The organism is Acidovorax sp. LjRoot129, from assembly GCF_964253765.1.
GTDB lineage: Bacteria > Pseudomonadota > Gammaproteobacteria > Burkholderiales > Burkholderiaceae_C > Acidovorax.
Window position 1 is genome coordinate 4046284 of record NZ_CAXUSE020000001.1, and the last position, 56774, is coordinate 4103057.

General features: G+C 66.3%; 47 protein-coding genes and 1 tRNA gene (2 of these 48 only partly in view). 23 read left to right on the top strand and 25 right to left on the bottom strand.

The annotated features are described in order from the left end of the window. Positions 1-1327 carry the 3' portion of a CHASE2 domain-containing protein gene (locus ACSQ3Q_RS18555; RefSeq protein WP_436135804.1) on the top strand. It extends 980 nt beyond the left edge of the window, so 1327 of the gene's 2307 nt are visible here — the last part of the coding sequence; its start codon lies beyond the left edge, outside the window; the stop codon is at positions 1325-1327. A 198-nt stretch (positions 1328-1525) separates the two neighbouring features. On the opposite strand, the gene ACSQ3Q_RS18560 is transcribed toward ACSQ3Q_RS18555, so the two are convergent. Continuing rightward, positions 1526-3124 (bottom strand): MASE4 domain-containing protein, encoded by a 1599-nt coding sequence (locus ACSQ3Q_RS18560; protein ID WP_436135805.1) that lies wholly within the window; start codon positions 3122-3124, stop codon positions 1526-1528. Between the two features lie 378 nt (positions 3125-3502). Here ACSQ3Q_RS18560 and ACSQ3Q_RS18565 point away from each other — a divergent pair. Continuing rightward, a tRNA-Ser gene (locus ACSQ3Q_RS18565) sits at positions 3503-3592 on the top strand. 231 nt (positions 3593-3823) lie between these two features. After that, positions 3824-3955, top strand: coding sequence for a hypothetical protein (locus tag ACSQ3Q_RS18570; protein ID WP_436135806.1), 132 nt, complete (start codon positions 3824-3826; stop codon positions 3953-3955). Positions 3956-4033: 78 nt separating this feature from the next. On the opposite strand, the gene ACSQ3Q_RS18575 is transcribed toward ACSQ3Q_RS18570, so the two are convergent. Next, positions 4034-4522: a hypothetical protein gene (locus tag ACSQ3Q_RS18575; RefSeq protein ID WP_436135807.1), complete on the bottom strand. Its 489-nt coding sequence runs from the start codon at positions 4520-4522 to the stop codon at positions 4034-4036. A gap of 109 nt (positions 4523-4631) precedes the next feature. On the opposite strand from ACSQ3Q_RS18575, the gene ACSQ3Q_RS18580 reads away from it, so the two are divergent. The 11 genes from ACSQ3Q_RS18580 (at position 4632) to glgA (ending at position 22711) form a co-directional block, all read left to right on the top strand. Further along, on the top strand, positions 4632-5921 hold the full coding sequence (locus ACSQ3Q_RS18580) for an SDR family oxidoreductase (RefSeq protein ID WP_436135808.1): 1290 nt from the start codon (positions 4632-4634) through the stop codon (positions 5919-5921). Further along, positions 5921-6385, top strand: coding sequence for a DUF2269 family protein (locus tag ACSQ3Q_RS18585; protein ID WP_436135809.1), 465 nt, complete (start codon positions 5921-5923; stop codon positions 6383-6385). Before ACSQ3Q_RS18580 ends, ACSQ3Q_RS18585 begins: the two co-directional genes overlap by 1 nt. Before the next feature lie 143 nt (positions 6386-6528). Further along, positions 6529-7017 carry a hemerythrin domain-containing protein gene (locus ACSQ3Q_RS18590; protein ID WP_436135810.1) on the top strand — a complete coding sequence of 163 codons (489 nt, stop codon included), beginning with the start codon at positions 6529-6531 and terminating at the stop codon, positions 7015-7017. Positions 7018-7050: 33 nt separating this feature from the next. Next, positions 7051-7518 carry a DUF421 domain-containing protein gene (locus ACSQ3Q_RS18595; RefSeq protein ID WP_436135811.1) on the top strand — a complete coding sequence of 156 codons (468 nt, stop codon included), beginning with the start codon at positions 7051-7053 and terminating at the stop codon, positions 7516-7518. A gap of 65 nt (positions 7519-7583) precedes the next feature. Beyond that, positions 7584-9983 (top strand): catalase, encoded by a 2400-nt coding sequence (locus tag ACSQ3Q_RS18600; RefSeq protein ID WP_436135812.1) that lies wholly within the window; start codon positions 7584-7586, stop codon positions 9981-9983. A 69-nt stretch (positions 9984-10052) separates the two neighbouring features. Beyond that, a complete protein-coding gene (locus tag ACSQ3Q_RS18605) occupies positions 10053-10637 on the top strand; it encodes a cysteine hydrolase family protein (protein WP_436135813.1) in 585 nt (194 codons plus the stop codon). A gap of 216 nt (positions 10638-10853) precedes the next feature. Beyond that, positions 10854-12173 (top strand): glucose-1-phosphate adenylyltransferase, encoded by a 1320-nt coding sequence (locus ACSQ3Q_RS18610; protein WP_436135814.1) that lies wholly within the window; start codon positions 10854-10856, stop codon positions 12171-12173. Positions 12174-12178: 5 nt separating this feature from the next. Continuing rightward, positions 12179-14413, top strand: a complete 2235-nt coding sequence (gene glgX / locus ACSQ3Q_RS18615; RefSeq protein WP_436135815.1) for a glycogen debranching protein GlgX — start codon at positions 12179-12181, stop codon at positions 14411-14413. Further along, positions 14410-16254 carry a malto-oligosyltrehalose trehalohydrolase gene (treZ, locus tag ACSQ3Q_RS18620; protein WP_436135816.1) on the top strand — a complete coding sequence of 615 codons (1845 nt, stop codon included), beginning with the start codon at positions 14410-14412 and terminating at the stop codon, positions 16252-16254. Before glgX ends, treZ begins: the two co-directional genes overlap by 4 nt. Then, entirely contained in the window at positions 16251-21257 is a 5007-nt protein-coding gene (gene treY / locus ACSQ3Q_RS18625) for a malto-oligosyltrehalose synthase (protein ID WP_436135817.1), read from the top strand. Before treZ ends, treY begins: the two co-directional genes overlap by 4 nt. Next, complete coding sequence (gene glgA / locus ACSQ3Q_RS18630) at positions 21254-22711, top strand: glycogen synthase GlgA (RefSeq protein ID WP_436135818.1); 1458 nt, start codon at positions 21254-21256, stop codon at positions 22709-22711. The genes treY and glgA overlap by 4 nt, the downstream gene beginning before the upstream one ends. A 162-nt stretch (positions 22712-22873) precedes the next feature. Here glgA and ACSQ3Q_RS18635 read toward each other — a convergent pair whose 3' ends face one another. The 4 genes from ACSQ3Q_RS18635 to ACSQ3Q_RS18650 all read right to left on the bottom strand — a co-directional run bounded on the left by ACSQ3Q_RS18635 (position 22874) and on the right by ACSQ3Q_RS18650 (position 27392). Next, a complete protein-coding gene (locus tag ACSQ3Q_RS18635; protein ID WP_436135819.1) occupies positions 22874-23440 on the bottom strand; it encodes a hypothetical protein in 567 nt (188 codons plus the stop codon). Between the two features lie 109 nt (positions 23441-23549). Next, entirely contained in the window at positions 23550-25010 is a 1461-nt protein-coding gene (locus tag ACSQ3Q_RS18640) for an iron-containing redox enzyme family protein (protein WP_436135820.1), read from the bottom strand. Between the two features lie 91 nt (positions 25011-25101). Then, positions 25102-26433, bottom strand: coding sequence for a phosphoribosylamine--glycine ligase (locus ACSQ3Q_RS18645; RefSeq protein WP_436135821.1), 1332 nt, complete (start codon positions 26431-26433; stop codon positions 25102-25104). Continuing rightward, on the bottom strand, positions 26430-27392 hold the full coding sequence (locus ACSQ3Q_RS18650) for a methyltransferase (RefSeq protein ID WP_436135822.1): 963 nt from the start codon (positions 27390-27392) through the stop codon (positions 26430-26432). Before ACSQ3Q_RS18650 ends, ACSQ3Q_RS18645 begins: the two co-directional genes overlap by 4 nt. Positions 27393-27745: 353 nt before the next feature. Here ACSQ3Q_RS18650 and ACSQ3Q_RS18655 point away from each other — a divergent pair, with 353 nt between their 5' ends. Next, the gene (locus tag ACSQ3Q_RS18655) at positions 27746-28075 is read left to right on the top strand and encodes a KGG domain-containing protein (RefSeq protein ID WP_436135823.1); all 330 of its coding nucleotides are present in this window, start codon (positions 27746-27748) and stop codon (positions 28073-28075) included. Positions 28076-28429: 354 nt separating this feature from the next. Continuing rightward, the gene (locus ACSQ3Q_RS18660; RefSeq protein WP_436135824.1) at positions 28430-28858 is read left to right on the top strand and encodes a hypothetical protein; all 429 of its coding nucleotides are present in this window, start codon (positions 28430-28432) and stop codon (positions 28856-28858) included. A gap of 118 nt (positions 28859-28976) precedes the next feature. Here ACSQ3Q_RS18660 and serS read toward each other — a convergent pair whose 3' ends face one another. Both serS and ACSQ3Q_RS18670 read right to left on the bottom strand, forming a co-directional pair. Continuing rightward, the gene (gene serS, locus ACSQ3Q_RS18665) at positions 28977-30299 is read right to left on the bottom strand and encodes a serine--tRNA ligase (RefSeq protein WP_436135825.1); all 1323 of its coding nucleotides are present in this window, start codon (positions 30297-30299) and stop codon (positions 28977-28979) included. Between the two features lie 155 nt (positions 30300-30454). Further along, complete coding sequence (locus ACSQ3Q_RS18670; protein ID WP_436135826.1) at positions 30455-31399, bottom strand: threonine/serine dehydratase; 945 nt, start codon at positions 31397-31399, stop codon at positions 30455-30457. Between the two features lie 195 nt (positions 31400-31594). Between ACSQ3Q_RS18670 and ACSQ3Q_RS18675 the strand changes: the two genes are divergently transcribed. Continuing rightward, on the top strand, positions 31595-32281 hold the full coding sequence (locus ACSQ3Q_RS18675; RefSeq protein WP_436135827.1) for a CBS domain-containing protein: 687 nt from the start codon (positions 31595-31597) through the stop codon (positions 32279-32281). 129 nt (positions 32282-32410) lie between these two features. On the opposite strand, the gene ispH is transcribed toward ACSQ3Q_RS18675, so the two are convergent. Continuing rightward, entirely contained in the window at positions 32411-33406 is a 996-nt protein-coding gene (gene ispH, locus ACSQ3Q_RS18680) for a 4-hydroxy-3-methylbut-2-enyl diphosphate reductase (protein WP_436135828.1), read from the bottom strand. Beyond that, entirely contained in the window at positions 33406-33870 is a 465-nt protein-coding gene (locus tag ACSQ3Q_RS18685) for an FKBP-type peptidyl-prolyl cis-trans isomerase (RefSeq protein ID WP_436135829.1), read from the bottom strand. The genes ispH and ACSQ3Q_RS18685 overlap by 1 nt, the downstream gene beginning before the upstream one ends. 353 nt (positions 33871-34223) lie before the next feature. Between ACSQ3Q_RS18685 and radC the strand changes: the two genes are divergently transcribed. After that, entirely contained in the window at positions 34224-34937 is a 714-nt protein-coding gene (gene radC / locus ACSQ3Q_RS18690; protein ID WP_436135830.1) for a RadC family protein, read from the top strand. A gap of 338 nt (positions 34938-35275) precedes the next feature. Continuing rightward, a complete protein-coding gene (locus ACSQ3Q_RS18695; protein WP_436137032.1) occupies positions 35276-35917 on the top strand; it encodes a Smr/MutS family protein in 642 nt (213 codons plus the stop codon). A 288-nt stretch (positions 35918-36205) separates the two neighbouring features. Here ACSQ3Q_RS18695 and ACSQ3Q_RS18700 read toward each other — a convergent pair whose 3' ends face one another. The 7 genes from ACSQ3Q_RS18700 to ACSQ3Q_RS18730 all read right to left on the bottom strand — a co-directional run bounded on the left by ACSQ3Q_RS18700 (position 36206) and on the right by ACSQ3Q_RS18730 (position 42534). Then, positions 36206-38269, bottom strand: coding sequence for a bifunctional 2',3'-cyclic-nucleotide 2'-phosphodiesterase/3'-nucleotidase (locus ACSQ3Q_RS18700; protein ID WP_436135831.1), 2064 nt, complete (start codon positions 38267-38269; stop codon positions 36206-36208). A gap of 84 nt (positions 38270-38353) precedes the next feature. After that, complete coding sequence (locus ACSQ3Q_RS18705; protein WP_436135832.1) at positions 38354-38605, bottom strand: DUF7661 family protein; 252 nt, start codon at positions 38603-38605, stop codon at positions 38354-38356. A gap of 13 nt (positions 38606-38618) precedes the next feature. Beyond that, positions 38619-39032, bottom strand: a complete 414-nt coding sequence (locus tag ACSQ3Q_RS18710; protein ID WP_436135833.1) for a GFA family protein — start codon at positions 39030-39032, stop codon at positions 38619-38621. Between the two features lie 113 nt (positions 39033-39145). Then, a complete protein-coding gene (locus tag ACSQ3Q_RS18715) occupies positions 39146-39619 on the bottom strand; it encodes a RidA family protein (protein ID WP_436135834.1) in 474 nt (157 codons plus the stop codon). Positions 39620-39769: 150 nt separating this feature from the next. Continuing rightward, a complete protein-coding gene (locus ACSQ3Q_RS18720) occupies positions 39770-40861 on the bottom strand; it encodes a M48 family metalloprotease (RefSeq protein ID WP_436135835.1) in 1092 nt (363 codons plus the stop codon). 137 nt (positions 40862-40998) lie between these two features. After that, positions 40999-41598, bottom strand: a complete 600-nt coding sequence (locus ACSQ3Q_RS18725; protein WP_436135836.1) for a LemA family protein — start codon at positions 41596-41598, stop codon at positions 40999-41001. Between the two features lie 522 nt (positions 41599-42120). Then, complete coding sequence (locus ACSQ3Q_RS18730; protein WP_436135837.1) at positions 42121-42534, bottom strand: group II truncated hemoglobin; 414 nt, start codon at positions 42532-42534, stop codon at positions 42121-42123. Between the two features lie 179 nt (positions 42535-42713). On the opposite strand from ACSQ3Q_RS18730, the gene ACSQ3Q_RS18735 reads away from it, so the two are divergent. From ACSQ3Q_RS18735 to ACSQ3Q_RS18750, 4 genes are all read left to right on the top strand, one after another. Then, positions 42714-43541: an ABC transporter substrate-binding protein gene (locus ACSQ3Q_RS18735; protein WP_436135838.1), complete on the top strand. Its 828-nt coding sequence runs from the start codon at positions 42714-42716 to the stop codon at positions 43539-43541. Between the two features lie 192 nt (positions 43542-43733). Further along, the gene (locus ACSQ3Q_RS18740; protein WP_436135839.1) at positions 43734-44432 is read left to right on the top strand and encodes an amino acid ABC transporter permease; all 699 of its coding nucleotides are present in this window, start codon (positions 43734-43736) and stop codon (positions 44430-44432) included. After that, complete coding sequence (locus ACSQ3Q_RS18745; protein WP_436135840.1) at positions 44433-45179, top strand: amino acid ABC transporter permease; 747 nt, start codon at positions 44433-44435, stop codon at positions 45177-45179. It abuts the gene before it with no gap. Further along, positions 45176-45919: an amino acid ABC transporter ATP-binding protein gene (locus ACSQ3Q_RS18750; protein ID WP_436135841.1), complete on the top strand. Its 744-nt coding sequence runs from the start codon at positions 45176-45178 to the stop codon at positions 45917-45919. The genes ACSQ3Q_RS18745 and ACSQ3Q_RS18750 overlap by 4 nt, the downstream gene beginning before the upstream one ends. A 107-nt stretch (positions 45920-46026) precedes the next feature. On the opposite strand, the gene ACSQ3Q_RS18755 is transcribed toward ACSQ3Q_RS18750, so the two are convergent. From ACSQ3Q_RS18755 to ACSQ3Q_RS18790, 8 genes are all read right to left on the bottom strand, one after another. Then, positions 46027-48546, bottom strand: a complete 2520-nt coding sequence (locus tag ACSQ3Q_RS18755; RefSeq protein ID WP_436135842.1) for an ABC transporter permease — start codon at positions 48544-48546, stop codon at positions 46027-46029. Between the two features lie 140 nt (positions 48547-48686). Continuing rightward, on the bottom strand, positions 48687-50291 hold the full coding sequence (locus tag ACSQ3Q_RS18760; RefSeq protein ID WP_436135843.1) for a C13 family peptidase: 1605 nt from the start codon (positions 50289-50291) through the stop codon (positions 48687-48689). Positions 50292-50424: 133 nt separating this feature from the next. Continuing rightward, on the bottom strand, positions 50425-51405 hold the full coding sequence (locus ACSQ3Q_RS18765) for a formate dehydrogenase accessory sulfurtransferase FdhD (RefSeq protein ID WP_436135844.1): 981 nt from the start codon (positions 51403-51405) through the stop codon (positions 50425-50427). A 125-nt stretch (positions 51406-51530) separates the two neighbouring features. Next, positions 51531-51941, bottom strand: a complete 411-nt coding sequence (locus ACSQ3Q_RS18770; protein ID WP_436135845.1) for a hypothetical protein — start codon at positions 51939-51941, stop codon at positions 51531-51533. Between the two features lie 11 nt (positions 51942-51952). Then, positions 51953-53176 (bottom strand): formate dehydrogenase subunit gamma, encoded by a 1224-nt coding sequence (locus ACSQ3Q_RS18775; RefSeq protein ID WP_436135846.1) that lies wholly within the window; start codon positions 53174-53176, stop codon positions 51953-51955. Between the two features lie 8 nt (positions 53177-53184). Continuing rightward, complete coding sequence (locus ACSQ3Q_RS18780; protein WP_436135847.1) at positions 53185-53424, bottom strand: hypothetical protein; 240 nt, start codon at positions 53422-53424, stop codon at positions 53185-53187. Then, on the bottom strand, positions 53421-54038 hold the full coding sequence (gene fdh3B / locus ACSQ3Q_RS18785; RefSeq protein WP_436135848.1) for a formate dehydrogenase FDH3 subunit beta: 618 nt from the start codon (positions 54036-54038) through the stop codon (positions 53421-53423). Before fdh3B ends, ACSQ3Q_RS18780 begins: the two co-directional genes overlap by 4 nt. A gap of 23 nt (positions 54039-54061) precedes the next feature. Further along, positions 54062-56774: the 3' portion of a formate dehydrogenase subunit alpha gene (locus ACSQ3Q_RS18790; RefSeq protein ID WP_436135849.1), read on the bottom strand. It continues 254 nt past the right edge of the window; only the last 2713 of its 2967 coding nucleotides appear in the window; the start codon falls outside the window, past its right edge — the gene reads right to left on this strand; the stop codon is at positions 54062-54064.

The following is a 56774-nucleotide window of genomic DNA, read 5'->3' on the forward strand; positions in this document are numbered from 1 at the left end:
TGTGGCGCTGGTCACCAGCGCAGCGCTGGGGGTGCTGACGCTGCTGTTGAGTGTGGCGCTGCCCTGGTGGCTGGGCCTGCAATTTGCGCCGGCGGCGGCGCTGACCGGCCTGGTGCTGGCCTACCCGCTGTGGAGCTGGCGGCGCCTGAGTGCGGCTGCGCACTTCCTGCGGCTGGAAATGGAGCGCCTGCAGCGCGAGGGGCTGTCGCTGCGGCTGCCGGGCGGCTCCAGCGATTCGGGCGACTTTCTGGAAAAGCGCATCAACGCGGTGGAACGCGCGTCACGCCAGCTGCGCGACCTGCACCATTTCGTGAGCGAAAGCCTGCAGCAGTTGCCCTCTCCCACGATCGTCTGCGACACCGGGGGTCGAATTCTGCTCAGCAACATGGCGGCACGCCGGCATGTGGGCGGCGACCCTCTGGCGCCGCTGCAGGGCTTGTCGGTGGTCGAGCTGCTGGCCGACCTGGTGCAGCCCGCCACAGGCCTGCCGCTGATTACCCACGACAAGCTCCACAGCCGGGCCATGCCCGAGCAGAGCGAAGGCCGGGATGCCCAGGGCCGCAGCCTGCTCGTGCAATGCCGGCCCTTTACCGACCTGGCCAAGGCGGGATGGCTGCTGACGCTGGTGGACTTGACGGACATGCGCCGCGCACAGCTGCAACGCGACGAGGCCATGAACTTCATCTCGCACGACATCCGCGCGCCCAACGCCTCCATCCTCACGCTGCTGGAGATGGAGCGCGCCTACCCCGGCCGCCTGCCGGGCGACGAGCTGATGCAGCGCATCGAACGCTATGCGCGCGCATCGCTGGGCATGGCCGAGAACTTCGTGAAGCTGGCCAGCGCCGAAACGCAGGAATACCGCATGGCGCCGCTGGATCTGGTGGCGGCACTGGCAGAAACCGTGGACGACGCCTGGGCCCTGGCGCGCGAAGGCAGCGTGGACGTGGCCATCACCGCCGCGCCGGACACCGCGCCCACCCTGGGCGACCGAGCGCTGCTGTGCCGCGCACTGGCCAACGTGCTCCACAACGCGATCAAGTTCAGCCCGGCCGGTGGCCACGTGCACTGCGCCATTGCAGAGCGGGGCAGCCAGTGGGTCGTGTCGGTGCGCGACCAGGGCCCGGGCATCGCACCGGAGCTGCAGGGGCGGCTGTTCGCGCCCTTCCAGCGGCTGCACGACCGCAGCCACCCCGCCATCGGCGGCGTGGGGTTGGGGCTGGCGCTGGTCCACACGGTGGTGCAGCGCCATGGCGGGACGCTGGAGGTGGACAGTGACGTAGGGCAGGGAGCGGAGTTCAGGCTGGTGCTGCCGCAGCAGTCCTGAGGGGATCGGCCGGGACCGGTATAGGCCTTGGCCTTGCCCTTGGCCCTGGAACCGGTTAGAGGCACCGCGCCGCCACCAACAAGGGCGCATTCGCAGGCCGAGGGCCTCCCACCGCATTTGCTACTATTTTTATAGCTACAAATGCAATATGAATAAGCGCTAGAGCCTATTTTTATTCATTTTCTGCCGCGCAGGCTCCTAGGGGGCTGCGATGGCGTCGGCCGGGGCCGGCAATGAAAAGCTGAACGTCGCCCCGCGGCCTACCTCACCCTGCGCCCATACGCGGCCACCATGGCGCACCACGATGCGCTCGACCAGGGCCAGCCCGACGCCGGAGCCCGGAAGCTCCGCACCGGTGTGCAGCCGCTGAAACAACTCGAACAACCGGTGCGCGTGGGCAGTGTCAAACCCCATGCCATGGTCGACCACCTGATAGACACACTCGCCGCCCTGCAAGCTCCCGGCAATCTGAATGCGGGCAGCGTCTGGGCCGCTGTACTTGACGGCATTGGAGACCAGGTTCACCCACACCTGCCGCAGCAGCGCGCGGTCCCCCCAGGCTCCCGGCAAGGGCGTCACCGAAAACTCGGCGGCCCGCCCTGGCTCCGCTTGCCGCAGGTCTGCAATCACCTGCTCTACCAGGGCATTCATGTTGACCGGGCTCAGGTGCAGCGCCTGCCGCCCCTGGCGCGAAAAAGCAAGCAGGTCGCGGATCAGCTGCCCCATCTGTTGCGCGCTGTCGCCAATCACGGTGAGCATGCGCAGCGTCTCCGTGTCGCTCTGGCTTTCAGGCCTTTCGAGCAGCATGCCGGTGAACCCCTGGATCGCCCGCACTGGCGCCTGCAGATCGTGCGAGATCGAGTACGAGAACGCGTCCAGCTCCCGGTTCTTGTCTGCCAGCTGGGCCGCCTGCGCCTGGATCTGCTGGCGCTTGTCACGCTCCTCCTGGTAGGCCGCGGCAAGCCGCGCGTACAGCATGGTGTTCTCAACCAGCAGCACGGACAACAGCACCGTGGAGGCCATCAAGCCGTAGAGCCGCCCGGCATAAAAGCCCAGGTCGAACCGGCCGGCGTTGAGCACGGCCGACAGCGCGATGTCGAACAGCCATGCGCACATGGTGACCATGAGCAGCAAATCGAGCACCGACGTCGGCCTGCGCCGCAGCAGCAACACCAGCGCCACCACGCTCACGCACCACACGGTAGATACCACCGTCAGCATCGCCGGCGTGTACCGGCTGCCCTGCATGATGGGCGGCAGCAGCGACTGGCCCAGGGTTGCCAGGGCGGTGAGCGCAGCCACCGCCGCCAGCACCGCGGCCACGCTGCCCAGCGTGGAAAGCACAAACCGCCGTGGCGGGGCTGCAGCGCCAGCGGTATCCCCATCGCGCACGGCGGCCGCCGGCTTGAGCAGCGCATAGACGATCACCGCCGCCGGAAACCCCGCGTGCCAGAACATGTACAGCCACGCCGTGCTCTGCGGCCCCGCGCCCAGCCACCCACCTTCGACCACCACCCCCGGAAAGGTAAGCGCGTGCGCAATGGCAGTCATTGCGGTGAACAGATAGCCGCAGGCCAGCACACGCAGTCCAGCGTGCCCCAGGATGCGGAACTGGCCCAACAGCAGCACCGCAGTGACCAGATCGCTCAACGCCAGCGCGGCTTGGTACGCCGGAATGAACGCCGTGATTTTGGGCAGCGGCAGCTTGGCCAACGGGACGGCCAGCGCAAACAGCAGCGCGGACACCAGCACCGCCCCCCACGCCCAGCGGCGATGCTGGGCGGTGGCGGTGGCCATTGCCAGGAAAACAGGTCGCTCTGCAGGGGTCGCTTCAAGGTTCATGGTTTTTGCACGCATGGAACACTGGGAAACCGTGACGTGAATGCCGCGCCCGCCGGCGAGGGCAGTGCGGGCGCCGTCCAGGCAGCTGCACACCATCATGCGCGAGGGCCGGAAAGAGCACAAAGGGAAAATCAACCCGCTGTGTTTTTGACCACGGATCGTGGTTGGCTCAATGGCCGAACTAGGGCACCGTAGCGCCGTCGCGGGCACCCTCAGGCTCGCCGCCCGCCCGTCCACGGCAGCCCGCAGGCGCCGTCTGTGGTGGCTGCACCCCTCAAAGGCCGATGCGAAGCCTCCAAAAAACCTTGCTATACTCGCAGGCTTCGACACACAGGAGAGGTGGCAGAGTGGTCGAATGTACCTGACTCGAAATCAGGCGTAGTGGCAACACTACCGTGGGTTCGAATCCCACCCTCTCCGCCAAACACTAAGCGCCACGGGCCCACAAGCCCCTGGCGCTTTTTTATTGCCTGCAAGCGCAGGGTGGCGGCGACGCCAACTCATCGCCATGCCCGACAGATGCCGGCCTCCCAATGGCTTGGTGTTCTAGGCGACATCCGCCCGTCCACCACGCTCTCCACCTCGTGGCGTTGTCCGACGCGCCCGGCGAACCCGGCCCGGTAAGGTCAAACCATCTCATTCAAGGAGTTTGGTATGGACCGTTTAGACAACACCGATGGGGTTCCGCATTCGTCGGGACGCAACAAATTTGCCACCAAAAGGACGTTGACCCTCACGCTGATCGTGGTCGGCTTCGTGCTCGTGGCGATGATGGTGCCGTGGTAACGGGCGATCAGGCCAGGCGCTCCGATAGGGCCACCACGCTCCAAGCAGTGCGAGTCGGACAGACCGAAGCTACCGCACTCAGCGGCGTTTGTTTGCTGCGCTGCCGTCCACCGCAGCGCAGCCCACGGCCAGCCCCACGGCAAACAGGAAATAAGTCCACGCCAGCGATTTGCGGGACACCCGGTGTTCGTAGCCTGGCGTGAGCCGCTCCGGCGTGAGTTGGAAATCGACAAAACAGGCAATGGCACTGGCCGCCCCGCACGCCGCCGCCAGATGGCGCGGCGTAACGGCACGGGGCCGTGCATGAAGATAGGCCGCGAGCCCCGCCGCCCAGAAGGTAGCGGCCACATGGTGGGTGACGTAGCCGACTGCCGTGTGTTTCAAATCCACCTGCTGCTGGTGGAGCGCCTCGCGGTTCCAATACCAGTGGCTGACTGCATTGATAGGCGCCGCGGCGCTGCCGGCCTCGCGCCGGCCCGCGACGACAAGGGCGGCGGCCGAAAGGACGCTAGCGTAACTGCCCGCCACGACCGCCCTCAGCACGCTGTGTAGGAAATTTCTGCTCATGGCTCACCACTGTGGCGAGCCCACTTCGACCGTCTGTAGGACAGACTCCTGCAAGCAATTGCGCAAAATGTCCGCGGTGTGCCGGACAGGCGGTTCTACGCTGTTCCAGATGAGGATTCTCATCACCGGCACTTCGGGCTTGATTGGCGCTGCTCTGGCTGCTCGGTTGGAATCACGCGGCCACAGTGTGGTGCACGCAAACCGGCGCCCGCCCTTACACAGCGGGGTAAAAGAGGCCGTCACGGTCGATTTTGCGCAGCCGCCCTCCAGCGCATGGTGGGCGCAGCATTTGCAAGGCGTCGATGTCGTGGTGAACGCCGTTGGGATTTTTCAGGAGTCAAAGAACCAGACATTTGCCGCCGTCCACACCCACGCGCCGCTTGCTTTGTTCAGTGCAGCAGTCGACGCGGGGGTGGGGTTGGTCATACAGCTGTCGGCGCTGGGTGCGGACGAAAACGCCACCACGCGTTTTCACATCAGCAAGCGGGCCGCTGACTATGCCCTGCGGCGGCTGCCCGTGACATCCGTCATCGTCCAGCCCTCTCTGGTGTATGAACCGGAGGGTGCAAGCGCCTCACTCTTCAATCGCTTGGCCCTGCTCCCCATGCTCGCCCTTCCCGCTGCGCGGGCACCCGTGCAGCCCGTGCACCTGCAAGACGTCATTGACGCGATGACGCACCTCATCGAACACCCGCCCATCGCCTCGTGCACGGCGCATGCCGTCGGCCCCGAAGCCATGACGCTGAAAAGCTACCTGCTCAGGCTGCGCCAGGCCTTGGGGGTTGCACGCAGGCCGCTCGTGCTGGACATTCCCCTGGCCTGGGCCACGGCGGGCGCCAGGGCCTTGTCTGCAGTCATGCCCAGGCTTGCCCGCTTTGCAAATCCAGACGCCCTGTCCATGCTGGCGCGGGGCAATACCGCCGACCCCTCGGGCTTCGCCCAGCAGCTGGGCAGAACGCCAACGCCCGTAGAGTCTTTCCTGCGCAACGACCAGCGCCGGCCTGTGCGCGAGCACGCCCAGCTCAGCAACCTGCTGGTGGCGATGCGTGCCAGCGTGGCCACGGTGTGGATCGTCACGGGACTGCTCTCTTTAGGGCTCTACCCCGTACAGCAGAGCCTGCAGCTGCTCAGCGAGTTTGGCCTCAACGGCTCCCTGGCTTGGGCTGCGCTGTACCTGGGCGCGGTGCTCGACCTGATTTTCGGCTTTGCTGTGCTGTTTGCGCCGCAGCGCTGGGTGCCCGCCGTGTGCTGGGGGCAAATTCTGCTCATTGCCGCGTACACAGTGCTCATCACTTGGCGCATCCCACACTGGTGGCTGCACCCTTTCGGGCCCATTCTCAAGAATCTTCCCATGCTGGTCGGCATCGCGATGCTTGCTACTTTTGCCCGGAGGCCGTGATGGAATACCTCGTCGTCAAGTGGCTGCACATCCTTTCGTCCACGGTGCTTTTTGGCACCGGAATCGGATCCGCTTTTTACCTGCTCACCGCTGCCTTGGCGCGCAACACGGCAGTGGTCGCGCACGTTTCACGGTGGGTCGTGCGCGCCGATTGGCTTTTCACGGCCACCACCGCCGTGCTGCAGCCATTGACCGGATGGTGGCTGATGCATCTGGCGGGTTTGCCCCACGGCACGTCGTGGATCGCTTGTTCAATCGGCCTCTATGCGGTTGCGATGGCGTGCTGGCTGCCGGTTGTGTGGCTGCAGATCCGGATGCGGGACCTTGCGTTCCAGGCCAGCGAACGCGATGAGTCTTTGCCCCCAGCCTTCTGGCGCTGCTTCGGCTGGTGGGTGGCGCTTGGTGTGCCGGCGCTGGTCGCATTCTTGGCGGTGTTCTGGCTCATGGTGGCCAAGCCAGCGTGACGACCGGACGGCGCGCAGCGACATCAGAGTGGGTATCACATGTCACTGGCCGCGCTTACGAATGGCATTGGCGTCCGCCTACAGGTAGGGGGGTGCGCATTTCAGAAGATGACCTGGCTTATCAATCTTCAGGAGTACCTTCCATGCCTTCCAGCCAACGCCAGAAAGACGTGTGTGACCTGCTTGACGCCGACCACAAGGCCGTCAAGAAGATGTTCAAAGACTTTGAAACCCTCACGGAGTCCAAGGCCCGCAACGCAGCGCAACAGCGCCTGGACCTCGCCCGTGAAATCTGCACCGAACTGACGGCACACGCCCAGGTTGAAGAAGAAATCTTCTACCCAGCCCTGCGCCAAGCCATCAAGGAAACCGACTTGCTGGCCGAAGCCGAAGTCGAGCACCAGACCGCCAAGGACCTGATCGCACAGATCCGCGCCGCGGAAACCGCCGACGAAGAGTTCGACGCACGCGTCAAGGTGCTGAGCGAGTACATCGACCACCACGTCAAGGAAGAGCGCAACGAGATCTTCCCCAAGGCCCGGGCTGCCAAGAAGCTGGATCTGGTTGCCATGCGCGACGAGGTGGAAGCCCGCAAGCAGGAGCTTCTGGACGAGCAACTGGCGGCAGCCTGATCCATTAAACCGCGGGATGCCCGGAGGTGATCGATGTGGGAAATGACACTCCCCTGGTGGGAGTTGATCGTGCGGGCCACAGTGGTGTATGCACTGCTGTTGCTGCTGATCCGTCTGTCAGGCCGGCGCACTGTCGGCCAGTTCACCCCGTTCGATCTTCTGGTGGTGATGCTCCTCAGCGAATCCGTCTCCAACGCGCTGACCGGTGGAGACGATTCGCTGGCCGCCGGCCTTATCAGTGCTGCCACCCTCATCGGCCTGAACACGTCGGTGGCCGTGGTTGCAGCGCGCAACGCGACGGTTCGCACCTTGCTGGAGGGCGAGCCCGTGCTGGTGGGCAAGGACGGGCACATCCTTCACCAAGTGCTCAAGCGGCTGCACATCCCGGAGTCGGACGTGCTGCAGGCATTGCGCGAAGCCGACTGTGAACTCGCGTCCATGCAGTGCGCATTCCTGGAAGCCGATGGCCAGATCAGCATCTTGAAGAAGCCCACCGGCTGAGCAGCGCGAGCGCTGCAAACCCGTTGGAATTTCAACGTCCCAGTTACCCACAGAGCACATCTACCATGCCCAAAGAACGCAAAACCTCCAGTGCAGCCGCGACCGCCGCCGCTGCAAAAAACACAGACAGTGGCCCGTCCACCATGGGACCTGCGACCGACCTGGCGTCTGCCAAGGCTGGCGAGACCAACGACCTGGCTGCAGCCATGCCATTCAATCCCGGCAAGGCGGGTGAGCATGGATTCAAGAACGGCGTCAGCCCGCCTGCAGGTGCCACGGTGGAGCCCGCGTCCCGATTGCCGGGAGCAAGCACTTTGTCCGAAGCCAACAGCAGCGAAAAGACCGGTACCGTAGCCCCGCAAGGCGTCAACGCCACCATCGCGCCGCTGGACCGCGTGCGTGTGGATTCGACCGGACAGGTTCTGACCACCAACCAGGGCGTGGCCATTGCCGACAACCAGAACTCGCTCAAATACGGCGAGCGCGGGCCGGCGCTGCTGGAGGACTTCATCCTCCGCGAGAAGATCACCCACTTCGACCATGAACGCATTCCAGAGCGCATCGTTCATGCGCGTGGCTCGGGCGCCCACGGTTTTTTTGAATGCTACGAGCCGCTGACCGACCTTACCCGTGCGGCGCCTTTCCAGGCGGCCGGCAAGGTGACTCCTGTGTTCGTGCGGTTTTCCACTGTGCAGGGGGAGCGCGGCTCGAAAGACACCGCGCGGGACGTGCGGGGCTTTGCCGTGAAGTTCTATACCGATGAAGGCAACTGGGACCTGGTGGGCAACAACATGCCCGTGTTCTTTATCCAGGACGCGATGAAGTTCCCGGACCTGGTGCACGCCGTCAAGCCAGAGCCCCACCACCAGATGCCGCAAGCCGCGAGCGCGCACGACACCTTCTGGGATTTTGTCTCGCTCATGCCCGAGTCCACCCACATGCTGATGTGGGTGATGTCGGACCGCGCCATCCCGCGCAGCTACGCCACCATGCAGGGTTTTGGGGTCCATACCTTCCGGCTCGTGAATGCCGCGGGCGAGTCGGTGTTTGTCAAGTTCCACTGGAATCCCAAGGCCGGCACACACTCGCTGGTATGGGACGAGGCCGTCAAGATCTCGGGCGCGGACCCCGATTTTCACCGCCGCGATCTGTGGGAGCGCATCGAGGCAGGCGCTTATCCCGAGTACGAGCTGGGGGTGCAGGTGTTCACTGAAGAGCAGGCCGAGAGCTTCAGTTTTGACATTCTGGATGCCACCAAGATCATTCCTGAAGAGCTGGTGCCGGTGCGCCCCGTGGGCCGCATGGTGCTCAACCGCAACCCCGACAACTTTTTTGCAGAAACCGAGCAGGTCGCCTTCTGCGCCGCCCACGTGGTGCCGGGCATCGACTTCTCGAACGACCCGCTCCTGGCCGGACGCATTCACTCGTACGTAGACACGCAGATCTCGCGGCTCGGCGGTCCCAACTTTCACGAGCTGCCGATCAACGCGCCGATTGCGCCCGTGCACAACAACCAGCGCGACGGCATGCACCGGCAGGCCATCCACCGCGGCCGGGTCTCCTACGAGCCCAATTCGTTGGCGGGGGGCTGCCCCTTCCAAGCCGGCGCCGCCCAGGGCTTTGTGTCCGTCCCCGCGCGCATTGACGCCAAGGAAGCCCAGGGCAAGGTCAGGGCCAAGCCCGAAAAGTTTGCCGACCACTACACCCAGGCCCGGCTGTTCTTTGACAGCCAGACTCCCGTCGAGCAGGCCCACATCGCCGCCGCGTTCCGCTTCGAGTTGAGCAAGGTCACGGTGCCGGCCGTGCGCGAGCGCATGGTGTCGTCGCTGCGAAACGTGTCGGACGATTTGGCCACCCAGGTCGCGCAGGGGCTGGGCATGGAGACCCTGCCACCGGCCATGCCGCGTGCGCTGGCCAAGCCGCCCAAGCCTGAAGTCGCCAAGTCACCGACCCTGTCGCTCTTTGCGCGGCCCGGCGATGGCAGCCTGCTGGGCCGCAAGATCGCAATCCTGGTGGCAGACGGCATCACCGGCCAAAGCGCGGTGGACCTGCACGCCGCGCTGGCCGCCCAGGGCGCAGTGCCGCGGTTTGTTGCGCCCCGCATCGGCCCGGTCAAAACCGCGGACCAGGTCGCCATCAATGCCGACGCCTCGCTCGAGAACGAGCCAGGTTTCCTGTTCGATGCCCTGGCGCTCCCCGACGGCGAGGCGGGCGTGCAGACCCTGGCGGCCGACGGCCACACGATGGAGTTCATCAAAGACCAGCACCGGCACTGCAAAACGATTCTCGTGATGCCCGCATCGTCTGCGCTGATGCTGAAGGCCCAGATTCCGTCAGCGCTGGCGTCCGGCGAGCCCGACCCTGGCATCGTTTTTGGAGCCACCCCTGCCGACTTCAAGGCCTTCATCCTCGGTATCGCGCAGCACAAGCATCCGGAACGGGAAACCGATCCGCCGGTCGTCTGACCGCCAGCGCCCGCCACTCCCCGGCGGGCGCGTCGCCGCAGGACGGCACACCTCATCCTTGCGACAGCCATGACGGCAAAAGCCCACGACCTTTTCGACCGTGCACGGTTGGGTCCGCTCAAGGCGAGCCCCACCGTACTGGTGCTGGTGGACTTCATCAATCCGATGCGGTTTCCCGGCGCTGCCAATCTGGCGCGTGGCGCACTGCCCGCAGCGGCCGCTACGGCGCGCCTGAAGAAACGGCTGTCAAAACAAGGCGTTGCCACCATCTATGCCAACGACAACTACGGCATCTGGCACTCGGACTTCAAGGAACTGGTGGCGGCCTGCCAATCGCTGCCCGGGGTGCGCGGTGAGATCGCATCCCTGCTCGCGCCCGACGATGATGACCTGACGGTGCTCAAGCCGCGGCATTCTGCCTTTCACTCCACCCCTTTGGACCACCTTTTGCAACAGCTCAAAGCAAAAGAGCTGGTGCTGGTCGGGCTGTCCACCGACATGTGCGTGCACCTCTCCGCCATGGATGCCTACATGCTCGGATACAAGGTGTGGGTGCCCAGCGACTGCACCGCCGCCGAGAGCGAGGAATCCAAAGCGGCCGCACTGTTGCAAATGTCGCGCGTGCTCAAGTGTTCGACCAAGAAAGCGCACTGAAACAGGGGACGTCGGAGCGGCCATAGAACGGATGCCGCGGTGCGAACGAAAGCCCTTAAACGCGCGGGCCGCACCGGGTAGTCCGATACCTACAAAGCGTCTCTGTAAATTCCTGCAACTGTGTGTTGCACCGCAGCAGAGGATGGAGTTCCGCCGGCTGCCTCGCTGGCTCCTCTACTGCCCTGTCGGGCATGCCCCTTTGTTATGGAGCGACCCATGTCACGCACAAGGAATGTATTGGCCATCGTCATGGCTGGCGGCGAAGGATCGCGCCTTCATCCTCTCACTGCAGAGCGCTGCAAGCCCGCTGTGCCGTTCAACGGCAAGCACCGCATCGTGGACTTTGTCCTGTCGAATCTCGTGAACTCCGAGATCTATTCCGTGTACCTACTCGTCCAGTACAAGTCGCAGTCGCTCATTGAGCACGTCCGGCAGTCCTGGACGATGACCCGGTTCATCCCCCAGCATTTTGTGACCGTGGTGCCGCCCCAGATGCGCAATGGTCCGGAGTGGTTCCAGGGCACAGCGGACTCGGTGTACCAAAACATCCACCTGGTCGAAAGCTTCCAGCCTGACATCGTCGCGGTATTCGGTGCGGACCACATCTACCGCATGGATGTGCGCCAGATGATCGACTTTCATACGGCCACCAACGCCCATGTCAGTGTCGCCACCCTGCCGGTGCCGCTGGCGCAGAGCAACCAGTTCGGCATTGTGGAGATCGATGCGCAGCACCGGATCGCTCAGTTCGTGGAGAAGCCCGCCTCCACCCTCCCTATGCCCGGCAGCACCACCCACGCGCTCGCATCCATGGGCAACTACCTCTTCAACGCCGATGTGCTGCTCGATGCGCTCAAGAAGGCCCACGCCAGTGGCCACAGCGACTTCGGCCGGGACATCCTCCCCACGATGCTCCAGTCGCACCGTCTCATGGCCTACGACTTCAACACCAATGAAATCCCCGGGACAGAAGCCTACGAAGAGCATGCTTACTGGCGGGATGTGGGCACCATCGATGCGTACTACGACGCCCATTTCGACACGCTGGGCGCTACGCCCCGTTTCCGCATGACCAACCGGCAGTGGCCGATTTATGCGAGCCCCGACCAGGCGGAGTCAGCCCAGATTGAAAACGGCGTACTGCACCGCTCTGTCGTGGGCTCCGGCAGCATCGTGGATGGAGCCACGCTCGACCACGCCATGCTGCGCCGCTCGGTGCTGGTGGAGCGTGACGCGCACCTGCAGCATTGCATCGTGATGGAACGCTCGCGCATCGGCACGGGCGCCCACGTGCGCCGCGCCATCATCGACCAGGACAACGACATCCCCGCTGGCGAACGCATTGGCTTCGACCTGGACGTCGACCGCAAGCGTTTTCACGTGACACCCAGCGGCATCGTGGTGGTACCCCGGAACTTCTTCCCGGCGCAAAGCCACGCCACCAGCCCCCACCCCGCCGTCGGGAGGCTGCGCCCCGCGGCCTCTGCCGGTGCCTACACCGCCTTGTTTGACAGCGAGCTGCGAGCCGCTGCATGAAACCCATGACCCCAGATTCTGGCCACAGCGATGGCCCTGTAAAACGCGCTCGTGCCACCCGCCACCGAGTAGAAACTGGCAGCCCCTGGCCGCTGGGCGCCACCGCGGATCGCCACGGCGTGAACTTCGCGGTGTATTCGCGCATTGCCGACCGCGTAGAGGTGTGCCTGTTTGCGCCGGATGGGCGCGAGACCCAGCGCATCGCGCTGCCGGGGCTTACCGACGATGTGTGGCACGGCTTCATCCCCGGCCTGCGTGCGGGACAGCACTATGGGCTGCGGGTTCATGGCCCGTACGACCCGGGCCAGGGGTTGCGCTGCAACCCGGCCTTGCTGCTCATCGATCCCTATGCCCGTGCGCTGGATGGGCCGGTGCGCGGCGCCTCCGACCAGTTCGGCTATGTCCTTGGGCATCCGGACGAAGACCTGATTCCAGCATCGGCCGACAATGGGGCCACGGCACCCAAGGGCGTCGTGGTGCGTTCACGGTTCGACTGGGGCGACGACCGTCCACCCCGTGTGCCGGCGCGCGAGACCGTGTTCTATGAAGTGCATGTGAAGGGCTTCACCCAGTCGCTTGCCGCGGTGCCCGAAGCGCAGCGCGGCACCTATGCCGGCCTGGCCAGCCCGCCCGCCATTGCGCACCTTAAAAGCCTGGGTGTTACGAGTGTGGAGCTTCTCCCGGTGCAGGCGTTCATTGACGACCAGCGCCTGGTGGAGCTGGGGCTTGCCAACTACTGGGGCTACAACACCCTTGCTTTTTTTGCGCCCGAGCCCCGCTACGCCACGCAAGCCGCACAGGTGCACGATGGCGGTGTGGACGAGTTCAAGGCCATGGTCAAGGCGTTGCACGCCGAGGGGCTGGAGGTGATCCTTGACGTGGTCTACAACCACACCGCCGAGGGCAACCACCTGGGTCCCACACTCAGCCTCAAGGGGCTGGACCACGGCGCCTACTACCGCTTGTCGGAAGACGCGCGCTTTTGCGTGGACTTCACCGGCACGGGGAACACCGTGGATACCAGCAGCCCGCCGGCCCTGCGCCTGGTGCTCGACAGCCTGCGCTACTGGGTGCAAGAGATGCACGTGGATGGCTTTCGGTTTGACCTCGCAGCCGCGCTGGGGCGCGATGCCGCCGGCGAATACACCTGGCGTTCACCGTTTTTTGCGGCCATTGCGCAGGACCCGGTGCTGGCGCACGTCAAGCTGATTGCCGAGCCCTGGGATCTGGGACCCAACGGATACCAGCCAGGCGGGTTTCCGACCGGTTGGCTGGAATGGAACGGACGTTACCGCGACGCGGTGCGCGACTACTGGACCAATGCCGACAGCAGCTTGCCCGCCTTTGCGGCCAGCCTGTGCGGCTCGGCCGACATGCTGGAGCCGCGCCGGCGCCGCCCCACCGCCAGCGTGAACCTGGTGACGGTGCACGATGGCTTTACGCTGGCGGATTTGGTGAGCTACAACGAAAAGCACAACGAAGCCAACGGCGAGGACAGCCGCGACGGCGAAAGCCACAACCGCAGCTGGAACTGCGGCGCTGAAGGCGATACGGACGACCCGGAGATTCTGGCGCGGCGCCAGCGCCAGGTGCGCAACTTCCTGGCCACCCTTTTTCTCTCGCATGGCACACCGCTGCTGCTGGGCGGCGACGAGTTGGGGCGCACGCAGCAGGGCAACAACAACGGCTATTGCCAGGACAACGCCCTGTCGTGGTTCGATTGGGAACGTGCGGCACACCACGAAGAACTCCAGTCTTTCACCCGGGACTTGCTGGCCCTGCGCCGGGACCTACCGGTCGTGCGCCTGGCCGACTGGCCCCACCATGCCGCTGGCGCCCCCGCCAGGGTCACCGTGCAGTGGCACAGCGTGTGGGGGCTGGAGATGACTGCAGAGGAGTGGGATGACCCGGCGGTGCGCTGCGTGGCTGCGCTGATGGAAAGCACCCGGGCGGGCGAGGACTCGCTGATGATGATGTTCAACTCCTCCACCGAGGAAACGGTCTTTACGCTGCCCGCCGACGACACCCCGCGCTCCTGGACCCTGCGGCTGGACACCCGCCATGCCCAGGTCGTGGGCGCCGCCACCGACGCCCACACCACACCGCATGAAGCGGTGAACGCGGGGGAGCACTACACACTGCTTCCGCACTCCATGGTTGCGTTCACTGCGCCTTCACGCGCCGCCGACGCTGCGCATGGAACGCCCCCCGGCAAACCATCACCAGCCACCACCGCATGAACGCCAACGAAAACCTCCACGCCCTCGCACACGCCCACACCATGCCTTTTGGTGCACGCTGGCGCGAAGGCGGCGGGGTCGATTTCAGCCTGTGGGCCCCTGCGGCCGAGTCGGTCGCGCTGATGCGCCAGGACGGTAACGGCACTGAACTGCACCCCACCCCTGCACACCCCGCGCAAGGTGGCTGGTGGCACGTGCACGCGGCCGATGCCACGCCCTCCACGCGCTACCAGTGGCAGATCAACGGCGACCTCAAGGTGCCCGACCCCGCAGCGCGCCAGGCACCGGACGGGCCACATGGGCTGTGCGTGGTCACCGATCCAGGCGCCTACGCCTGGCACAAGCCCGGCTGGCGCGGCCGCCCCTGGCACGAGCTGGTGTTCTACGAGCTGCATGTGGGCACCTTCACGGCCGAAGGCACCTACGCAGCGGCAGAGGCAGAACTTCCCCGGCTCGCCGCACTGGGATTTACCGCCATCGAACTCATGCCACTGGCCACCTTTGCAGGCGACTGGGGTTGGGGGTATGACGGTGTGCTGCCGTTTGCACCGCACCCCGCGTACGGGACGCCCGATGAGCTCAAACACCTGGTGGACGCGGCGCATGCGCTGGGCCTGTGCGTGTTTCTCGACGTGGTCTACAACCATTTCGGGCCCGATGGCAACTATCTGCATGCGTACGCGCCTGCGTTTTTCTCACCGGTCAATGAAAGCCCCTGGGGCGCGGCCATCAACTTCGACAACGACGGCAGCGAGATGGTGCGTGCATTCTTCGTGCACAACGCGCTGTATTGGATCGAGGAATTCCACATGGACGGGCTGCGGCTCGACGCCGTGCACGCCATCGTCGACGAGAGCCAGCAGCACATACTTAAGGACCTCAGCACACAGGTCCGGGCCCTGGCGGACGCTACCGGGCGACACGTTCACCTGGTGCTGGAAAACGAAAAGAACCAGCCTCAGTGGCTGACCGCCCCCCAGGGCACGCCGGGCAGCTACGACGCGCAATGGAACGACGACTTCCACCACGCGCTGCATGTGGCGCTGACGCGGGAATCGCAGACCTACTACGCCAAGTTCGCACCCGACCCCATCGCCCTGCTTGCACGGGTCATGACGCAGGGTTTCGCTTTCCCCAACGGCCACCCGGCAACGCCTGCTGATGCGCAGGTTCCCTTGGCCGCCCTCGTCAACTTCCTTGGCAACCACGACCAGGTGGGCAACCGGGCCTTCGGCGAGCGGCTGTCGGCGCTGGTGCCCGAACCCGCAGCCGAGCTGGCCCTGCTCCTGGTGCTGCTGGCGCCCTCGGCGCCCATGGTCTTCATGGGCGACGAGTTTGGCGCAACGACCCCCTTCCTCTACTTCGCCAACTGGGAGGGGGAGTTGCGCGACGCGGTCCGCGCGGGGCGGCAGCGGGAATTCAGCCATGCCACCTCCGACGATCATCCCTTGCCTGACCCCTGCGCCGCAGAGACCCGGTCCGCGAGCCGCCTCGACTGGGTGCAGTGCGAACTCCCGGCCGGCCGCGAACGCAGCGCACTGGTACAGCGCGCCCTTGAAATCCGGCGCCAGTATTTCGAACCCCACGCGCTGCAGCTGCTCGCAGGCGCCCACACAGCCGAACGCATAGGCCAGCGCGGATTGCGCATTGGCTGGCGCTACGGCGGTGGCCGCCAGATATGGCTCGAAACCAACCTCGGCCCCGATACCTTGCAAGGCCCGCCCGCTGCACCAACGGGCAGGGTCATCTTTCAGCACCGCTGGGCGCCAGGGTTGCCTGGCCAGCAGCAAGGCTGGGCGCCCTGGTCGGCCCAATGGACCTTCACGGACGCTCCTGCATGAACGCACCCCACTTCACCACCCTCCCCGCGGGCGGGACGGACGCCGATCTGCTGCGCCAAGCCGAACGCGCGGGCATTGCGACCCAGTACACCGGCTTCTGGGGCGAAACAGTCAACGTGGGCTCCAGCGTGCTTCGGCGCGCGCTGCACGCCATGGGCACCTACGTGGATGCGCGCGCGCACCCTGACGTTGTAGTGGTCCCTCTGGGTGATGCGTGTCCCGTCGCGCTGCCCTCGCCCTCCGACTGGGAACTGCGCGCGCTGGATGCCCCAAAGGCCCCTCCCTGCGCCCAGGGCCACGGCGACGTGGCCGAGTTGCCCGCCACGCTGGCGGCAGGCTACTACGAGCTGCGCGCGGCCGGACAGGTGCGCAGTGTGCTGGTGGCGCCTGCGCAATGCTGGTTGCCCGAAGGTCTGCGCCAGGGCGCGCGCTGGTGGGGCGTCACCACACAGATGTACGCACTGCGTTCCGAGCGCAGCTGGGGCATTGGCGACTTCACCGATTTGGCCCAGTGCGCCGCCCTGTCGGCCGCGCAAGGGGCCGCCTTTGTGGGCGTGAGCCCGCTGCACGCGCTGCGCCCCGGCCAGCCAGAAGCCGCCAGCCCCTACAGCCCCAGCAGCCGCGTGGCGCTGAACGTGCTGCACATCGACGTGACCGCCGTGCCCGAGTACCTGCAGTGCGAGGCGACGCAGGCGCTGCGCGACGACCCCGGGTTTCGTGCCAGGTTGCAGGCTGCGCAGCAAAGCCCCACGGTCGACTATGCAGCGGTAGCAGCGCTGAAGGACGCGGCACTGACCCGCCTTTGGCAGACCTTTCAGCGCACCGCCCGGACGGGCGACGGCGCGCGTGGCGACGCATTCGACCAGTTCCGCAAGGACCATGCCGACACCCTGGGCCCGCACGCCCGCTTCGAGGCGATTCAGTGCACCCTGCAGTTGCAGGATCCCGCCGTGTGGGGCTGGCCCGCATGGCCCGAAGCTCTGCGCGACCCGCAGGGCGCGGCTGTCCAGGCCTTTGTGCGCGAGCATGCCGACGTGGTGGCTTACCGCTTCTGGCTGCAATGGATCGCGCACGAACAACTGGCGCAGGCCAGCGCAACGGCACGCTCGCTCATGCCCATTGGCCTGTACTGCGACCTGGCCGTCGGCGCGTCCGATGGCGGCACCGACACCTGGGCCGACCCATCGTTGTATGCCCGGGGCATGAATGTCGGCGCCCCACCCGACCCGCTCAGCACCCAGGGCCAGGACTGGGGCCTTCCGCCCGTGAACCCGGTGGCGCTGGCGGCAGCGCAGTTCGCCCCGTTCCGCCGCATGCTGTTTGCCGTGATGCAATCGGCTGGTGCGGTGCGCATGGACCACGCGATGGCCCTCATGCGCCTGTTCTGGACCAGCCCGGATGGCGGCACCTATGTCGCCTATCCGCTGCAGGCCATGCTGGCGGTGATCGCCATCGAAAGCCACCGCCACCAGTGCATGGTCATCGGCGAAGACCTGGGCAACGTGGCGCCCGAGATGCGCGAAGCGATGGCAGCGCACGCCATGCTGTCGTACCGGCCGCTCATCTTTGAACGCCTGGACGGTGGCGCTTTCCGCCCGCCGGTCCAGTGGCCTGCGCCTGCGCTCGCCGTGGTCAGCACGCACGACTTGCCGACACTGGCGGGTTTTTGGGCGGCCGACGACGTGGGCGTGCAACAGCGGCTGGGGTGGCTCGACGGTGATGCGCACCTGCGGGCGCTGCTCGCCCGCGCGCAAGACCGCACCCATCTCCTGGCTGCGCTGGATGCCGAGGGCCTGCTGCCCGAAGGCGTCACGCTGGATGCGCAATCCGCCCCCGAAATGAGCCCCGCGCTGGCCGCCGCCGTGCACCGCTTCCTGGCGCGCACGCCCTGCCAGCTGGTGGGCGTGCAGCTCGAAGACCTCATGGGCCAGCGTGAGCAGTCGAACGTGCCGGGTACTACGGACGACGTGCACGCCAACTGGCGCAGGCGCATGGGCGTCACGCTGGAGCAATTGGCCGCCGCGCCATTTTTTGGCGCCATTACCGCCGCAGTGCGCGCCGAGCGCCAATCGCCCCAGATGGCCGCGGGGCCACTGCCCGCATTGCAGACCGCCGACGTGCCGCGGGCCACGTACCGCGTGCAGCTGCACAAGGACTTCAATTTTGAGCAGGCGCGCGCGGCCGTGCCCTACCTGCACGCGCTGGGCATCAGCCACCTCTACACCTCGCCCTATCTCAAGGCTAGTGCCGGCAGCACCCACGGCTATGACATGGTGGACCCCTCGCAGGTCAACCCGGAGATCGGCACGCCCGAGCAACACGAGGCCCTGTGCGCCGCGCTCGACGCCCACGGCATGGGCCACCTGCTCGACACCGTTCCCAACCACATGGGGGTGGACGACGAAGGCAACCGCTGGTGGTACGACGTGCTCGAGCACGGGATGTCGTCGCCCCACGCCGCCACGTTCGATATCGAATGGAACCCCGCCAACCCGCAGACGGGTCAGCGGCTGTTGTTGCCGGTGCTGGGCAACCACTACGGCAAGGTGCTGGAAGACGGCGAACTGCAGGTGCGGTTTGATGCCGCCACCGGCCGGTTCCTGGTGGCGTATTGGGAGCGCGCCTTTCCGCTCGACCCCCAAAGCTACGCTGCGCTGCTGGCCACGGCCCCCTTGCCCGTGGCGGCCGCCGACGGCTCGGGCCTGGACGATCTTTCTGCCGTGCACTCGCTGCTCGACGCGTTGGCCCTGCTGCCGCCCCACACCACACAAGACCCCGCAGCCCAGGCGACCCGGTTGCGCGACGCCGCGCTGCACCAGCAGCGCCTGGCCGAGTTTGCGGGACGTCACGCCTGGGTGCGCGACTGGATCGACGCCAACCTGCGGCACGTGAACGGCACACAGGGTGTGCCCACGAGTTTTGACCTGCTTGACCAGCTGCTGCAGCGCCAGGCCTACCGGCTGGCGGATTGGAGGGTGGCCGGCGACGACATCAACTACCGGCGCTTCTTTGACATCAATGCCCTGGCGGCCGTGCGCATGGAGGACCCCGCTGTGTTCGACGCGGTGCACGCACAGACCTTCCGCTGGCTGGCTGAGGGCAAGGTCACCGGCCTGCGCATCGACCACCCCGACGGCCTCGCCAACCCCGCCCAGTACTTCACGCGGCTGCAGCAGCGCCATCACCAACTGCGCCAGGCGCAGGGGCAGCCACCGCGCTCGCTGTACATCGTGGTCGAAAAGATCATGGCCGAGCACGAGCCGCTGCCGGCCGACTGGCAAGTGCACGGCGGCACGGGCTACCGCTTCGCCACGCTGGCCAACGGCGTTTTTGTGGACGCCGACGCGCAGGAGCGATTTGACGCGGCGTACGTCGGCTTCACCGGGGATACACGACCCTTTGAAGAGGCCGCACGCGAATGCAAGCGCCTCATCATCGAGACCACGCTGTTCAGCGACCTGGCCTGGCTGGTCCACACGCTCAGCCAGATCACGCAGGCGGACCGGCGCGTGTGCGACTTCACGCGCAACCAGCTCAGGGTGGCGCTCACGGAAGTGGCCACGCAGTTCCCCGTGTACCGCACGTATGTGGTGCCTGGGGGCGCGCCGCCGAGCACGCTCGACGTGCAGCACATCGACCGGGCGATCGCGGCGGCGCGGCGGCGGCTGGGCACCTCCGAAGGGGGGCTGCTCGTATTCTTGCGCAGCGTGTTGATGGGCGAAGAAGGCGCGCAGCCCGAGCTGCGCGCGCGCTTCATCCGGCGCTGGCAGCAGTTCACTGCGCCCGTCATGGCCAAGGCGGTGGAAGACACCTTGTTCTACCGCTACGTGCGCCTCGTTTCCCTGAACGATGTGGGCGCCGAGCCGCGCCGGTTCGGCCTGCCGGTGGGCGCGTTCCACCACATCAACCAGCAGCGCTCACGCTACGACCCCCACGGGCTTCTGGCCACGTCAACCCACGACAGCAAGCGCTCGGAGGACGTTCGCTCCCGGCTCAACGTGCTGTCTGAACTGGTGCAAGAGTGGGAGAGCACCGCGCTTGCCATGCAGGCCGCCGGGGAGCCCTACCAGGACGTGGTGGACGAGGCCCCGGCGCCGAGCGCGCACGACCGCTGGGCGCTGTTCCAGGCGCTCGTGGGCATCTGGCCCGCCGAGGGCGCCGACCCCAGCGCCCTGCCCATGCTGCGCGAGCGCATCCAGCGCTACATGGTCAAGGCCATCCGCGAGGCCAAACTGCACAGCAACTGGCTCTTTCCCAACCAGGCCTACGAAGACGCGGTGGCGCGCTACATCGACAAGGCGCTGTCGTCGGGTGATTTCCGCCGGCCGCTGCAGGCCTGGGTGCAGCGCATCGCGCCCTACGGGTTTCGCAACAGCCTGTGCCAGGTGGCCATCAAGCTGCTGGCGCCGGGCGTGCCCGATATCTACCAGGGTTGCGAGGAGTGGAATTTTTCGCTCGTCGATCCGGACAACCGCCGGCCGGTGGATTTTGCTGCGTTGATGTCCACGCTGCAGCCGCTGCAGGCCCTGTACGCCGATGGCGCCCACCCACCTCCCGCGCGCTGGCGTGACCTGCTGGGTGACGGCCAGCCCATGCCTGCCGCCACCAAGCAGCTGGTGACCTGGCGGCTTCTGCAATTGCGCACGCAGTACGCCGCCTTGCTGCGCGATGCCATCTACGTGCCGCTGGCTGTGGAAGGGCCGGCCGCGTCGCATGTGCTGGCGTTTGCGCGCGTCCACGAAGGGCAGGCCATCGTGCTAGTGTGCAGCCGCCTGCTGGCCGTGTGGGCTGCGCAGCACGCGTCCGATTGGTCGACCACTGAGGTGGCCATGGCCAGCGCCCACCCGGCACTCGCCAAGCCCCAGCGCTGGGTCGAGCTGTTTACCGGCATGGCGCTGGACAACGCCCCGGCGTTGCCGCTGGCCGAGGTGCTGGGCGCCGTGGGGCCGGGTGGCGACCGCCTGCCGTTCGCCGTGCTGATCGCGCAAGATATGGCCCCATGAAGATTCTGTTCGTCACGCCCGAGTGCGCCCCCATGGTCAAGACCGGCGGGCTCGGCGATGTCAGCGCCGCCCTGCCGCGCGCCCTGGCGCAGCGCGGCTGCGATGTCGCCATACTGATGCCGGCCTACGGCGAAATGAGGGTTGAAGGCACGCTGGCCGCCACCCTCACGCTGCCCGCCGAAGGCCGCTGGCCGGCAGCGCAGTTGCTCCATGTGGTGCCTGCGGACGGGCCACCGCTGTTTTTGCTGTCGTGCCCGGCGCTTTATGGCAGCGCGGCCACGCCGTACTCCAACCCCGGCGATGCTGACGGCCATCTCCACGGCCACTCCCAGGCCCTGCGCTTTGGGCTGCTTGCCCAGGTGGCGGCGCGCATCGGCTCCCGCGACACCCCCTGCGGATGGCAGGCCGATGTGGTGCACGCCAACGACTGGCCCTGCGGCCTGGCCCCCCTGTACCTGCACCAGCGCCGCGAGGCGGGCGATGCCACTGCGGCCCGCAGCGTGATGACCATCCACAACCTGGCGTTCCAGGGCGTTTTCCCCATGGACGCGGCAGACATGCTGGGCATCCACCCCGTCCATCGGGGCATCGAGGGCGTGGAGTACTGGGGCCAGTTGTCCATGCTCAAGGCCGGCCTGCAGTTTGCTGACGCAATCACCACGGTCAGCCCGACCTACGCGCGCGAGATCCAGGAGCCCGAACTCGGCTTCGGCCTTGATGGCGTGCTGCGCGCCCGCGCGGACCGGCTCCACGGGTTGATCAACGGGATCGACACCGCCGTGTGGAATCCGCGCACCGATCCGTTGATCCACGCCGCCTATGGGCCCGACGATCTCGGCCCGAAGGCGGTGAACCGGGCCGCGCTGCGAAGGCACTGTGGGCTGGCGGACAGCGACGGTCCCCTGTTCGGCTTTGTTGGGCGGCTCACGTCGCAAAAGGGCCTGGACCTGGTGCTGCAGGGCAGCGCGCACCTGCTCTCGCAGGGCGGCCAACTGGTGGTGCTGGGCAAAGGCGACCCGGACCTGGAACAAGCGGTATGGGCCCTGGCCTTGGCACATCCGCGCCAGGTCTACGCGTCTGTGGCGTTCGATGAAACCCTGGCCCATCGCATCGAGGCCGGGGCCGACTGTTTTCTGATGCCCTCGCGCTTTGAACCCTGCGGCCTCAACCAGATGTACAGCCTGGCCTACGGCACACCGCCGCTGGTCACCCCCACAGGGGGCCTTGCGGACACGGTGACGGATGCGGACGCTGCCCGCGCCGAAGGCACCGGATTTGTGATGGATGCTGTGACACAGAGCGCGTACGAAGCTGCGCTCGACCGCGTGTTTTCCGCGTGGGAGGATCGGCCGGGATGGCAGAGGTTGCAACAGCGCGGCATGCTGCGGGACCACGGATGGGAAAGCGCAGCCAGACCCTACGTGTCGCTGTACCAGGCGCTCATCGAGGGGTGATGCCCGCATGCGTGGCGCTGGCACTGCCCGCGCCGGCCCGATAGCGACAAAGCCGCCAAATTCTGAACAAAACAAGGCCCTGGCGCTTGACAGCATTGACTTTATTGCTATCAAATACATAGCATTAACTCGTTATACCGGGCCGCGACGCCTCAATGACTCTCAGGGCTGCGCAGGATCCCCGGGGGGCGCCAGCGCCTCGGTGGCCACACGCAGTTCTGCAGGCGGCATCAGCACCAGGTGGTCATTGGAAATGATCGGCACAAAACCGAGCGGGCCACGCTTCTTGTGGAATGGGGTATCGAACTTCTCGGCGATCGCGGCAGTGGCCTTCTCGAAAAATGCCGTGCGGGCGTTGGCGTTGCCGTAGCTGATCTCTTGCTGGTTCCAGCGCACGCGCCACTGCCCGCGGGCGCGCTGTATGCCCACGCGCACATGCTCGTCCACACACTGGCCTTCGAATTTGAAGAACAGCGTGAGCCCGAAATAGACAAAACCGTCGTCGCCGACCTGCAGGCGGGGCGACAGCGTGGTACCTCCATCGCGCACCCGATCAAGGTGCTCGTCGAGCACATAAAACTCGATGTCGGTGGACTTTGCGCCCAGGTACTCGATCAGCTCGATCCGGAGCTTCTCCGCAAAGACCTTGCAGTCGTCCTTGTGCCGTTCAAAGTCCTGGCACCAGGCCCCGGCTTTCGCCTGCAGTTCTTCAAAACGTGTCGTGGGCATGGTGGGTCCTCCGCAACGAGGGCACGGTGTCAGCGGCCCGGTGCTCCGGCGGCCTTTCGGGCATCCACGCAGCACCGGGCGGCCGTGCCAAAAAGGGAGTCGGCCGCTCTCACACGGGCCGCCCTGCAAAGATGCGCGTGGCTTCCAGCCCCGTGGGCGTCCAGTGCAAGGCAGGCGACATGGCCTGCAGCAGCAGATCGCGCCGTGCAGCCCCGTCGAGCACGGGGTAGCGCTCGCGAAAGATCGACAGATCGGCGTCCAGGGCTTCTGCGCTGGGCGCGGGCTGGGCCCGCTGCGCCATGCGCAGGCGCTCGGCCACCCGAAAGCTGATGGGCCGGGCCCGCGGTGCTTCGTGCGCGGCAGTCGCCTCGAACGAGGCACCGTCGACACTGGCCGAGCCCCGGATCCAGTCGTGGATCACCTGCAACTCATAGGGGGAGAACACGCCGAACATTTCGGCCCGCTCGCCCTGCAGCAGGCGCCAAAAGCGGCTGTTTTCGGCCGGCTGGTTTTTCTGGATCCAGCCGGCGCGCTCCAGCGCATCCAGAAACTCCGGCACGTTTTGCGGGCTCGAGAGCCAGTCGTTCACGCTGCGCCCATTGACCTTGCAGAAGTCCGAATGCGCACCGTTTCCGGCCGGCGACTTGTGCGCAAAGATGCGCACCACTTCGCTGTCGATGTCGAACCCCTGGATCACATCCACCGTGCCCGTCCCCAGGTTGCCCAGCTTGGCCCCGGCGCGCACGCGGCGCCAGTAGTCACCGCCGTCGTCGATGCGCGGCGCGGCATCCAGCGCGGCCTGGCAGGCACGCCGGGCATGGCCGGTGTCGGCGTTGTCCACCGTGACATGCAGGGTGAAGTAATACGGGTCGATCCCCAGTTCATTGAGCTCGTAGGCGGTGATGAGCAGGTGCAGTGGCAACTGCTCATACCCCAGGTTGAAGCCCACGATCTCTGGCAAAAAATCTTGCGCGTTCCAGCCCAGCGCCAGCTGAATCAGCCCCTGCTCATACAGCCCATCGGGCAGGCCATCGACCGGGTCAAGGCCGTAGCGCGACAGCAGGCCGCGGTACAGCGTCACGTGGTTCTTGTCGGCGTCGCCACTGCCCAGCTCTTCGAGGTAGGTCACCACCAGATCCGACAGGCGCGGATTGTCGGCATGCGCACACAGGCCATACAACCAGGATCCGTCCACCAGCTTGGTGGGCGACACCTGGCGCAAAAAATACATCGCGTGGGCGCGGTTGCTGAAGTAGCGGCGCGGTGCGCCCTGCTTGCGCAACTGCAGATAGGCCTGGTACTGCGCGTGCACGCGCTGCATGTTGGTTTCCATCCAGCTCGTGAGGTCGGCAGGGTCCTCCGGCAGGTCGTCCACCAGGGTGGCGGTTTGCGCCACCGCGGCGCGCAGGAAATCCACCGCGGCATCGCGGTCTTCCTGCCCCGGAATCACATCGGCCAAGCGGCGGTACAGGGGCTCAAACCGCGCAGCGGGCTCAAATGCCGGGCGTGAGAAAACCGTGGAGAGTGCCGGGTCGGCGGGCTGGGGGCGTTCCTGCAGGATGGCGGACATGGAGTAGGCAAATTGAGGTAGAGCCTTGAGGATGCGCCGGCCCAGGTGCCCCACCCATCGGGCCACGCCGCCTTACCGCGTGGGGCATCTCCTACGCCGTTTGCGGGCCCGCGGAGCCCAGCCAGCCCAGGCGCTGCAGGCGCGCCCACTCGCCCCCCTCCAGCCGGTCGCCGATGTCCCGCCGGTACCGGAGATTTGGCACCGCCACCGCCTGGGCCACACGCAGGGCCTCGGCATTAGCGCTCGACGGTGTCGGGCCACATCCGGTGGCGACGCCCAGGTACCCGCTCTGGCCGCTGGTGACCAGTTGGCCGCCCTCCAGGGCGACCTCCGCAAAATGAAGCGCACTGGCATCGGCCTGCGACAGCCCGGGCCGCAGGCAGATGGGCAGCCCTTTGGAGAGCGCCTCGTACCCGTACGAATAGGGAAAAGGCGGCACCGTCAACACCACGCCGGCGGCAAATCCGTCGCGGGTGCCAAACGTGAGTTCCTGTTTGCCCAGCAGCGTCCCAAAGATTTCGTCCCACGGCTGCAGGTGCAGGGCCTCGCAGATCGCAAAGCCTGGGTAGCCGAAGCGGCTTGTGAACTCCAGCGGCCACAGGCCGGCTTCGTTGGCGATGAGGTTCACGTTGATGTAGCCGCAGTAGCCGCCGTCGCGCAAGGCAGCGGTCAGGGGGGCGAGCACCGTATCGAAAAGGCGCCGCGAATGTCGGTAGGACACGATGGTGCCCATCTCGCCGGTGAGCTCACCGAGGTCGCCGGGGAAAAAGCGCTTGTGCTCGAAATCAATGCACGCCGGGGCCAAGAACACCTCGCCATTGAAGTACGCCCCCACGCCCACCTCCACGCCTTGCAGATGCTCCATGAGCACGAAGTCCGCGTCCGCAGCGTCGGGCGCTGCGTTTTGCGCGCGCTGGTAGTGCTGCAGCAGCGCGATCACATCCAGGCCGTCGTCCATCGACCCGACAAAGTTGCGGGTGCGCAGGGCGTTGGCACCATTGAGCTTGAGCACGTACCGCGCCGGGTGCTGCCGCACAAAATCCACCGCGGCGGCGTAGTCGCGAAAGACATGGCTTGCAGCGGTGCGCATGCCCGCCGCGCGCAGGGCCGCCTGCCCGAACTCGCGGTCGCCTTCGAGCCGGTCTCCAAAGGCGCTGCCGCCGATCACGTTGAAGCCCTCGCGGCGCAGCGCGTCCTGGGTCTCTCCGTCCGTCGCGCCTTCAAACAGCAGGATGCCGTCCTGGCCCGCTGCGCGCAGCCAGCCCAATTCTTGCTGCCAGTCGTCGGTGGTCGTCAGCATGCCCGCGAACACATCGCGGTAGGCCGGATCACGCACAAACACGCGCACGTCGTGCCCCCGCCGCGCCAGGCCCCAGTACATGGCGGCCAGGTCGTTGGTGTCGCCGACGCCCAGGAATCTCATGGCTTGCGCACGGTCAGTGCCACGGCAGCGATGCGGTCCACATCGGCGTAGGCGCTCTTGTGCAGCTCTTCGCCAAAAACGTCGGGGTCGAGCTCCTCGTAACTCCACACGCAGTCAGAGTCCGAGAGGTGGGTGCGGCACGCGGTCTGCAGCGAATCCACGCCCCCGGCAATGGCTGCGCCGGTGTACAACACCAGCCGCCCCCCAGGCGCGAGCCGCGGCAAGCCTTCCCGCAGGATGCGCAGGGACAGGTCCTCGCCCCAGCGTCCACCACCGTGGCGGTACAGGCGCTGGGCTTCGTCGTTCAGGTACGGCGGGTTGGCAACCACCAGGTCGAAGTCGCCCGTCACGGCGCTGAACAGATCGCCCTGTACGAACCCCACACCCGCCACGCCTGCCAGCGCCGCGCTGGCCCGGGCAAACACCAGGGCCGTGGCGCTGATGTCCGACAGAATGACCCGGGGCTCAAGCCGGCTCTGCGCCGTCGCAGCGACCAGGCCCCCCGCGCCCGAGCCACACCCCACATCCAGGATGCGGGGCCGCGCACCCAGGGGCCGCTTGGCCAGCTCACGCTGGATCAGCGTGGCGAAACGGTAGGTGTCGGGCCCAAGGAACACCGACTCGTTCTGGTCGGTCGGAAACGACGAGTGGGCAAACAGCAGCGTGCCGATGGTGGAATACCGGACTGCCGCCCGAAACAAGCCGTCAGCGGTGGGGCTTGCCAAGGCCGCGTCCTGCAGCCAGCCCATCACCTCGCCGGGCAGCAGGTCTTTGGCAAACGGTACGTTCCACCCGAAGACATCGCGAAGATCCCTTGCAGGGGCGGTGCCACGGCGGCCGAGCACCACTGCATGGGTGGCCGGCGTGACGGTGGTGAATTCGTAGCGCTGCGCTTGCAGCCATTGCCCAACGCGTACCAGCGCGGCCGTTTGAGCATCACCCCCTCTGGTGGAGTCCATGTGCATTCCTTGTGTGCTTGTGGTTGTGCAGGACCTTGTGGCGCAGTGGTGAGCGACCAGACTGCGGAGCGCTCACGTTAAGCAACTCTGCCGCAGCGGCGTGTAAGACAAGGGACAAGCTTGGAGCCTGCACCGCACGCGGCCCTACATAGCGGCCGATAGTGAATCCCCAATTCGCCAATACAACTGCCGCTGAACGCAGCGACGGCACGATGTGAGCTGGTGCCGATGAGTTAAAGAGGTCCTACGCCGGCGTAGTACGAAACCTACTTGGCGCTTCGCAACCCATCTTGAAACTGCAGACACACACGAAGTTGGTCGTGTGTTTTTTCCAACCACTTCAGGAGATAAAGATGGCCAATAGCAAGGACAACCAAAACCAGAACAGCGGCGGGAACAACCAGTCGGGCAAGTCGGAACGCGGCTTCGCATCCATGGACAGCGAACGGCAACGCGAAATTGCCGCAGAGGGCGGTCGTGCGGCCCATGCCTCAGGCAACGCACACGAGTTCAATTCTCAAGAGGCACGGGAAGCGGGCTCCAGAAGCCACAGCGGTGGCAGCAACAGCACGTCCAATTCCGGTTCGAATTCTGCTTCGAACTCTGCCTCAGGCAACACGCGCGGGGGCAGCAGCGAGCAGCATGCCCGCGCCGGCAGCCAAAGCCGCAAAAACGATCGTTGATCTCGTCTGAACGAACGGGAATCGAAGCCCTCTGGGACTTCGATTCCCGTTTTTACGTGTCCAACGCCGAAGTCAGTCGATCCCCCTTCGCGGTACAACGCACCACAAGCTGTTTCGGGCTGTCTCGACTACAAAAGACTCAGATCGATCCTACGCAGCCCCCGACGTTCCCGTCCAACACTTGCTCTTTAGCTTTAACCGGGTCATGGCCAGGGGCGGTTGGAAGAATTCGGCGGATCGCCCCTTGGCAAAGTGCTTGCCAGACCCCTTCTCTGCGTACAGCAAGATAGAAGGGAGAGTCGGCAAGAGTTCATTCAGCAACTTCAAAGCAGCATCCCATCGAGAGGTACGCACGTGACTGCTCTAGAACCCGCATCGCGGGGCATCAATTTATCCAAGCCCCATACATTTCTTCCCGAATGGGAGCACTACGTCGTGAGCAAGGTCAAACATGTGCGCGCTGCCATGTTGTCGGGCCTTGACCCTTTTCAAGACGATTCTTTCGTCGTGCCCTATGCCACCGGCTTCCTGGAGTTGACCGGGATGCGCGCAGGCGCGCACAAGACCCTGCTCAAGATCGGGTTTACCGACTCGCTAGATTTGCCTCCGCCCACATTTCGCTTGTTTGACAACGAAGCGGTGGGCACGCTCATCATGTCGTCGCATTGTTTTGCGCCCGCGCTGCAGTTCGCCAATTCCGCAATGGCGCATTTCCGCATTGGCGGCGATGGGCGCCGCAATGCGCTGGCCACCGACATGGCGTTGCTCAACACGCCGGCCTGAGGGAGCCTCCGCCCGCGGCACAAAAGCGGGCGTTCACTCAGACCTCGGTTTGCCGCGCTGGCGCACTCAACTTGGAGTGCGCGCGCGCGCAGCAACCTCGGCCCACCCGTCCACCCCGTCAGGCAGTTGCTGCCAGAACCTCCGTGCCGCCCATGTAGGGTCGGAGAACGGCTGGAATCTCGACGCTTCCATCCGCGCGCTGGTAGTTCTCCAGCACCGCCACCAGCGTGCGGCCCACGGCCAGGCCCGAGCCGTTCAGGGTATGCACCAGTTCGTTCTTGCCCTGGGCGTTTTTGAAGCGCGCTTGCAGGCGGCGGGCCTGGAAGGCCTCGCAGTTGCTCACCGAGCTGATCTCGCGGTAGGTGTTCTGCGCGGGCAGCCACACTTCCAGGTCATAGGTCTTGGCAGCGCCAAAGCCCATGTCGCCGGTGCACAGGCTCATCACGCGGTACGGCAGGCCCAGCTTTTGCAGCACGGCTTCGGCGTGGCCGGTCATTGCTTCCAGCGCTTCGTAGCTTTTGTCGGGGTGCGCGATCTGCACCATCTCAACCTTGTCGAACTGGTGCTGGCGGATCATGCCGCGCGTGTCGCGGCCGTAGCTGCCGGCTTCGGACCGGAAGCACGGCGTGTGGGCCGTGAGCTTGATGGGCAGCTCCGATTCGGCCACGACCACGTCGCGCACAAAGTTGGTCAGCGGCACCTCGCTGGTGGGGATGAGGTACAGCGCGGCGTTGTCGGGCACTGGCTCGCCGTCCTGGCCACCCTTCTTGGCGGCAAACAAATCGCCTTCAAACTTGGGCAGCTGGCCTGTGCCCTTGAGCGAATCGGCGTTCACGGCGTAGGGCACGTAGCACTCGGTGTAGCCGTGCTCCTGCGTCTGCACATCCAGCATGAACTGCGCAAGCGCGCGGTGCAGGCGGGCAATCGGCCCCTTCATCACGGTAAAGCGCGAACCCGAGAGCTTGACGCCCATGTCGAAATCCAGGCCCAGCGGCGTGCCCACGTCCACGTGGTCCTTCACTTCGAAATCGAAGCTGGCGGGGGTGCCCCAGCGGCGCACTTCGACGTTGCCAGCTTCGTCGCTGCCCACGGGCACGCTTTCGTGCGGCAGGTTGGGCACCGCGACCAGCATGGCCTGCAGTTCGGCCTGAATTTGCTCCAGGCGGGCGGCTGATTGTTCCAGCTCGGCCTTGCCCGCAGCCACCTGGGCCTTGATGGCTTCGGCACCGTCCTTGTCGCCCCGGCTCATGAGCATGCCGACCTGTTTGGACAGCTGGTTGCGCTGGGCCTGCAGCTCTTCGGTGCGGGTCTGCAGCTTCTTGCGCTCGGACTCCAGGCTCTGGAACGCGGAGACGTCCAGGAAAGCCTGGGGCTTTTTGCGGGTTTCCAGCCGCGCGATGGCGGTGTCGAGGTCTTTGCGGAGGAGAAGAATGTCAAGCATCGCTGGATTTTAGACCCCCCCTGAGTCGAGAAATCCTATCCCCCCTGAGTCGCTTCGCGCCTTCCCCCGGAGGGGGACGCACCCGGTGGCCCGGCAAAGCCGGTTCCACGGGTGCACTGGCGCAGCCAGCGCCAGTTGCGTGCGCCAATCTCGGCCTAGCTCAGGCTTGCAGGGTCAAAGTTGGCACCGCAAAGAATGAGGGCCACCGTCTCCTGCGGCTCAGGCCGGTAGACGCCGGTTTGCAACGCCGCCAGGCCCAGCGCGGCCGCGGGTTCCACGGCAAGCTTGAGTTCTTTCCACAGCCACAGTTGGGCCGCGCGGATGGCGTCATCGGGCAGCAGCAGCGCGTCGTGCACATGGCGCTGGCTCACTTCCCAGCCGAGGGCGCCGATGCGCCGGGCGCCCAGCGAATCGGCAGCGATGCCGCCGACCTCCACATCCACCGGCTCGCCCGCCGCGCGCGCGGCGTGCAGGGTGGGGGCGCGTTCGGGCTCCAGGGCCGCCACGTGGGCGCGGCTTTCGACCCACGCGGCCACGCCGCCGATCAGGCCGCCGCCGCCCACGCTGACCAGCACCGTGTCGGGCAGGCGGCCACCCTGCTCTTCCATCTCCAGCGCCAGGGTGCCCGCGCCCGCCACCACTTCGGGCTGGTCGTAGGCGTGGGCCTGCAGCGCGCCGGTGGCCTGCTGCCGGGCCACGCAGGCCTCAAAGGCCTGGGAGTACACGGCGCCCGTGACGACCACCTCGGCGCCGAGGGCCCGCAGGCGTGCGCGCTTGGCTTCGGGCGAGACCTCGGGCACAAACACCTCGCAGCGCACGCCCAGCGCCTGGGCGGCTGCCGCCACGGCGATGCCGGCGTTGCCGCCGGACGCAATGATCACGCCGCTCGCGGGCACCGTGTGGGCCAGCAGGCGGTACAACATGCCGCGCGCCTTGAAACTGCCGCCCACCTGCAGGTGCTCGAGCTTGAGCCAGACCTCCGCACAGTCCACCCCCAACGATGCGCCCGGCAGGCGCAGCAGCGGCGTGGTGCGCAAAAAGCCGGGCTGGCGGGCGTGGATGTGGCGGCGGGCGTCGGCAATGGCGGCGCGATCGATCATGCGGAGACTCCAGGGGGACCAAAAGGCGAGGCAGGCAGTGTAGGCGCTGGAAAGTCCCCGCCATCACCACACCACCGCTGCCAATACCCTTGCCCGCAACACACCGATACACCACCGCCCTGCGCCAGACCACCGAAGCTGCCGATAACATGGAAAGGCCCGCTGCTCGGCGGGCGCGCCAGCAGGAGGCACCTCATGTTCTTTGTGTTCGGCCCATCAGGGCAGATGTACCGGGGCGGGCCGGAGAACCTCTCGCACGTGGCCCCGGTGCGGCGTGTTCAGCGGCCGCAGGCACTGCACACCCGCACGCTCGATGCGCCCGACGAGCCCTTCCTGCCAGTCTCACCCCAGTTCACGCCACCCACCAATCTGCGCCTGCAGGACGCGGTCAGCGCCTATGCCCAGGTCGAACAAGGGCCCCAGCTGGCGCGCCAGCCGCTGACCAAGGTGAGCGATGTGATGACGGCCAATGCCGTGAGCGTGCCGCCGGACGCGCTGGTCAACGACGCCTGGCAGACCCTGGCCGAGCACAAGGTGGCCCAGGCCCCCGTGGTCGACGCGCAGGGCCGCGTGGTCGGCCTGCTGCTGCGGGCCGACATGGCGCCGCTGGACCTGCTGCCCGAGCCCGGCGCGGTGCAGCAGGCGATCGACCTGGCCCGCCGCCCGGTGGCTGAAGTGATGGTGAGCCCCGTGCCCACCGTGGCCGCCGACACCGAGCTGCGCCGCGTGGCGGCTGTGCTGCTGGAAACGGGCCTGCCCGGACTGCCGGTGACGGACGATGCGGGCGCGCTGGCGGGCTTTATCTCGCGCACCGACATCCTGCGCGCCGTGGCGGCCGACCCGCCGCTGGACCTGTGGAGCGGGCAAGCGATGCCGCTATGACGGCTTGGACATCACCGATTTGGCATCAAAATGGCCTCTAGCGCTTGATACATAAGCGCTATAAGCTATTAATTTAGGAGCAAATGCCCCGCAGGCCGCAAGGGACCGCCCTGCATCGCTCCCCGAGCCTCAATGCGCCGCAGGTCCGGTCTCGGGCGTGCGCTCGCGAATCTCCAGCCCCGTCGCCGCGTCAATGCGCAGCCCCTTGGGCAGCGGGAACTTGATGGTCTCCTCGATGCCGTCCATGCTGCGCACCGACACCGCGCCCAGCGCCTTGATGCGGTCGATCACCTCGCGCACCAGGATCTCGGGCGCCGACGCCCCCGCGGTCAGGCCCACACGCTGGGCCCCGTCAAACCACTCGCCGCGCAGCTCGTCCGCACTGTCCACCATATAGGCAGTGGTGCCCAGTTTGGCGGCCAGCTCGCGCAGGCGGTTGCTGTTGGAGCTGGTGGGGCTGCCCACCACGATCACAACATCCACCTGCGGGCTCAGCACCTTGACGGCATCCTGCCGGTTCTGCGTGGCATAGCAAATGTCCTGCTGCTTGGGCTCGCGCACCTGCGGAAAACGCGCACGCACGGCGGCGCTGATCTCGGCCGCATCGTCCACGCTCAGCGTGGTCTGCGTGACGACGGCCAGCTTGGCGGTCTGCATGGGCTGCACGCGCGCTACGTCGGCCACGTCTTCCACCAGGTGGATGCCGTGGTCAAGCTGGCCCATGGTGCCCTCGACCTCGGGGTGGCCCTTGTGGCCGATCATGATGAACTCGTAGCCCTCTTTGGCGAGCTTGGCGACCTCGACGTGCACCTTGGTCACCAGCGGGCAGGTGGCGTCAAAAATGCTGAAGCCGCGCGCCACGGCCTCTTGCTGCACCGCCTTGCTCACGCCGTGGGCGCTGAAGATCAGCGTGGCGCCGGGCGGCACGTCCGACAGCTCTTCGATAAAAATCGCGCCCTTGGCCTTGAGGTCGTTGACCACATAGGTGTTGTGCACGATCTCATGGCGCACGTAGATGGGCGCGCCAAATTTTTGCAGTGCGCGCTCCACGATTTCAATGGCGCGGTCCACGCCGGCACAAAAGCCGCGCGGCTCGGCCAGCAGGATCTCTTGCGGGGCCTGCATCACAGAATCCCGATCAGTTCGACTTCGAACGTCACCGGCTGGCCCGCCAGCGGGTGGTTGAAGTCAAACAGCACCGCGCCGTCTTCGCGCACCTGCTGCACCGCGCCGGCGTAGCTGCCCTGCCCGTCGGGCGTGGGGAACTGCACCACGTCGCCCACGCTGTAGCGCTCGTCGGGGTCGCCCAGCTGGTTCAAGAGCTTCTTGGCCACCCACTGCTGCATGTCGGGGTTGCGCTCGCCAAAGGCCTCGCCCGCGGGCAGATCAAAGGTGGTGCGGGTGCCTTCGACCAGGCCCAGCAGGTGCTGCTCCATCGCAGGCGACAGCTGGCCCCCGCCCAGGGACAGCGTGGCCGGCTTGTCGGCAAAAGTGTTGATCACATCCCCCGCCGGGCCGGCCAGGCGGTAGTGCAGCGTGAGGAAGGAGCCGGGCTGCACAGTGGGAAGGGAAGCGTCGATAGAGGTCATGAAAGTCCAAAGAGCGTGTTTTGCACTTTTACGTGCCCACGAAAGCCGGGAAAAGGCCCGGCCACTAGGCGCAGAACGCGCCACGGTATCCATACCGCAAGCGGTTTGCAACAACGTGGCCGGGCCTTTTCCCGGCTTTCCCAGAGGGTTGAGCCCAAAGGCCAGCACTCGCGGCGTTGCAGCCCTTGCCAAGGCCCCGGCCTTGGCGGCGGTCCGCGCCTTGCGATCACTAACCTTTGGACTCAACGTGGGTACGTAAAAGTGCAAAACACGCTCTAAACTGATCTGTATTGTAGAAAACCGGGCATAGCCCTACGCCGTCGACCCCTGACGGGCGTCAAAGACCCTGCGCCATGCCCCTCAAAGACCTGCCTGCCGACGCCCAACCGCGCGAAAAGCTCCTCGCGCGCGGCCCCGCTGCGTTGGCCGATGCCGAACTGCTGGCCATCCTGCTGCGCACCGGCATCGTGGGCAAGGGCGTGCTGCAGATGGCGCAGGAGCTGCTGGACCCTCCTTCCATCGACACCGCCACCGGCAAGATCACGGGCGGGTTTGGTGGCATTGCCGGCCTGCTGCACACCAGCGCCACGGACCTGGAACGCATCAAGGGCCTCGGCCCCGCCAAACGTGCCGAGCTGGTGGCGGTGTTGGAGCTGGCGCGCCGCGCCCTGGCCCAGCAGCTGCGCGAGCGCGAGGTCTTCGGCTCGGCCGACGCCGTCAAGCACTACCTGCAGCTGCACCTGGCCGCCAAGGGCCACGAAGTGTTTGCGGTGCTGTTCCTCGACGCGCAAAACCGCCTGCTGGCCATGGAGGAGCTGTTTCGCGGCACGCTCACGCAGACCAGCGTGTACCCGCGCGAAGTCGTGCTGCGCGCGCTGCACCACCAGGCCGCTGCCGTGGTGCTGGCCCACAACCACCCAAGCGGCAGCGTCGAGCCCAGCCGCGCCGACGAGGCGCTGACCCAGACGCTGAAAACCACGCTGGCCCTGGTGGACGTGCGCGTGCTCGACCACGTGATCGTCGCGCCCGGGCAGGCGTTGTCGATGGCGGAAAAGGGGTTGGTGTGATGCCAGCGGCACCCCCGCCACCGTCACCTCCGGCGCCCTTCACGGCGCTGCAGGCCGCGCTGGCCCGCGCTACACGCGCCGGGCGCGGCCCTGGCGCAGGTGCCAGCGATGGCCTGGCCAGCACATCCCAACCGGCACCCGATACCACGCCCGTCGCCAGTACCGTGCCCCGCGGGGCACGGCGTGCAGCCGTCACCAGCCAACGGGCCGCGGCCAAGGCGGCCCAGCGCCCGCTGCAGCCACCCCGGCCGCCGGGTTTGGCATCCAGCGCGAACACACCAGCCACACCCGCACCGCGGCGCCGCGCGCCACCGGCCCCACGCAGGGCGGGTGAACGCATCACGCAACTGCAGGACCTGGCCACCGTGTCCCGCCGCCTGCGCGAAGCCCAGGAGCGCGCCGAGGCCGAAGAAAAAGCCCGCCGCGAGGCGGCAGCACGCCAGGAGGCCGAGCGCCACCTGTTCAGCCGCAGCGTGGGCGAGGTCACGCCCCTGCGCAACCTCAATCTGGCGCGCCTGCGCCGCCGCCTGCCGCCGCCCCTGCCGGTGCAGCACTGGCTGGACGAAGAGCGCGTGCTGCTCGAATCCATCAGCGACGACTTTGATGTGAGCACACTGCTCGACACCGACGACCAACTGAGCTTTCGGCGCCCCGGCATTGGGGTGGAGGTGACGCGCCGCCTGCGCTCGGGCCACTGGAGCATTCAGCGCCAGCTGGACCTGCACGGCCTGCGCGTGGACGAGGCGCGCGAGGCGCTGAGCGACTTCATCCGCCACGCCCACAAAACCGGCCTGCGCTGCGTGCGCGTGGTGCACGGCAAGGGCCTGGGCTCGCCGGGCAAAAGCCCCGTGCTCAAAAGCCGCGTGCAGCGCTGGCTGGTGCAAAAGAACGAGGTGCTGGCCTTTGTGCAGGCCCGCCCCATGGACGGCGGTGCGGGCGCGCTGGTGGTGCTGCTGCAGCCCGTGCTGCACCGAAATTGAGGCAAAAAATAGCCTCTAGCGCTTACTCCACAAGCGCTAATAGCTATTAAATAAATAGCAAATCAGTAAGGCTGGTAGCCCGCCTGCAAAGGCCGGCATGGGGAGCGAGGGGGAGTTCCTGCGCACCCGCTGCAGCGCGGGCGACTTGTGGCTCGGGCGGCCGGCTGCTTGGTAACGGCTAGCAATAGCCACGGCCATTGTTTCGCTTGCACCTCGCCTTGCAGCCCGCCCCGACCCGCAGCGCCCGCTGGCAGATCGGTCCGTGCAGAAGCTCCCTCAGCCATTCATCTACTTCGACAGGTCAACCGCGTACTTCGACGTGCCCTTGCCCGAGCCGTCATCGGCCGCCACCAAGGTCACGTTCGACAGGCCCGCCGCCTGCGCCACGCTCAGCCCATTGGCGCCCGAGCTGAACACCACCGGCCCGGCCACCGTGGCCTTGGCAAAGCGCCAGCTCTTGGCCGCGCCGTTGCCCGTGCGGGTCACGGCCGGGTTCTTGCGGACGTACTCGATCACCACGTCGCGGTTGGCGTCGGGCGACGCCCAGATGGTGCCCGAGCCATCCAGTTTGTCGATGAAGCTCTTGCCGCTGGTGGCGCGGTAGTTGTTGGTGGCGATCACAAACTCCTGCGCCACGTCGATGGGCTTGCCCAGGTAGGTGAGGTTCTGGATGCGGCTGCCCACAGGCTTCGTCACGTCGATCTCGTACTGCACATCGGCGGTCGTGAACATGTCGAAGTTGTAGCCCGGGAAGGTGCTGATGAGCTGCTGCTCGCCGGTCTTGGCGGGGTCGATCTGGTTGAAGCGCTTGGCGGCGGCTTCCAGCCAGTTCTTGATGTCGCCGCCGTTGACCTTCACCGCGTACACCGTGTTGGGGTACAGGTACAGGTCGGCCGCGTTGTTGATGGCCAGCGGGCCCACGGCCACGTCGGTGTAGTCGGCGCCGCCCTGGAAACCGCTCTTGAATGGCGCGCTCACGGACAGCACGGGCAGCTGCGCATACTGCGGCAGGCTGGCCTTGAGGTACGCGGCCACATAGGCCTGCTGCGCCTGGTTCACGATCTGGATCGCGCCTGGGTCGCCCACATCGGCAAACAGCGTGCTCATGCGGAAGTCCGTCTGGCCGATGGGCGTCTTCACGTACTGGATGGCCGCCTGGTGCTGGGTCTCGATCAGCGGCGCCACGCTGGCGTCCGCATCCACCGTCACCGTGGTGCCCGCCGCGTTCTTGCTTTGGATGTTGCGCAGCTCGGACTTGCTGGCCGCCTTGTTGACCGTCCACTTGGCGCCATCCCACTGCAGCGCCAGCTGCACCACGCCCAGCGACTTGCCCCAGGAGCTGGCCATCACGGCAGGCACGCCGTTCACGGTGCCGGCCTTGTGGTCCACGCCCGGCAGGTTGAAGCCTGGCGTGGCCGCCGTGTCAGGGAACACGCCGTGCTGGTGCCCCATCACCATCGCGTCGATGCCTGGGACCTTCGACAGGTAAAGCCCAGGGTTCTCCATGGTGGCGGAATACGCCGCACCGTCCATGCCGCCGTGCAGCAGTGCCACCACGATGTCCGCGCCCTTGGCGCGCAGCTCCGGCACGTATTTGGTGGCCGCTTCCACCGCGCCTTCGGTGGTCACCTTGCCTTCCAGATAACGCTTGTCCCAGTTCATGATGCCGGGCGTGGTAAAGCCGATCACGCCGATCTTGATGGGCAGCTTCACTTCCTTGCCGTCAGCGCCCTTAGCCGTCAGCGTGCGCTCCAGCACCGTGTATGGCTGCACCAGCGGCTTCTTCGTCTTGTTGCTGGTCACATTGGCCAGCACCATCGGGAAGCCCGCACCCACGCACTTCTTGCTCGGGTCCACGCCGTCGACATCCAGGCCACCACCCAGCACCTGGTTCAAGAACGGCAGGCCGTAGTTGAACTCGTGGTTGCCCAGCGTGCCGGCATCAAAGCCCAGCGCGCCCATGGCCTTGTACATCGACAGCTGCTGCGTGCAGGCAATGGGGTTGATGGTGGCTTCGTAGTCGGCCAGCGCCGTGCCCTGGATGGTGTCGCCGTTGTCCACCAGCAGCGTGTTGGCAAACTCCTTGCGCGCCGCGCGCACCAGCGTGGCGGTGCGCTCAAAGCCGTAGCTCTTGTCCTCGGCCAGCTTGAAGTAGTCGTAGCTGCGCACGTTGAAGTGCAGGTCGGTGGTCTCCAACACGGCCAGCGTGGCGGTGGCGCCTGCATTGGCATTGTTGTTGTTACCACCGTCGCTGCCGCCACAGGCCGCCAGCGATGCGGCGATGGCCACCACGCCCCAAGTGGCGGTGCGGCGGGAGACGAAAGTCAGCTTGCTTAGATTGCGTCCAGACATGAACAAGGCCCTTGTTGAAACAAGGGACCGAGTGTCTGGTGGGGGTTTGACAACGGTGTGACGCGGGCAAAGCCCTGCCACGCCTCAGGCAATGCGGTGCACGTCGCCGTTGTGGGGGGACGCACTTTCGTGGAACAGGTCTTCGAGGAACTGCGCGAGTTCGTGCTCTTCCACAAAGTCGGGGATCACGAAACCCGACGGAGTCCGTTTGCCGTCGCCGCCCACCCGGTAGGCCTGCCACAGCGCGCCCTCGCGCCGCACTTCGACGATGCGGCCGAAGACGTTGAAACGCGGGTACGCAGGGGTGGGGCTGCTGGGGGTCGTCGGCGTGTTCATGGCTTGGTACTGGCTATTCCTCGGCAAGCTGCGGGTATCCATCGCAAATCTCCACCCACGCGGCCTTGGAGCCTACATAGATGTGCTTTTGCGGCGGCGAGTCGAACGGGGTGTCGAGCGTGCCCAAAGGCACGGCCACAAGATCGGCATAGGCACCCTCGCTGTGCCACAGCAGCGGCGACCCGCAGCCCGAGCAGAACTGCCGCGTGACCTGGGACGAAGAGCGATAGGTGCGCAGCAGTGCCTGGCCCGACACGAAGCGGTGGTGCTCGCGCCGGGCGTTGCCGTAGCTTGCAAATGCCGCGCCGTGGGCCTTGCGGCACATCGAGCAATGGCAATGCGACGACGCCCGCAGCGGCCCGGTGACTTCATAACGCACGCCGCCACACAGGCAGCTGCCGCGGTGTTGCACGACGGGTTCGTCCATGGGGTTCTCCAGTGAATGGGGGGCCGGGATTCAAGCGCGGGGTCTGCCACTTGTGGTGCGCGCCGTGTGGGGCTGCGGTCACCCGGTAGCCGATCAGGCAGTCAACGCAAATTCTACGGAGCCACGGACGCAATCAAATCCACCTCGACCGTCGCATTCTTGGGCAACTGCAGCACGCCCACCGACGTGCGCGTGTGCGCGCCGGCCGTCCCCAGCACGGTGAACAACACCTCCGACGCGCCATCGGCCACCTCGCTTTGCTGCGTGAACGTGGGGGCCGACTGCACATAGACGGTGATGCGCAGAATCGACTGCACGGCATCGAGCGAACCCAGCGACCGCTGCAACAGCGCCAGCGCGCGCATCACGCAGACCTTGGCGGCCTTTTGCGCGTCGACCAGGCTGGTGGCGGCGCCCGCAGCGCCCGTCACCACCACGGTGTCACCCACCCGCGGGATTTGCCCGCTCAGGTAGATGTGGTGGCCGTCGCGCACCAGCGGCACGTAGTTGCCGCCAATCTTGATATCGCCGTCGAAGCTGTAGCCCAGGGCCTGGGCTTGTTCTTGAAAACGGGCGTCACGGGACATGGAAAACCTCGGCCATTAAAAGGCCACCACTATGCCATCCGGTCGCCTGCAACGGCCGCAGCCCCCACCAGCGCACCCGTGGAACTGGCTTCGCCAGGCCACCAGGTGCGTCCCCCTCTGGGGGAGGCGCCGAAGGCGACACAGGGGGAGTCACATATACCGCGCAAAGGGGTCGACCAGCGAAGCCAGCGTCGCACCGGCTGGCTGGCCGGCGCTGTCCGCACGCCAGGCGGGCTCGGGCGCTGCGGCCACGGGCGTGACCTTGATCGGCTGCATGCGGCGGCCATACACGCGCTGCACGCGCTCGTCGAGCGTGGGGTGGGTGTCGAGCCAGCGCTCCATGCGCCCGCCACCGCCCACATCCACCAGCAGCATGTGCTGCACCGACGGATGGCCGAGGCCCGTGTGGCTGTGCTGCTCGTAGCCGCGCGGGGTGTCCCGGCGCTGGGCCATGACTTTGCGCAGCACGCCGCCCAGGCCGTCCTTGCTGCGCGTCCACTGCACGGCGCGCGCATCGGCCAGGTACTCACGCTGGCGCGACACGGCGGCCTTGAGCATGCGGCCCGTGAGCCAGCCCGCAAAACCCGCCAGCATGATGGCCGAGCCGAACCACCATGAAAGACCCCGGCGCTCGCGCAGCGTGTCGCCAAAGTTGTAGACCAGCTCCAGGCCGAACACCATGCCCGCCAGTTGCATCTTCAGGCGCGTGTCGCCCTCGTGCAGGTGCGACAGCTCGTGGGCGACCATGCCCTGCATCTCTTCGCGGTTCAGGTAATCCAGGGCGCCTTGCGTGACGGCGATGACCGCATCGCTCTCGTCCCAGCCGGCGGCAAACGCGTTAATGGCGTCAGTGCGCGGCATCACCATGATCTCCGGGCGCGGCATGTGGGCTGCAATGCACAGCTCATCGACGATGTTGGACAGGCGCTGCTCGGCATGCGAGAGCGAGGGCCGCAGCTCGCGCGCACCCACACGCTTGGCCAGCTTGACGCCGCCGGCGCGCAGGTTGGACGTCTCCACCCACCAGCCGCCCAGCACCAGCATGAGCGACACGCCCACGTTGGCAGCCAGAAAACCCTGGGGGAACGGCAACCGCACGGGCAGCAGCACGGCCATCAGCCACCAGGCCAGCGCCAGCGCGGCGTGCACGGCCACCACCAGCACGGCCACCGACAGGGCAAAACCCAGCAGAAGGCGGCGCGTTTCGCTGCGCGCGTCTGCCTGGTGATCCCAGAACTTCATGCAGCTCCCTCCGTCTTGTTAGAACCCATGCGCAAGCCTCCCGCGGACCTGCCAGCGCACCTGTGCAACCGGCTCTGTTGCCACCGGGGGCGCCCCCTTGGGGAAGGCGCCGCAGGCGACTCAGGGGGCCCAAAAATTCAGGAGGTGAACCGCACCTGGGGCGCAGCGCGCTCTTCTTCGCTGCGCGTGGATTCGAGCATGGGCGCTGGCGCAAAGCCCAGCAGGCGCGCAACAACGAGGTCCGGAAACTGGGTGGCGGCGTCGTTGAACTCGAGCGCCTGGTCGTTGTAGGCCTGTCGCGCAAAGCCCAGGCGGTTTTCGGTGCTGGTGAGTTCTTCGGACAGCGACTGCATGGTGGCGTCGGCCTTGAGCTCGGGGTAGCTCTCGGCCACCACCATCAGGCGGCCGAGGCTGCCGCCCAGCACGCCTTCTGCCGCGGCGAGGGCGCCCATGGCACTGGCGCTACCAGGCTCAGCACGCACGGCGGCGGCGGCGCCCTGCGCCTGGCCCCGCGCCCGGATCACGGCTTCGAGCGTGGCGGCCTCGTGGGCGAGGTAGCCCTTGGCGACTTCCACAAGGTTGGGGATCAGGTCATACCGGCGCTTGAGCTGCACGTCGATTTGCCCAAACGCGTTGGCGATGCGGTTGCGCAATTGCACCAGCCGGTTGTAGACGCTCACGCCCCACACCACCAGCACAGCAATCACGCCCAGAACGATCCAAGCAGTAGCTGACATGTCCCACCTCCGTTGTTGTGAATTAGTGGGCGAATCTTAGTGGGGCGCCCTGGCGCAGAGCCCTATATATTGCAAAAGGTAGGGATTTAGAGCCAAAACAGGCCCCAGCGCTTGTTCTATAAGCACCAACAGCTATCAATAGCGTAGCAATCGGCCGCCACTGGCGCAGCCCAGGCGAGCGCACCCGTGGAACTGGCTCCGCCAGGGCACCGGGTGCGTCCCCCTTCAGGGGGAAGGCGCCGAAGGCGAGTTAGAACCTGTTCAAAATCTTTTCGGGGATCGCGTTGGAGTGCAATCGGTATGAGTGGATGCTTCGGATGTGCCGCATGGGCTCATGCCCATGCAAGCAGCCGGGGCGTCCAATCACCCGATTTCACTTCAACCCTTCGGGCAAGCGCCTTGCCGGGCCGTCTGCGGCGTTGCGGCGCTTGTTGATAGCTGGGCTATCAACTGCGCACCGCGCCTAGCATCCCCCTCCCGGCAAGGTGCTTGCGCGACCCCGAAAAGATCTTGAACAGGTTCTTAGGGGGTGCCCTTGTTCCTCATCCAGTCCGCCGTGCCCATGAAGCTTTCCTTGAGCCGCGCACGCAGCGCCTCGGGCACGCCGGTCTCACCCATGGCCTGGTCCATACACGCCACCCACTGGTCGCGCTCCTTGATGCCGATGGAAAACGGCATGTGCCGCATGCGCAGGCGGGGGTGGCCAAAGCGGCTTTGGTAGTGGTCGGGGCCACCCAGCCAGCCGCAGAGAAACCAGAACAGCTTTTGCCGCGCCTGCGCGAGCTCGCTGCCGTGGGCCGCGCGCAGTTCGGCGTAGCCAGGTTCCAGATCCATGAGGTCGTAGAAGCGCTCGGTGAGGGCGTGCACGCGGTCTTCGCCACCGATCCATTCAAAGGGTGTGGCCGCAGGGGCCGCGGTGTCGGGTGTGTCGTTCATGGGATTGAAGGGCTTGGCGAATGCAAGCGCGTTTAGCGAGTTTGATTATAAAAAAACCGATGTTCAGATCTGGGCGTTGGATCAGTAGCCTTGGGATCTTCAGGGCACGGGGCTCTGTCCTGTCATGTCGGTCATGCGGCATTCCCGGTCCATCCTCATCATTGTCTGGAGAAAATTCGATGCGCATCCGTTTCATTGCCTCCCTGGTCGCCGCGGCCTTCGCCGTGTCGGGGGCCGCCCACGCCGACCAACTGGCCGACATCAAGAAAAAGGGCGAACTGGTCGTGGGCGTGCTGGGCACGGACGAACCCAACAGCTTCATCGACCCCAAGACGCGCGAGTTGATTGGCTACGACGTGGACCTGGGCAAGGCGATTGCCAAGAAGATCGGCGTCAAGCCGGTGTTCAAGCAACTGGCCGTGGCCGCGCGCATCCCCGAGCTGCAGCAGGGCCACGTGGACATCCTGGCCGCATCGCTCACGCACAACAAGGAGCGCGAGGCGCAGATCGACTTCTCGCTCACCACTTTTGTCACCGGCCAGAAGGTGCTGGTGAAGAAGGCCAGCGGCATCAAGGACGTGGCAGACCTGGCCGGCAAGCGCGTGGTCACCGTAAAAGGCGGCACGCAGGAACCCAATGTGCGCAAGGCGGTGCCTACCGTGGACGTGGTGACGTTCGAGACGACCCAGCAGGCCTTTTTGGCGCTGCAGCAGGGCAAGGGCGTGGGCTACGTCAACGATGAGTCCTCGCTGATCGACGACTTCGCCAAGCTGGGCGAGCGCAACAAGGACTACGCCATCTTGCCCACCAACCTGAGCGTGGAGCCGCTGGCCCTGGGCATCAAGAAGGGCGAAACCGCCGTGAAGTCCGTGGTGGACGAGACGCTGCGCGAACTGGAGAAGTCGGGCGAAGCCGAGAAGATCTTCTTCAAGTGGTACGGCCCACAGACCAAGATCAAGTTCACCACCCGCCCCTTCAAGTTCGAGTCGGACAAGATCGACGGTTGATGGTGGGCCGCGATCGCCGCGCCACCACCTCTGCGCCGCTGGTGGGCGGGGTTCGCGAGAAAGCCGGCGCCGTGGTCGCGGGCATTGATGACACGGCTAGCCCCGCCTGCGGCGCAGCACCCTTGCTCCAGCCCTGCAGGCCCTCCCCGCTGCAGCGCGCCGGCCGAGTACCGTCTTCCCCCTTGGGCATGCATGCCACTGTTTGATTTCTCCCTCCTGCTGAGCGGCCAGTACCACCTCATGCTGGTGGGCGGCTTGTGGCTGTCGCTGCAGCTGCTGGCCACATCGCTGGTGCTGGCCCTGCCGATGGCCCTGGTGGTGGCGCTGCTGCGCCTGGCACCGGTGCCGCCGCTGCGCTGGGCTGGCTTTGTGTTTGTAGAGGGCCTGCGCAATGTGCCGCTGCTGGCGCACATGCTGTTCTGGTACTTCGGCGCGCCCGAGCTGCTGCCCGAAGCGTCCAAACAATGGCTTTACGACAGCGGCCATGCCGAGGCGGCCGCCGCCATCGTCGCGCTGTCGCTGTACACCGCGGCATTCATGGCCGAGGACATCCGCAGCGGCATCCGGTCCATCCCCCCCGTGCAGATGGAGGCAGGCCGGGCGCTGGGCTTTGGCTTTTTGGCGACCATGCGCCGCGTGGTGCTGCCGCAGGCGCTGCGCATCACGGTGCCGCCGCTGATCTCGCAGGCCCTGAACCTCTGGAAGAACACCTCGATAGCCACCGTGATCGGCGTGGCCGAGCTGATGTACCAGGCAGCCAAGATGGAAAGCGCCACCTTCCGCAGCGTGGAAGCCTTTGCCTTCGCGAGCATGGCTTACCTCACGGTGTCACTGCTCATCACCGGCTTGGCGAGCTGGTACCACCACCGCTATCCGGTCCGGACGATCTAGATGCTGGAATTGATCAACACCTACTGGCTGTATTTCCTCGTCGGCCAGTATCCCAACGGCGCGCTGGGCGGCCTCGCACTGACGCTGGTGTTGGCGGCTGGGGCCCTGGTGCTGGCGCTGCCGCTGGGCGTGGTGTTGGGCCTGGCGCGCGTGAGCCCGTGGCGCGTGGTGCGCTGGCCGGTCACGGGCCTCGTCTTTGTGGTGCGCGGCACGCCGCTGTTGATGGTGATCTTCTGGGCCTACTTCTTTTTGCCCAGCGTGACGGGCGTGAAGACCGGCCAGTTCACCACCATGCTGCTGGCGCTCGTCATCTTCAACGCGGCCTACCTGGCCGAGATCGTGCGCGCCGGCATCGTCGGGCTGCCGCGCGGGCAGATGGAATGCGCGCGGGCCCTGGGCCTGCCCTACGTGCACGCCATGCGCCTGGTGGTGCTGCCGCAGGCACTGCGCAGCATGCTGCCGTCGCTGGTCAACCAGTTCGTCTCCACCATCAAGGAGACCTCGCTGGGCTACATCATTGGCCTGACCGAGGTCTCGTTCATCGCCACCCAGATCAACACCCAGGTCTTCACCCGGCCGGCCGAGGTGTTCGGCACCCTCGGCCTCACCTACTTCGTGCTGTGTTTCGGCCTCTCGCGCCTGGCCTATGGGCTGGAGCGCCGGCTGGCGCGGCGTGCACCACAAGCTTCTACCGGCAGCACTGCGGCTGCGCCAACCGCAGCAACAAACGCAGCAGCAACAACATGATCGAACTGCACAACGTGAACAAGTGGTACGGCAGCTACCACGCCCTGGTGGACGTGAGCGAAACCATCGAGCAGGGCGAGGTGGTGGTGGTCTGCGGGCCTTCGGGCTCGGGCAAGTCCACGCTGATCCGCACGCTCAATCGGCTCGAACCCATCCAGGGCGGGCGCATCCTGATCGATGGGCACAACATCTACGGGCCTGGGGTGGACGTGAACACGCAGCGCTCGCGCATCGGCTTTGTGTTTCAGCAGTTCAACCTGTTCCCGCACCTGTCGGTGCTGGACAACTGCACCCTCGCGCCCATCCAGCTGCGCGGCCTGTCGCGTGCGCAGGCCGCGCAACGCGCCATGGCGCTGCTCGAGCGCGTCGGGCTGGCGCACAAGGCGAACGCCTGGGCCAATGAGCTGTCAGGCGGGCAGCAGCAGCGCGTGGCGATTGCACGGGCGCTGGCCATGGAGCCGCCGCTGATGCTGTTCGACGAGCCCACGAGTGCGCTCGACCCCGAGATGGTGGGCGAGGTGCTGGTGGTCATGCGCGACCTGGCGCGTGATGGCATGACCATGGTCTGCGTGACTCACGAGATGGGATTTGCCCGCGAGGTGGCCGACCGCGTGCTCTTCATGGACGAAGGCCGCGTGCTCGAACGCGCCATGCCGGCGGACTTTTTCACCCGCCCGCAGCACCCGCGCGCGCAGCAGTTCCTGTCGGACATCCGCACGCCGTTTGCCAAGGCGGCGTGAAGCGGCCGGCGGGCGCGCCCAGCGCATGGTGTGCGGCGCAAATTTGAATCAAATAGGGCCCTAGCGCTTTATATATATGCGCTTATAGCTATCAAATAAGGAGCAAACTACTCCGATGCGCGGCGCAGCGTGTCCACCACCGGGCGCAGCAGCACCTCGCGCAGGCCCCACCAGCCCGCGGCCAGTGCCAGTACCGCCCCGGCCAGGGCGCCTGCCAGCGGCACCCAGGGCGACGCAGTCCAGGCGAAGTCGAACACGAAGCGCGCCAGCGCCCAGCCCACGCCCACCGCCACGCTGCTGGCCAAAAATCCGGCGAGCAGGCCCACGCCCATCAGCTCGGCACGCTGCACCTGCCGCAGCAGGCTGGCGCGGGCGCCCACGGCGCGCATGATCGCGTACTCGCGCGCACGCTCCTCGCGCGTGGCGGTCACTGCGGCAAACAGCACCACCAGCCCCGCGGCCAGCGTGAAGGCAAACAAGAACTCCACCGCACGAATCACCTGGTCAAGCACGCGCTGCACCTGGTTGATGGTGGCAGCCATGTCCACGTTGGTGATGTTGGGGAATTGGCGCACCAACGCGTTGTCGAAGCCGTGGGCCTCGGGCGCGCGGTAGGCGGCCAGGTAGGTGACGGGCACGTCCTTGACGCTGGCCACCGGGTACATCACAAAGAAGTTGGCACGCATCGAGCCCCAATCCACCTTGCGCAGGCTGGTGATGCGCGCCTCGTTCGGCACGCCGCCCATGTCGAACTGCAGGCGGTCGCCCATCTTCAGGCCCAGGGTTTCGGCAATGCCTTCCTCCACGCTGATCGCGCCCTCCTCGCCCGCGGTCCACTGGCCGGCCACGATCTGGTTGTGGGGCGGCGCCTCGGTGGCGTTGGAGAGGTTGAACTCGCGGTCGACCAGGCGCTTGGCGCGGTCGTCGGTGTAGTCGGCCGGGCCCACGGGTTTGCCATTCACGGCCAGCAGGCGGCCGCGGATCATCGGGTACCAGTCGTACTTGGCCACACCGCCGTCCTTGAGCGCCTGCTGAAACGCATCGGCCTGGTCGGGCATCACGTTGATCACGAAGCGGTTGGGCGCATCGGGCGGCGTGGCCTTGCGCCAGCTGTCCACCAGGTCGGTGCGCAGCAGCACCAGCAGCACCAGCGCGAGCAGGCCCACAGCCAGGCTGCTGACCTGCACCACGGCATACGCCGGCCGCGCAGAGATCTGGCGCGTGGCCAGCACCAGCCAGCGCGGCGCGGTGGCTTCGTTCACGCTCCTCCTCAGCAGCTTGACCGCCACCCAGGCCAGGCCCGAAAACAGCAGCACGGCGCCCGCAAAACCGCCCACGGCGATGAGGCCCAGCTTGATGTCGCTGCTCACGGCCAGCAGCAGCGCGGCAAAGCCGGCGATGCCGATACCCAACACGGCCAGCGATGCCGGCTTGAGCCCGCCCACGTCGCGGCGGATGACGCGCAGGGGTGGCACCTGCGCCAGCTGCAGCACCGGCGGCAGGCCAAACGCGAACAGCAGCGTGAGCCCCATGCCCAGGCCAAACGCCACCGGCCACAGGCTCGATGGCGGCAAGGCCGATTCGACCAGGCCCGCCAGCAGCAGCACAAAGGCGTAGTGCACGGCATAGCCAATCACCACGCCGAGCGTGCTGGCAAACAGCCCCACCAGCGCGAACTCGGTGGTGTAGGCGCCGGCAATGGTGCGCTGGCTTTGCCCCAGCACGCGCAGCATGGCGGAGGCATCCAGGTGTTCTGCGGCAAAGCCGCGCGCGGCCAGCGCCACGGCCACGGCCGACAGCAGTGCGGCCAGCAGCGCGACGAGGCTCAGGAATTTTTGTGCGCGGTCCAGCGTCTGGCGCATCTCGGGACGGCCGCTCTCCAGCGACTCCACGCGCACGCCGTGCACGTCAGGCTTCTTGATTTCGGCCGCGGCCCAGGTGTTGAAGGACTTGACGGCCTGCGCAGGGCCGGTGACCGCAAAGCGGTAGGTGAGGCGGCTGGCGGGCTGCACGAGTCCGGTGGCGGCCAGATCGGCTTCGTTGACCATCACGCGCGGTGCGAAGCTCATGAAGCCCGCACCCCGGTCGGGCTCGATGACGATGATGCGCGCGATGCGCAGCTGCGCGTCACCCAGCAACAGAAAGTCGCCCATCGCCAGGTTCAGCGATTCGAGCACCGGCGCATCGACCCAGACCTCGCCCTTGGCCGGAATGTCGCGCGTGGGCTGGTCGAGCGCGCCGGGCGCATCGGCCACCCGCAGGCTGCCGCGCAAGGGGTAGCCAGGTTGCACGCTCTTCAAGGCCACGAGCTTGCTGGCGCCGCCCTGCGCATCGCTGGCGCGGCCCATGGTGGGAAAACCCAGCGTGGTCACAGATTTCAGGCCCAGCGCCTTGGCCTGGTCCACAAAAGCCTGCGGCGTGGGGTTGTCACTGGCCACCACGGCGTCGCCGCCCAGCAGTTGCAGGGCATCGCGCTGCAGGCCGCCTTGAAGGCGGTCAGCAAAAAAGCCCACCGACGTGAGCGCCGCCACCGCCAGGGTGACGGCAACGATCAACAGGCGCAGCTCGCCCGCGCGCAGGTCACGGGCCAGGGTGCGCCAGCCCAGGCGCAGAAAAGACAGGTTCATGGCGTGGGACCTTATCGCAAAGAGAGCGGGCCGTCAGCCCGTGGGGTGTTTGGCCGGGGCGGGCGGCACTGGCGGCGCGCCCTCAACAGACCCAGGCAGCGACGGATCGGCGCCCACCGCTGCCGGCCGATGTGGCTCCGTCAGGGCCGTACCGTGGCGGTGGCTTCAGCCCCTTCGCCGGAGTTAAGCCGCTGCTCCAGCGCCTTGAGCACAGGCTCGATCTCAGCGCCCACACGGATTTGCGGGTTGGAGAAACCGTCGGCCTTGCCGGCCTCGACCTCGCGCTGCTGGATCAGCGGCACGGCCTTGGCAAAGGCGTCGGTGAACGAATGGGTCTGGCGCAGTTGCTCGTTGAACACCGCACGGCCAAAGAACGTGAGCTCGGACCGCGTGCCGCAGCCGTACGAGGTGTGCGTGGCGTCGGCCGCCGTCATGATGAGCGTGCTCTCGGTGGCGAGGGTGTCGACCCAGCCGCCCGAATAACAGGCGGACACGGCGATCACGCGGTGGCGGATGCCGGCTTCGTCGAGCGCGGCGCGCAGCATCTCGGGCGTGACGGGCGGCACTTCGAGCGGCCAATGCGAGGCGGCCAGCGCATGGTCGCGCGCACCGTGCGAGGTCATGTAGACCACGAGCACATCGTTGCCACGGTCCATGCGGGAGGCGAGCGCAGCGATGGCGCGCTGCAGGTTCTGCGGCGTGGCCCACAGGTGGGTGCCGGCAGTTTCTGCATGGTTGAGCAAATGGAGGACCCGGCCCTGCGCGTCAAAACGCTCTTGCAAGAGCGTGCTGACCATGGTGCTTTCGCGGCGGAACACGTTCTCGCCGGCGTAGGGGGCAAACACCAGGCCATAGACGTCGACCACACCTTCGCGCTGTGGGGCCAGGGCTTCCACCTGCTTTTGCCACAGGGCCTGCTGGCCCTCAAAAACCGGCTGGGACAACACGAGGCGCGCTGCCTCAGGGGTTGGCTCCTGGGATGCGGCGACCGCTTCGGTGTCAGGCTCCCACGCCCGGTCGGAAAACTGCCATGTCCCCAAGGCCACAAGGCCTGCCAGTCCTGCAGCAAAGGCTGCGGTGCGCACGCGCGACCGAATGAAGCGGGCACTGACTACCACCATGGCCGCCAGCAGCCATACAAACAACGGGATGTAGAGAGCCCACAGCACCCACACGGCGACCTCCCCGTCCCAGGTCTGAGGCTTTTGCGCAGCCCAGCCCATCAGCCCGTACGAGAGCATTGCGGGAATCATCGGCGCCCAGGTGGACAACACCAACCACGCACCCAGTCCGCCCGTTGGGTTCTGGCTGGGTTGCCCTGGGGCTTCGTTCTGGGCACGCAGCGCCGGTGCCATGGCCCACCATGCCAACCACAGCTGTGCCAGCATGATCCAGTAAGGAATCAGCCAGCCGCGCACACTGAACTGGGCCGGCCCCGCCACCTCCAACCGTCCAGCGGCCACCACCAGCGCGCCACTGGCCAGCACCAGAATCACCAGCTGCCAAGGGGTGGGAGCCGCTGCGCCGGTGCGGGGAGCCAGGAAGAACGCAGCGCGCAAACCTTCGCGCAGCCAGCACCACAGCGAGAGGTGGGCTGGACCTGCGGGCCCCGTAGACAGGCTGCTGGCAAGCGGCGCCGGCTCGGTGGGCCCGCCGCTCAGGGGGACCTCGATTTCTCCGGGCAGGGGGCCCCATTGGCTTGGCAAGGTGTCGCTCCAGGCAACGTGGACTTTCTGGTCTTTCATGCGCGCATCATGCCATCGCGACGTGACGCAGCCCGGGCGCTTTGCCGGATCGATAGGTCGGTCTGGGGGTGCTCTGCGGACCCCAAACCGGGGACATGCCTGGGCAAGCCGCGGCCCAGGATCCAGCCGGACGTCAGCTTGCCGCAGCGAGCCCCGGCAGCGGTGCGATCACCGGAGGCTGCGCCAGACCCGGCTGGAGCACCAACCGATCCGCCCCGGTGTAGCAGACAAACCGGCGGTTGGTGGCCCGCCCGATGGCGCACAAGCCCAGCTGCTGCGCGACCGCATGGCCCATCTGCGTCATGCCGCTGCGCGACACCACGATGGGCACGCCCATCTGCGCCGACTTGATGACCATCTCGCTCGTGAGGCGGCCCGTGGTGTAGAACACCTTGTCTGCGCCGGACATGGGCTGGATCGTGCCCGTTTCTGTTTCAGTTTCCGTTTCTGCCGCCATGGCCAATGGGGAATGCGCCTGTGCAGCCTGCGGAGCTTGCGCGTTCATCCACATCCACCCAGCAATCGTGTCGATGGCGTTGTGGCGCCCGACGTCTTCCACAAAGGTGAGCAGCGCTTCGCCCTGGAACAGCGCGCAGCCGTGCACCGAACCGGCAGATTTGTAGGTGGTCTCCTTGATTCGAATCGCGTTCACGATGCCGTACAGCTGCGCCTGGGTCAGGCGCGCTTCGGGCAGCACGATGCGGTCCACTTCGTCCATCAGGCCACCGAACACGCTGCCCTGCCCGCATCCTGTGGTCACCACCTTGCTCGCGGTGCGCTCCTCAATGCGCTCGATGCCGTGGCGGGTGCGCACTGCCGCGGCATTCACGTCCCAGTCCACGGTGATGGACTCGATGTCAAACACCGACTCCACCAGTCGCTGGTTGCGCAGGTAGCCCAGCACCAGCAACTCCGGCTGGGCGCCCAGGGTCATCAGCGTGACCAGCTCGCGCTTGTCCACATAGACAGTGAGCGGCCGCTCCGCAGGGATCGAAACATGTTCGCGCTCACCCAGTTCGTTGACTACCTCGACGCTGTGGGTGAGTGGGGCCCGGGCCTGCGTGAGGCGAGGCCATGGCGGGGCGGCAGAAGCCGCGGGGGTGGGGGAGGTCATGGGCGGAATATACGCAGGCACCCGCAAAGCGCATCGGCATTGCGGGCCGCGGCGAAGGGCTGGCGACGGCAGCTGACACGGCCGGTGGGCCGCCGTCAGCGGTCAACCGTCAGCCATTGGCTGCCTCAGGACTTGGGCGCTGATGCCGTCGCAGCAGCCGGCGTGACCGTGCTGGGCGGGCTGCTGGCCGTGCCAGGTGGCGAGTGGGCGCCTGACGCCTCCAGAGGTTTCGCTTCTGGCGGTGTATAGGCGAACGGCCCGGGGTCCGCACACGCAGAGGCGCTGACGGCCGTGGTAGCCGTGGTCGGCGTGGCAGGCTTGGCCGCGGACTGGGTCTTGCGGTAGTGGGCTGCGACCTTGTCCTGGGCCAGGCACAGCTTGTAGTTGTCGACCTTGCCGGCCCACGCAGTCTTGGCCGCAGCCTCGGCGGCCTTGGCAGCGGCTTCAGGTGACGGCGCGGGCAGCTTGGCAGACGCCAGCGTACAGACGCCGACCGCGCACACGGCCAGCAGGGACGAACGGAAAAAATGCGTCATGGTGCGATACCTCATACCTGCGCGGGGTGGCCCGCTGTTGGCGTTGCAGCCGCGTCGACCGCTGGCGCATCGGTGCTGCGCTGGCGCGGGATCTTGCCCGCCTGGACGTCGTCGTACCAGAGCTCGTGGTGTTCCTTGGCCCAGGTGTCGTCGACATAGCCGGTCTTCATGGCCTTGTAGGCGCCGTGCATGCCGATGGTGCCCATGTAGATATGGCCCATGAACATCATGATCATCACCACGGTGGCCACGGCATGCACCATGTGCGCAATCTGCATGGTGCCGCGCTCGTAGATGAGCCCGGGAATCAGCTTGTCCAGCACCAGCCCGGAGGCCACAACGATCACGCCCAGGCCTAGCACGCCGGCCCAGAACACGATTTTCTCGCCAGCGTTAAACCGGTGTGATGGCACCTCTTGCTCCGAGAGCATCCCACCGCCCTTGGCGATCCAGGTGACGTCCTCTCTACGCGGAAGGTTGTCCTTGAGGAAGGTGAAAAACACGATGACCAGCGACACCGCAAACAGGGGGCCTGCGAAGTTGTGGATGTTCTTGAGCGCGTAAGCCAGCCAGCCGAACAGCGTACTGCCCAGGATGGGCAGCAGGAAGAATTTGCCAAACGCCATCACGATGCCCGAGACCGCGAGGGCCACGAAGGCGATGGCGTTAGCCCAGTGGGCCGAGCGCTCGAACGGCGTGAAGCGCTCAATCTTGCGGCCGGTCTCTGCACCGTGCAGCCTGATGGCGCCCTTGCGCCAGTAGAACAGCGCAATGGCACCGGCCACGATGAGCACAAGCGAGCCGCCGTACGGGATGATCCAGTCGTTGCGCACCTGCCGCCATGCCTCGCCAGCGTTGGTCACGCGCGAGCCGGGGTACTGCACAAAACGCTGGATCAGGTTCCCAGCCTCCGGAGCCTGGCTCGTGGGCAGGCTGCTGTAGCCCGTCACGCCCTGCCCCACCTGGCGCCACATGGGCGCGTTGTTGCCGGGCTGGACCTTGGCACGCTCGCCGTTGGTCTGCTCCGCGTACTTCGGATCGGCGCTCGCGTCGGGCTTGATCTGAAAGATGTTCTGGCTCTGGATGCCGCCCGGCGCTGGCGCCATTGCCGGTGCCGCAGGTGCGGACACCGCAGCCGGGCTGGCCGGGGCCGCGTCCGCCGCCGGGGCTTGCGCCTGCGCCAGCCCGGAGGCCACGCCGGCGGCCAGCGCCAATGACCACAGGATGTGTTTCATGGCAGGCCTCACTTCGCGGTGGTGCGGGTGTACTCGTTCTGGCCGTACTGCTGGCGCGCCTTGAGCTGCGCTTCCCAACTGGCCTTGTCGCCGGCCTTCCAGCCGGGCTGGGTGAAGTTGCTGCCCGTGCCGGCATAGGACGCCGCATCGCTGCGAATGCCTTCACCGGTCTGCGGCTTCTCGCCGCAGGCCGCCAGCGATGCCAGCGCGAAGGCCACGGCCGCGATCCCCAAGGTGCGTTGCATCATGACTTGCTCCCTGCAGGCTGGCCGCCCTGTTGTGAACCGTAGGCGGTGCCCCAGCCCCAGACCTCGGCACCCTTGCCACGCTGCACCACGCGGTTGCGGAAGATGTCCGCCACCACATCGCCGTCGCCGGCCAGCAGAGCCTTGGTGGAACACATTTCTGCGCAGGCGGGCAGCTTGCCCTCGGCCAGGCGGTTGCGACCGTACTTTTCAAACTCGGCCTGGCTGCCATTGGTTTCGGGGCCGCCAGCACAGAAGGTGCATTTGTCCATCTTGCCGCGCACGCCGAACGTACCTTGCGAGGGAAACTGCGGCGCGCCGAACGGGCAGGCATAGCTGCAGTAGCCGCAGCCGATGCACACGTCTTTGTCGTGCAGCACCACGCCTTCTTCGGTGCGGTAGAAGCAGTTGACGGGGCACACAGCCATGCACGGTGCATCGCTGCAATGCATGCAAGCCACCGAGATCGACTTTTCGCCGGGGACACCATCATTGAGCGTGACCACGCGGCGGCGGTTCACGCCCCACGGCACCTCGTTCTCGTTTTTGCAGGCGGTGACGCAGCCGTTGCATTCGATGCAGCGTTCTGCGTCACAGATGAATTTCATTCGTGCCATGTGTCTCTCCTTGCGCTGCGCGACTACGCGCGCTCCACGTTGCAGATCGTGGTTTTGGTTTCTTGCATCATGGTCACGCTGTCGTAGCCATAGGTGGTGGCGGTGTTCACGGCTTCGCCGCGCACCACGGGTGCCGCGCCCTTGGGGTAATAAGCCAGCATGTCAGCGCCTTGCCAGCGCCCAGAGAAGTGGAAGGGCATCCACACCGTATCGGGCGCCACGCGCTCAGTGACCAGCGCCTGCACATTGAGCCGCGCGCCGGTGGGCGAGCTGAGCCACACGCGCTCGCCGTTGCGGATGCCTCGGTCCGCCGCCGTCTTGGGGTTGATTTCGACAAAGGCCTCCTGCTGCAGCTCAGCCAGCCAGGGGTTCGAGCGGGTTTCTTCGCCGCCGCCTTCGTATTCCACAAGGCGACCCGAGCTCAGGATGAGCGGGAATTTCTCGTGCACCTTGTCGGCAATGTTCTTGTCCTGCACGCTCTTGTACAACGTAGGCAAGCGCCAGAAGGCCTTCTTGTCGTCGTGTGTCGGGTACTTGGCCATCAGGTCGGGCCGGGTGCCGTACAGCGGCTCACGGTGCTGCGGAATCGCGTCGGGGAAGTTCCACACCACGGCGCGGGCCTTGGCATTGCCGAAGGGGTGGCAGCCGTGCTTCATGGCCACGCGGATGATGGCGCCCGTGGGGTCGGTCTTCCAGTTCTTGCCTTCGGCCTTCGCCTTCTCGGCATCGCTGAGATCGTCCCACCAGCCCAGCTTCTTGAGCAGCACGTGATCGAACTCGGGGTAGCCCGTGGTGATCTCGCTGCCCAGCGAGAACGACCCGTCTTCTGCCAGCAGATTGACCCCATCCTTCTCTACGCCGAAATTCGCACGGAAGTTGCCGCCGCCGTCCATGACGTGCCGGGAGGTGTCGTACAGGTTGGCCGAGCCGGGGTGCTTGAGTTCGGGTGTGCCGTAGCAGGGCCAGGGCAGGCCGAAATAATCACCGCCAAAGTCGTAGCCCGTTTCCTTGTCCTTGCCGCCCTTGGATTTGAGCGTCTTGACATCGAACAGGTGCATGTTCCGCATGTGGGCCTTCAGGCGCTCGGGGCTCTGGCCCGTATAGCCAATGGTCCAGACGCTGCGGTTGATTTCGCGCAGGATGTCCTCGGGCACGGGCTCGTCCATGCCCCTGACCTTCTGCATCTTGTAGTTCTTGGACAGCTCGGCCGCAAAGCCCAGCTTCTCGGCGAACTGGTGCATGATCATGTGGTCCGAGCGGCTCTCCCACAGCGGCTCGATCACCTTCTCGCGCCACTGGATCGACCGGTTGGACGCTGTCACGGACCCGCTGGTCTCGAACTGCGTGGCCGCCGGCAGCAGGTACACGGCGCGGTTGGGATTCAGATCTTCGGCCTTGCCCGGCATGGCCGCCATGGCTGCGGTGGCCGACGGGTACGGATCCACCACCACCAGCAGATCGAGCTTGTCCATGGCCCGCTTCATCTCGAGGCCACGCGTTTGCGAGTTGGGCGCATGGCCCCAGAAGAACACGCCGCGCAGGTTGGAATCCTGGTCGATCAGCTCGTTCTTCTCCATCACGCCGTCGATCCAGCGCGACACGGTGATGCCGCTCTTGGTCATCATCGCGGGCGACGCGTACTGTTTCTTGATCCACTCGAAGTCCACGCCCCACACGGCCGCGAAGTGCTTCCAGGAGCCTTCGGCCAAGCCGTAGTAGCCCGGCAGCGAATCGGGGTTGGGGCCCACGTCGGTGGCACCCTGCACGTTGTCGTGGCCGCGGAAGATGTTGGTGCCACCGCCGGACTTGCCCACATTGCCCAGCGCCAATTGCAGGATGCACGAGGCGCGCACCATGGCGTTGCCGATGGTGTGCTGCGTCTGGCCCATGCACCAGACGATGGTGGCCGGCTTGGCCATGGCCATCATCTGCGCGACCTTGAACATCTGGTCCTCTTTAACGCCGCAGGCTTCTTCGACCTTGTCGGGCGCCCATTTGGCCAGCACGTCCTCGCGCACCTTGTCCATGCCATAGACACGGTCGTTGATGTACTGCTTGTCTTCCCAGCCGTTCTTGAAGATGTGATACAGCAGGCCGAAGAGGAAAGGGATGTCCGTGCCCGAACGGATGCGCACGTACTCGTCGGCCTTGGCGGCCGTGCGGGTGAAGCGCGGGTCCACCACGATCATCTTGCAGCCGGTTTCCTTGGCGTGCAGCATGTGCAGCATGCTCACGGGGTGGGCCTCGGCCGCGTTGGAGCCAATGTACAGGGCGACCTTGCTGTTTTGCATGTCGTTGTACGAATTGGTCATCGCACCGTAACCCCAGGTGTTGGCTACGCCAGCCACCGTGGTCGAGTGGCAGATGCGTGCCTGGTGGTCGCAGTTGTTGGTGCCCCAGAAGCTCACGAACTTGCGCATCAAGTAGGCTTGCTCGTTGTTGTGCTTGGACGAGCCGACGAAGTACACGCTGTCCGGGCCGCTGGCCTTGCGCAGCTCCTGCATCTTGGCGGTGATCTCGTTCAGGGCCGTGTCCCAGCTGATGCGCTCGTACTTGCCGTTCACGAGCTTCATGGGATAGCGCAGGCGGTACTCGCCGTGGCCGTGTTCGCGCAGTGCCGCGCCCTTGGCGCAGTGCGCGCCCAGGTTGATCGGCGAGTCGAACACGGGCTCCTGCCGCACCCACACTCCGTTCTCCACCACCGCGTCCACCGCGCAGCCCACCGAGCAATGGGTG

Excerpts from the sequence above, each read along its gene's own strand:
- ACSQ3Q_RS18560 (WP_436135805.1), bottom strand. The coding sequence starts at position 3,124 with ATGGCCACCGCCACCGCCCAGCATCGCCGCTGGGCGTGGGGGGCGGTG.
- ACSQ3Q_RS18570 (WP_436135806.1), top strand. The coding sequence starts at position 3,824 with ATGGACCGTTTAGACAACACCGATGGGGTTCCGCATTCGTCGGGACGC.
- ACSQ3Q_RS18575 (WP_436135807.1), bottom strand. The coding sequence starts at position 4,522 with ATGAGCAGAAATTTCCTACACAGCGTGCTGAGGGCGGTCGTGGCGGGC.
- ACSQ3Q_RS18580 (WP_436135808.1), top strand. The coding sequence starts at position 4,632 with ATGAGGATTCTCATCACCGGCACTTCGGGCTTGATTGGCGCTGCTCTG.
- ACSQ3Q_RS18585 (WP_436135809.1), top strand. The coding sequence starts at position 5,921 with ATGGAATACCTCGTCGTCAAGTGGCTGCACATCCTTTCGTCCACGGTG.
- ACSQ3Q_RS18590 (WP_436135810.1), top strand. The coding sequence starts at position 6,529 with ATGCCTTCCAGCCAACGCCAGAAAGACGTGTGTGACCTGCTTGACGCC.
- ACSQ3Q_RS18595 (WP_436135811.1), top strand. The coding sequence starts at position 7,051 with ATGTGGGAAATGACACTCCCCTGGTGGGAGTTGATCGTGCGGGCCACA.
- ACSQ3Q_RS18600 (WP_436135812.1), top strand. The coding sequence starts at position 7,584 with ATGCCCAAAGAACGCAAAACCTCCAGTGCAGCCGCGACCGCCGCCGCT.
- ACSQ3Q_RS18605 (WP_436135813.1), top strand. The coding sequence starts at position 10,053 with ATGACGGCAAAAGCCCACGACCTTTTCGACCGTGCACGGTTGGGTCCG.
- ACSQ3Q_RS18610 (WP_436135814.1), top strand. The coding sequence starts at position 10,854 with ATGTCACGCACAAGGAATGTATTGGCCATCGTCATGGCTGGCGGCGAA.
- glgX (WP_436135815.1), top strand. The coding sequence starts at position 12,179 with ATGACCCCAGATTCTGGCCACAGCGATGGCCCTGTAAAACGCGCTCGT.
- treZ (WP_436135816.1), top strand. The coding sequence starts at position 14,410 with ATGAACGCCAACGAAAACCTCCACGCCCTCGCACACGCCCACACCATG.
- treY (WP_436135817.1), top strand. The coding sequence starts at position 16,251 with ATGAACGCACCCCACTTCACCACCCTCCCCGCGGGCGGGACGGACGCC.
- glgA (WP_436135818.1), top strand. The coding sequence starts at position 21,254 with ATGAAGATTCTGTTCGTCACGCCCGAGTGCGCCCCCATGGTCAAGACC.
- ACSQ3Q_RS18635 (WP_436135819.1), bottom strand. The coding sequence starts at position 23,440 with ATGCCCACGACACGTTTTGAAGAACTGCAGGCGAAAGCCGGGGCCTGG.
- ACSQ3Q_RS18640 (WP_436135820.1), bottom strand. The coding sequence starts at position 25,010 with ATGTCCGCCATCCTGCAGGAACGCCCCCAGCCCGCCGACCCGGCACTC.
- ACSQ3Q_RS18645 (WP_436135821.1), bottom strand. The coding sequence starts at position 26,433 with ATGAGATTCCTGGGCGTCGGCGACACCAACGACCTGGCCGCCATGTAC.
- ACSQ3Q_RS18650 (WP_436135822.1), bottom strand. The coding sequence starts at position 27,392 with ATGGACTCCACCAGAGGGGGTGATGCTCAAACGGCCGCGCTGGTACGC.
- ACSQ3Q_RS18655 (WP_436135823.1), top strand. The coding sequence starts at position 27,746 with ATGGCCAATAGCAAGGACAACCAAAACCAGAACAGCGGCGGGAACAAC.
- serS (WP_436135825.1), bottom strand. The coding sequence starts at position 30,299 with ATGCTTGACATTCTTCTCCTCCGCAAAGACCTCGACACCGCCATCGCG.
- ACSQ3Q_RS18670 (WP_436135826.1), bottom strand. The coding sequence starts at position 31,399 with ATGATCGATCGCGCCGCCATTGCCGACGCCCGCCGCCACATCCACGCC.
- ACSQ3Q_RS18675 (WP_436135827.1), top strand. The coding sequence starts at position 31,595 with ATGTTCTTTGTGTTCGGCCCATCAGGGCAGATGTACCGGGGCGGGCCG.
- ispH (WP_436135828.1), bottom strand. The coding sequence starts at position 33,406 with ATGCAGGCCCCGCAAGAGATCCTGCTGGCCGAGCCGCGCGGCTTTTGT.
- ACSQ3Q_RS18685 (WP_436135829.1), bottom strand. The coding sequence starts at position 33,870 with ATGACCTCTATCGACGCTTCCCTTCCCACTGTGCAGCCCGGCTCCTTC.
- radC (WP_436135830.1), top strand. The coding sequence starts at position 34,224 with ATGCCCCTCAAAGACCTGCCTGCCGACGCCCAACCGCGCGAAAAGCTC.
- ACSQ3Q_RS18700 (WP_436135831.1), bottom strand. The coding sequence starts at position 38,269 with ATGTCTGGACGCAATCTAAGCAAGCTGACTTTCGTCTCCCGCCGCACC.
- ACSQ3Q_RS18705 (WP_436135832.1), bottom strand. The coding sequence starts at position 38,605 with ATGAACACGCCGACGACCCCCAGCAGCCCCACCCCTGCGTACCCGCGT.
- ACSQ3Q_RS18710 (WP_436135833.1), bottom strand. The coding sequence starts at position 39,032 with ATGGACGAACCCGTCGTGCAACACCGCGGCAGCTGCCTGTGTGGCGGC.
- ACSQ3Q_RS18715 (WP_436135834.1), bottom strand. The coding sequence starts at position 39,619 with ATGTCCCGTGACGCCCGTTTTCAAGAACAAGCCCAGGCCCTGGGCTAC.
- ACSQ3Q_RS18720 (WP_436135835.1), bottom strand. The coding sequence starts at position 40,861 with ATGAAGTTCTGGGATCACCAGGCAGACGCGCGCAGCGAAACGCGCCGC.
- ACSQ3Q_RS18725 (WP_436135836.1), bottom strand. The coding sequence starts at position 41,598 with ATGTCAGCTACTGCTTGGATCGTTCTGGGCGTGATTGCTGTGCTGGTG.
- ACSQ3Q_RS18730 (WP_436135837.1), bottom strand. The coding sequence starts at position 42,534 with ATGAACGACACACCCGACACCGCGGCCCCTGCGGCCACACCCTTTGAA.
- ACSQ3Q_RS18735 (WP_436135838.1), top strand. The coding sequence starts at position 42,714 with ATGCGCATCCGTTTCATTGCCTCCCTGGTCGCCGCGGCCTTCGCCGTG.
- ACSQ3Q_RS18740 (WP_436135839.1), top strand. The coding sequence starts at position 43,734 with ATGCCACTGTTTGATTTCTCCCTCCTGCTGAGCGGCCAGTACCACCTC.
- ACSQ3Q_RS18745 (WP_436135840.1), top strand. The coding sequence starts at position 44,433 with ATGCTGGAATTGATCAACACCTACTGGCTGTATTTCCTCGTCGGCCAG.
- ACSQ3Q_RS18750 (WP_436135841.1), top strand. The coding sequence starts at position 45,176 with ATGATCGAACTGCACAACGTGAACAAGTGGTACGGCAGCTACCACGCC.
- ACSQ3Q_RS18755 (WP_436135842.1), bottom strand. The coding sequence starts at position 48,546 with ATGAACCTGTCTTTTCTGCGCCTGGGCTGGCGCACCCTGGCCCGTGAC.
- ACSQ3Q_RS18760 (WP_436135843.1), bottom strand. The coding sequence starts at position 50,291 with ATGAAAGACCAGAAAGTCCACGTTGCCTGGAGCGACACCTTGCCAAGC.
- ACSQ3Q_RS18765 (WP_436135844.1), bottom strand. The coding sequence starts at position 51,405 with ATGACCTCCCCCACCCCCGCGGCTTCTGCCGCCCCGCCATGGCCTCGC.
- ACSQ3Q_RS18770 (WP_436135845.1), bottom strand. The coding sequence starts at position 51,941 with ATGACGCATTTTTTCCGTTCGTCCCTGCTGGCCGTGTGCGCGGTCGGC.
- ACSQ3Q_RS18775 (WP_436135846.1), bottom strand. The coding sequence starts at position 53,176 with ATGAAACACATCCTGTGGTCATTGGCGCTGGCCGCCGGCGTGGCCTCC.
- ACSQ3Q_RS18780 (WP_436135847.1), bottom strand. The coding sequence starts at position 53,424 with ATGATGCAACGCACCTTGGGGATCGCGGCCGTGGCCTTCGCGCTGGCA.
- fdh3B (WP_436135848.1), bottom strand. The coding sequence starts at position 54,038 with ATGGCACGAATGAAATTCATCTGTGACGCAGAACGCTGCATCGAATGC.